General features: G+C 64.9%; 57 protein-coding genes and 1 riboswitch (1 of these 58 cut by a window edge). Of the genes, 35 read left to right on the plus strand and 22 right to left on the minus strand.

The window, feature by feature from the left end; all coding sequences use genetic code 11:
* Positions 1-532 precede the first annotated feature (532 nt).
* Positions 533-1837, minus strand: coding sequence for an ATP-dependent protease ATPase subunit HslU (hslU, locus tag J6595_RS16845; RefSeq protein ID WP_209595797.1), 1305 nt, complete (start codon positions 1835-1837; stop codon positions 533-535).
* Positions 1838-2506: 669 nt separating this feature from the next.
* Between hslU and J6595_RS16850 the strand changes: the two genes are divergently transcribed.
* On the plus strand, positions 2507-3223 hold the full coding sequence (locus J6595_RS16850; RefSeq protein ID WP_245198638.1) for a helix-turn-helix transcriptional regulator: 717 nt from the start codon (positions 2507-2509) through the stop codon (positions 3221-3223).
* A gap of 36 nt (positions 3224-3259) precedes the next feature.
* Here J6595_RS16850 and J6595_RS16855 read toward each other — a convergent pair whose 3' ends face one another.
* Together J6595_RS16855 and J6595_RS16860 are read right to left on the minus strand one after the other, a co-directional pair.
* Entirely contained in the window at positions 3260-3592 is a 333-nt protein-coding gene (locus J6595_RS16855; RefSeq protein WP_209595799.1) for a type II toxin-antitoxin system HicB family antitoxin, read from the minus strand.
* Positions 3589-3843, minus strand: coding sequence for a type II toxin-antitoxin system HicA family toxin (locus J6595_RS16860; protein WP_209595801.1), 255 nt, complete (start codon positions 3841-3843; stop codon positions 3589-3591). Before J6595_RS16860 ends, J6595_RS16855 begins: the two co-directional genes overlap by 4 nt.
* A gap of 103 nt (positions 3844-3946) precedes the next feature.
* Between J6595_RS16860 and J6595_RS16865 the strand changes: the two genes are divergently transcribed.
* Entirely contained in the window at positions 3947-4558 is a 612-nt protein-coding gene (locus tag J6595_RS16865; RefSeq protein ID WP_209595803.1) for an alpha-ketoglutarate-dependent dioxygenase AlkB family protein, read from the plus strand.
* A gap of 25 nt (positions 4559-4583) precedes the next feature.
* Here the strand turns inward: J6595_RS16865 and sbmA are convergent, their stop codons facing one another.
* The 4 genes from sbmA to hisF form a co-directional block, all read right to left on the minus strand.
* A complete protein-coding gene (sbmA, locus tag J6595_RS16870) occupies positions 4584-5840 on the minus strand; it encodes a peptide antibiotic transporter SbmA (protein WP_209595805.1) in 1257 nt (418 codons plus the stop codon).
* Positions 5841-6028: 188 nt separating this feature from the next.
* Positions 6029-6988 (minus strand): type I pantothenate kinase, encoded by a 960-nt coding sequence (gene coaA, locus J6595_RS16875; RefSeq protein ID WP_209595807.1) that lies wholly within the window; start codon positions 6986-6988, stop codon positions 6029-6031.
* The gene (locus tag J6595_RS16880) at positions 6988-7320 is read right to left on the minus strand and encodes a phosphoribosyl-ATP diphosphatase (RefSeq protein ID WP_209595809.1); all 333 of its coding nucleotides are present in this window, start codon (positions 7318-7320) and stop codon (positions 6988-6990) included. The genes coaA and J6595_RS16880 overlap by 1 nt, the downstream gene beginning before the upstream one ends.
* Positions 7321-7359: 39 nt before the next feature.
* Complete coding sequence (gene hisF, locus J6595_RS16885; RefSeq protein WP_209595811.1) at positions 7360-8145, minus strand: imidazole glycerol phosphate synthase subunit HisF; 786 nt, start codon at positions 8143-8145, stop codon at positions 7360-7362.
* A 49-nt stretch (positions 8146-8194) separates the two neighbouring features.
* On the opposite strand from hisF, the gene J6595_RS16890 reads away from it, so the two are divergent.
* Together J6595_RS16890 and J6595_RS16895 are read left to right on the plus strand one after the other, a co-directional pair.
* Positions 8195-8470, plus strand: a complete 276-nt coding sequence (locus J6595_RS16890; RefSeq protein ID WP_209595813.1) for a DUF3800 domain-containing protein — start codon at positions 8195-8197, stop codon at positions 8468-8470.
* 60 nt (positions 8471-8530) lie between these two features.
* Positions 8531-8971, plus strand: coding sequence for a DUF3800 domain-containing protein (locus tag J6595_RS16895; RefSeq protein ID WP_209595815.1), 441 nt, complete (start codon positions 8531-8533; stop codon positions 8969-8971).
* Between the two features lie 123 nt (positions 8972-9094).
* Here J6595_RS16895 and J6595_RS16900 read toward each other — a convergent pair whose 3' ends face one another.
* Positions 9095-9655, minus strand: a complete 561-nt coding sequence (locus J6595_RS16900; RefSeq protein ID WP_209595817.1) for a Uma2 family endonuclease — start codon at positions 9653-9655, stop codon at positions 9095-9097.
* A gap of 221 nt (positions 9656-9876) precedes the next feature.
* On the opposite strand from J6595_RS16900, the gene dnaQ reads away from it, so the two are divergent.
* On the plus strand, positions 9877-10608 hold the full coding sequence (dnaQ, locus tag J6595_RS16905) for a DNA polymerase III subunit epsilon (RefSeq protein ID WP_209595819.1): 732 nt from the start codon (positions 9877-9879) through the stop codon (positions 10606-10608).
* A gap of 148 nt (positions 10609-10756) precedes the next feature.
* Here the strand turns inward: dnaQ and secB are convergent, their stop codons facing one another.
* Complete coding sequence (secB, locus tag J6595_RS16910; protein ID WP_209595821.1) at positions 10757-11266, minus strand: protein-export chaperone SecB; 510 nt, start codon at positions 11264-11266, stop codon at positions 10757-10759.
* A gap of 185 nt (positions 11267-11451) precedes the next feature.
* Positions 11452-11982, minus strand: a complete 531-nt coding sequence (locus tag J6595_RS16915; protein WP_209595822.1) for an FxsA family protein — start codon at positions 11980-11982, stop codon at positions 11452-11454.
* A 191-nt stretch (positions 11983-12173) separates the two neighbouring features.
* Between J6595_RS16915 and J6595_RS16920 the strand changes: the two genes are divergently transcribed.
* The 18 genes from J6595_RS16920 (at position 12174) to lpdA (ending at position 28711) form a co-directional block, all read left to right on the plus strand.
* Positions 12174-12881, plus strand: a complete 708-nt coding sequence (locus J6595_RS16920; RefSeq protein WP_209595825.1) for a Tim44/TimA family putative adaptor protein — start codon at positions 12174-12176, stop codon at positions 12879-12881.
* 18 nt (positions 12882-12899) lie between these two features.
* Positions 12900-14018, plus strand: a complete 1119-nt coding sequence (mltA, locus tag J6595_RS16925; RefSeq protein WP_209595827.1) for a murein transglycosylase A — start codon at positions 12900-12902, stop codon at positions 14016-14018.
* Positions 14015-14572: a Smr/MutS family protein gene (locus tag J6595_RS16930; protein ID WP_209595829.1), complete on the plus strand. Its 558-nt coding sequence runs from the start codon at positions 14015-14017 to the stop codon at positions 14570-14572. The genes mltA and J6595_RS16930 overlap by 4 nt, the downstream gene beginning before the upstream one ends.
* A complete protein-coding gene (locus J6595_RS16935) occupies positions 14569-14976 on the plus strand; it encodes a helix-turn-helix domain-containing protein (protein ID WP_209595831.1) in 408 nt (135 codons plus the stop codon). The genes J6595_RS16930 and J6595_RS16935 overlap by 4 nt, the downstream gene beginning before the upstream one ends.
* Positions 14977-15345: 369 nt before the next feature.
* Positions 15346-16308 carry a malate dehydrogenase gene (mdh, locus tag J6595_RS16940; protein WP_209595841.1) on the plus strand — a complete coding sequence of 321 codons (963 nt, stop codon included), beginning with the start codon at positions 15346-15348 and terminating at the stop codon, positions 16306-16308.
* 84 nt (positions 16309-16392) lie between these two features.
* Positions 16393-17583, plus strand: coding sequence for an ADP-forming succinate--CoA ligase subunit beta (sucC, locus tag J6595_RS16945; protein WP_209595843.1), 1191 nt, complete (start codon positions 16393-16395; stop codon positions 17581-17583).
* A gap of 5 nt (positions 17584-17588) precedes the next feature.
* Positions 17589-17786: a hypothetical protein gene (locus J6595_RS16950; protein ID WP_209595845.1), complete on the plus strand. Its 198-nt coding sequence runs from the start codon at positions 17589-17591 to the stop codon at positions 17784-17786.
* Positions 17787-17896: 110 nt separating this feature from the next.
* Positions 17897-18481, plus strand: coding sequence for a hypothetical protein (locus J6595_RS16955; protein WP_209595867.1), 585 nt, complete (start codon positions 17897-17899; stop codon positions 18479-18481).
* Positions 18482-18564: 83 nt separating this feature from the next.
* Positions 18565-19134: an STM3941 family protein gene (locus J6595_RS16960; RefSeq protein WP_209595870.1), complete on the plus strand. Its 570-nt coding sequence runs from the start codon at positions 18565-18567 to the stop codon at positions 19132-19134.
* Between the two features lie 64 nt (positions 19135-19198).
* Positions 19199-19483, plus strand: a complete 285-nt coding sequence (locus tag J6595_RS16965) for a ribbon-helix-helix protein, CopG family (RefSeq protein ID WP_209595880.1) — start codon at positions 19199-19201, stop codon at positions 19481-19483.
* Complete coding sequence (locus J6595_RS16970; RefSeq protein WP_209595881.1) at positions 19464-19883, plus strand: PIN domain-containing protein; 420 nt, start codon at positions 19464-19466, stop codon at positions 19881-19883. The genes J6595_RS16965 and J6595_RS16970 overlap by 20 nt, the downstream gene beginning before the upstream one ends.
* 18 nt (positions 19884-19901) lie before the next feature.
* Positions 19902-20822, plus strand: a complete 921-nt coding sequence (gene sucD, locus J6595_RS16975) for a succinate--CoA ligase subunit alpha (protein WP_209595883.1) — start codon at positions 19902-19904, stop codon at positions 20820-20822.
* Positions 20823-20989: 167 nt separating this feature from the next.
* Positions 20990-23974, plus strand: coding sequence for a 2-oxoglutarate dehydrogenase E1 component (locus tag J6595_RS16980; RefSeq protein ID WP_209595885.1), 2985 nt, complete (start codon positions 20990-20992; stop codon positions 23972-23974).
* A 61-nt stretch (positions 23975-24035) separates the two neighbouring features.
* Positions 24036-25643, plus strand: a complete 1608-nt coding sequence (gene odhB / locus J6595_RS16985) for a 2-oxoglutarate dehydrogenase complex dihydrolipoyllysine-residue succinyltransferase (protein ID WP_209595888.1) — start codon at positions 24036-24038, stop codon at positions 25641-25643.
* A gap of 24 nt (positions 25644-25667) precedes the next feature.
* Positions 25668-26066: a hypothetical protein gene (locus J6595_RS22590; protein ID WP_245198641.1), complete on the plus strand. Its 399-nt coding sequence runs from the start codon at positions 25668-25670 to the stop codon at positions 26064-26066.
* Complete coding sequence (locus J6595_RS16995) at positions 26063-26374, plus strand: pentapeptide repeat-containing protein (protein WP_245198643.1); 312 nt, start codon at positions 26063-26065, stop codon at positions 26372-26374. Before J6595_RS22590 ends, J6595_RS16995 begins: the two co-directional genes overlap by 4 nt.
* Before the next feature lie 197 nt (positions 26375-26571).
* The gene (locus tag J6595_RS17000) at positions 26572-27138 is read left to right on the plus strand and encodes a hypothetical protein (RefSeq protein ID WP_209595890.1); all 567 of its coding nucleotides are present in this window, start codon (positions 26572-26574) and stop codon (positions 27136-27138) included.
* Positions 27139-27301: 163 nt separating this feature from the next.
* Positions 27302-28711, plus strand: coding sequence for a dihydrolipoyl dehydrogenase (gene lpdA / locus J6595_RS17005; protein WP_209595892.1), 1410 nt, complete (start codon positions 27302-27304; stop codon positions 28709-28711).
* 244 nt (positions 28712-28955) lie between these two features.
* On the opposite strand, the gene J6595_RS17010 is transcribed toward lpdA, so the two are convergent.
* From J6595_RS17010 to ygfZ, 3 genes are all read right to left on the minus strand, one after another.
* The gene (locus J6595_RS17010) at positions 28956-29471 is read right to left on the minus strand and encodes a tyrosine phosphatase family protein (RefSeq protein ID WP_209596115.1); all 516 of its coding nucleotides are present in this window, start codon (positions 29469-29471) and stop codon (positions 28956-28958) included.
* Between the two features lie 111 nt (positions 29472-29582).
* Positions 29583-30287 carry an HD domain-containing protein gene (locus tag J6595_RS17015; protein ID WP_425342167.1) on the minus strand — a complete coding sequence of 235 codons (705 nt, stop codon included), beginning with the start codon at positions 30285-30287 and terminating at the stop codon, positions 29583-29585.
* Positions 30284-31147 (minus strand): CAF17-like 4Fe-4S cluster assembly/insertion protein YgfZ, encoded by an 864-nt coding sequence (ygfZ, locus tag J6595_RS17020; protein ID WP_209595893.1) that lies wholly within the window; start codon positions 31145-31147, stop codon positions 30284-30286. Before ygfZ ends, J6595_RS17015 begins: the two co-directional genes overlap by 4 nt.
* Positions 31148-31521: 374 nt before the next feature.
* Here ygfZ and J6595_RS17025 point away from each other — a divergent pair, with 374 nt between their 5' ends.
* Entirely contained in the window at positions 31522-31794 is a 273-nt protein-coding gene (locus J6595_RS17025; RefSeq protein ID WP_209595895.1) for a hypothetical protein, read from the plus strand.
* A 94-nt stretch (positions 31795-31888) separates the two neighbouring features.
* Entirely contained in the window at positions 31889-32416 is a 528-nt protein-coding gene (locus J6595_RS17030) for an ankyrin repeat domain-containing protein (RefSeq protein ID WP_209595897.1), read from the plus strand.
* Positions 32417-32923: 507 nt separating this feature from the next.
* On the opposite strand, the gene J6595_RS17035 is transcribed toward J6595_RS17030, so the two are convergent.
* Complete coding sequence (locus J6595_RS17035; protein WP_209595899.1) at positions 32924-33352, minus strand: cupin domain-containing protein; 429 nt, start codon at positions 33350-33352, stop codon at positions 32924-32926.
* Positions 33353-33435: 83 nt separating this feature from the next.
* Here J6595_RS17035 and J6595_RS17040 point away from each other — a divergent pair, with 83 nt between their 5' ends.
* Entirely contained in the window at positions 33436-34209 is a 774-nt protein-coding gene (locus J6595_RS17040) for an ABC transporter ATP-binding protein (RefSeq protein ID WP_342453235.1), read from the plus strand.
* A 28-nt stretch (positions 34210-34237) separates the two neighbouring features.
* Here J6595_RS17040 and J6595_RS17045 read toward each other — a convergent pair whose 3' ends face one another.
* The 5 genes from J6595_RS17045 to J6595_RS17065 form a co-directional block, all read right to left on the minus strand.
* Positions 34238-34690, minus strand: coding sequence for a hypothetical protein (locus J6595_RS17045; protein ID WP_209595902.1), 453 nt, complete (start codon positions 34688-34690; stop codon positions 34238-34240).
* Positions 34691-34772: 82 nt separating this feature from the next.
* Positions 34773-35927 (minus strand): osmoprotectant NAGGN system M42 family peptidase, encoded by a 1155-nt coding sequence (locus tag J6595_RS17050; RefSeq protein ID WP_209595913.1) that lies wholly within the window; start codon positions 35925-35927, stop codon positions 34773-34775.
* The gene (gene ngg, locus J6595_RS17055; protein WP_209595915.1) at positions 35928-37736 is read right to left on the minus strand and encodes an N-acetylglutaminylglutamine synthetase; all 1809 of its coding nucleotides are present in this window, start codon (positions 37734-37736) and stop codon (positions 35928-35930) included.
* Between the two features lie 4 nt (positions 37737-37740).
* A complete protein-coding gene (locus tag J6595_RS17060; RefSeq protein ID WP_209595916.1) occupies positions 37741-39516 on the minus strand; it encodes an N-acetylglutaminylglutamine amidotransferase in 1776 nt (591 codons plus the stop codon).
* A gap of 195 nt (positions 39517-39711) precedes the next feature.
* Positions 39712-41499 (minus strand): sensor domain-containing phosphodiesterase, encoded by a 1788-nt coding sequence (locus J6595_RS17065; protein WP_209595918.1) that lies wholly within the window; start codon positions 41497-41499, stop codon positions 39712-39714.
* Between the two features lie 203 nt (positions 41500-41702).
* A riboswitch (cobalamin riboswitch) is annotated at positions 41703-41959 on the plus strand.
* A 34-nt stretch (positions 41960-41993) separates the two neighbouring features.
* Here J6595_RS17065 and J6595_RS17070 point away from each other — a divergent pair.
* From J6595_RS17070 to J6595_RS17105, 8 genes are all read left to right on the plus strand, one after another.
* Positions 41994-42170 carry a CbtB domain-containing protein gene (locus J6595_RS17070; protein ID WP_209595920.1) on the plus strand — a complete coding sequence of 59 codons (177 nt, stop codon included), beginning with the start codon at positions 41994-41996 and terminating at the stop codon, positions 42168-42170.
* Positions 42171-42259: 89 nt separating this feature from the next.
* On the plus strand, positions 42260-43027 hold the full coding sequence (locus J6595_RS17075; protein WP_209595922.1) for a CbtA family protein: 768 nt from the start codon (positions 42260-42262) through the stop codon (positions 43025-43027).
* The gene (cobU, locus tag J6595_RS17080) at positions 43024-43554 is read left to right on the plus strand and encodes a bifunctional adenosylcobinamide kinase/adenosylcobinamide-phosphate guanylyltransferase (protein ID WP_209595923.1); all 531 of its coding nucleotides are present in this window, start codon (positions 43024-43026) and stop codon (positions 43552-43554) included. The genes J6595_RS17075 and cobU overlap by 4 nt, the downstream gene beginning before the upstream one ends.
* A gap of 46 nt (positions 43555-43600) precedes the next feature.
* The gene (gene cobW, locus J6595_RS17085) at positions 43601-44692 is read left to right on the plus strand and encodes a cobalamin biosynthesis protein CobW (protein ID WP_209595926.1); all 1092 of its coding nucleotides are present in this window, start codon (positions 43601-43603) and stop codon (positions 44690-44692) included.
* Positions 44693-44702: 10 nt separating this feature from the next.
* Positions 44703-48815, plus strand: coding sequence for a cobaltochelatase subunit CobN (gene cobN / locus J6595_RS17090; RefSeq protein ID WP_209595928.1), 4113 nt, complete (start codon positions 44703-44705; stop codon positions 48813-48815).
* Between the two features lie 31 nt (positions 48816-48846).
* On the plus strand, positions 48847-49329 hold the full coding sequence (locus J6595_RS17095; RefSeq protein WP_209595931.1) for a GNAT family N-acetyltransferase: 483 nt from the start codon (positions 48847-48849) through the stop codon (positions 49327-49329).
* 38 nt (positions 49330-49367) lie between these two features.
* Positions 49368-49976, plus strand: a complete 609-nt coding sequence (gene cobO, locus J6595_RS17100) for a cob(I)yrinic acid a,c-diamide adenosyltransferase (RefSeq protein WP_209596117.1) — start codon at positions 49368-49370, stop codon at positions 49974-49976.
* Positions 49977-50171: 195 nt separating this feature from the next.
* Positions 50172-51266, plus strand: a complete 1095-nt coding sequence (locus J6595_RS17105; protein ID WP_209595933.1) for a GGDEF domain-containing protein — start codon at positions 50172-50174, stop codon at positions 51264-51266.
* A gap of 2 nt (positions 51267-51268) precedes the next feature.
* Here the strand turns inward: J6595_RS17105 and J6595_RS17110 are convergent, their stop codons facing one another.
* Positions 51269-52339 (minus strand): 3-carboxy-cis,cis-muconate cycloisomerase, encoded by a 1071-nt coding sequence (locus J6595_RS17110; protein WP_209595935.1) that lies wholly within the window; start codon positions 52337-52339, stop codon positions 51269-51271.
* Positions 52336-53142 (minus strand): 3-oxoadipate enol-lactonase, encoded by an 807-nt coding sequence (gene pcaD, locus J6595_RS17115; RefSeq protein ID WP_209595937.1) that lies wholly within the window; start codon positions 53140-53142, stop codon positions 52336-52338. Before pcaD ends, J6595_RS17110 begins: the two co-directional genes overlap by 4 nt.
* Positions 53143-53312: 170 nt before the next feature.
* Here pcaD and J6595_RS17120 point away from each other — a divergent pair, with 170 nt between their 5' ends.
* On the plus strand, positions 53313-54263 hold the full coding sequence (locus J6595_RS17120; RefSeq protein WP_209595939.1) for a carbohydrate kinase family protein: 951 nt from the start codon (positions 53313-53315) through the stop codon (positions 54261-54263).
* A 167-nt stretch (positions 54264-54430) separates the two neighbouring features.
* On the opposite strand, the gene J6595_RS17125 is transcribed toward J6595_RS17120, so the two are convergent.
* Positions 54431-54562, minus strand: partial view of an outer membrane protein gene (locus tag J6595_RS17125; RefSeq protein ID WP_209595941.1) — the end only. 657 nt of this gene lie beyond the right edge of the window; the window shows 132 of its 789 coding nt (coding positions 658-789); its start codon lies off the right edge, out of view; the stop codon is at positions 54431-54433.

The raw sequence follows: 54562 nt of genomic DNA on the forward strand, positions 1-54562 counted from the left end.
CAGCCTCATGCAACTGTTCAGGTTTCGAAGACGGCGCGGGAAGGGGCCATGCCAGGCACCGGTCTGCCTTGCGGACGACCAGGATTCTCTCGGCCTCCTTCCCGCCTCCCACCATACACCAATTCGAACACACAGGATTCTCGGGACGGGGCCCGAGAATGACGACGCGTCGAGGATGGAGGCCATCCTTCGCCCGTTTTGGCAGCTTCGCCATCACCGAAAATGACGCAGACCCACCCCCCAAACCGTCATTCTCGGGCCCCGTCCCGAGAATCCAGGGGAGCGTCGAACGCCGCCCGGTCGGCCAGGCGCCCTTGAAGCCACAGTGAGAGAGCCGGTCGCAGTCTTTGACCGGCGCCATGGGGTACTCTCATCCGCCGCATAGGCTCCATAGCACTGAACCCGGAGGCATCCTCGTGGGCCGCTGCTATGACTCCTGCCATTGATCCATGATGGTGGCCCGACGTCCGTTCGCAGGCCCGCCCAACTTCGAAAACGCGGCCCGGCACGCTGAACGCGCCGGGCCTATCCGTTAAAGAATGAACCGCGACAGGTCGACGTTGCCGGCGATGCCGTCGAGGGCCTTGTGGACATAGGCGGCGTCGACCGTGTAGCGCTCGCCGCCCTTGTCCGGGGCTTCGAAGGAGATGTCGTCGAGGACGCGTTCCATCACCGTCTGCAGGCGCCGGGCGCCGATGTTTTCGACCGAGCCGTTGAGCGAGACGGCGAGATCGGCGATCGCGTCGATGGCGTCGTCGGTGATTTCCAGATCGACGTTCTCGGTCTTCATCAGGGCGATGTACTGCTTGATCAGCGAGGCCTCGGTCTCCGTCAGGATGCGGCGGAAGTCCTCCTTGGTAAGCGCCCGCAGTTCGACGCGGATCGGCAGGCGGCCCTGGAGCTCGGGCAGAAGGTCGGAGGGCTTTGACACGTGGAAGGCGCCCGATGCGATGAACAGGATGTGGTCGGTCTTCACCGCGCCGTGCTTGGTCGCCACCGTCGTTCCCTCGACGAGCGGCAGGAGATCGCGCTGCACGCCCTCGCGGCTGACACCGGCCGAATGCCCGTCCTTGGTCGCGACCTTGTCGATCTCGTCGAGGAAGACGATGCCGTTGTTCTCCACCGCCTCGATCGCCTCGCGCACGACCTGTTCCTGATCGAGCAGCTTGTCGGATTCCTCGCCGATCAGAAGGTCGTAGCTCTCGCGCACGGTGGTGCGCCGCTGCTTGGTGCGCCCGCCGCCCATCTTGCCGAACATCTCCGACAGGTTGAGAACGCCGATATTGGCGCCCGGCATGCCGGGGATTTCCATGCCGCCCATCGGATTGCCGGTATCGGCGACCTCGATGTCGATCTCCTTGTCGTCGAGTTCGCCGGCCCTCAGCTTCCTGCGGAAGGAATCCTTGGTCGCCGGCGAGGCGGTCTTGCCGACCAGGGCCTCGAGCACCCGGTCTTCGGCGCCCTGATGCGCCTTGGCCTTGACCTCCTCGCGCTTCTTCTCGCGCACGAGGCCGATGCCGATCTCCACGAGGTCGCGGATGATCTGCTCGACGTCGCGGCCGACATAGCCGACCTCGGTGAACTTCGTCGCCTCGATCTTGATGAAGGGCGCGCCGGCGAGCCTTGCGAGGCGCCGGGAAATCTCGGTCTTGCCGACGCCCGTCGGCCCGATCATCAGGATGTTCTTCGGCATCACCTCTTCGCGCAGCGAGCCCTCGAGCTGCTGGCGGCGCCAGCGATTGCGCAGGGCAACGGCCACGGCGCGCTTGGCGTCCTTCTGGCCGATGATGTGCCGGTCGAGCTCGGAGACGATTTCGCGGGGGGAGAAGTCAGTCATCAGTGTCACTTTTTCTGAGGTCGGAATGAGTTGGGGCCCGGGCGGCTGGCCGGTCTTCTGGTCTTCGTCGGTTTCGTCAGCAGGGCGCTGCCAGCCTCTGCGCATCGTCCTTCTCGGCGAGCCGGTGTTGGCCCTTCGTCGTCGTTCGGCTCGCCTGCGAGCGCCGGAAACGCCCACCGGCGACCGGGGCGTCAGTCTGTCACAGGTCGGCAGAGCGGCCGCGGACCTGTACGCCCGCAGGAGGCCGAACGAGACCGCGCCGGATATTCACCTTTGCGCCTGCGTCCCCTGACTTTGAAAGCTCGCGCCGTGGGGCGGGGCGCGCCGGTTTCGTCCGTCGCATCGTCTGGCTAGATGGGATCGCGATGGGCCGAGTGCCAGCCTTTCCTTCCAAGATGGTCTCGAACGCGTCATCGGCTCTTCAATCGTCGTGCAAATACGGTCAGACTGAGGCAGCGATTCGCCTGGGGTGGCGGGTTCCGATCATCGACGAGCGGAGCCGCATTCCGCGCGATGGCTCATGCGGCATCGTTCCTCGCGGCTCATCGTCGGGCCGGGCCAAAATCTCGGCAGGGGCACGAGTATCGGGCCGCGACAACCAGGGTCCATGATGGCATCCTCGGTTGGCATCGTTGGAAGACACGCCTGCCGGTCGGCAGCGGGAAAGGCATGCCGGTGACAGCGGCTCTGGAAATTCTCGCGCGAATGGCTTCGCCCTGGAGCGAGGACGATCTGGTTCTGGCCATCGACGAGGTAGCAGAGCAGTACGGTTTCAATCACGCCGCGTCGCTGTCGCTGCCCTCGACCGACGACGTCGGCCTCGCCACCCGTGTTATCCACAGCAACTGGTCGCCGGCTTTCGCCCGGGGCTACGAGGCGCATGGGCTGCACAAGTCGAAGATCGTCGTCGGAACGCTGAGAACCGATCCGATGCCCTTCGTCTGGGATGCCGAGACGCTCTACGGCACCGACGAACCGGATCCGAGTCCCGCCGCGCGCTTCCTCCTGCAGGAGGGGTATCTCGCCGGCGTGCTCCTGCCGGTCCATGCGATGACCTCCTTCAACGGCGCCTTGTCCTTCGCGGGCCGAACGCCCAACCTCTCCGATCAGGCCGTCGCCGAACTGCACCGTTTCGCTTTCACCTATTTCTGCATGCTCGCCGGGGTGCGCTTCGAGGAAAACCAGAAGAACAACCCGCTTTCGGGGCGCGAGCGCGACTGCCTGAAGCTCGCCATGCTCGGCAAGACGTCGAGCGAGATCGGTATCATCCTGTCGCTCTCGGAATACACCGTCTCGCAATATCTGACGGCCGCCCAGCGCAAGATGAACGCCGCCAACCGCACCCACGCCGTCGCCATGGCGGCGCAGCTCGGCTATCTGTCTTGAGTCAGGTCCGGAATGAGCGCGGACCGGAATTCGGGTTCAGTCGGCAACTTCCTTTTCCAGGATTCCCGTAACCAGCTTGTTCAAGCTGATACCGGCGCGCTTGGCGGCTACCGCAAGCTGTCGGTGCAGACGAGGCTCGGCTCTCACGACAAACTGGCCAGAGAAAGGCTTTTCAGGTTCTTCCCCGCGCTCCCGACAAAAAGCGATGTAATCTTCGACGGAATCGATAAAGGCCTTTTTCAACTCTTCGACGGATGTTCCTTCAAAGGTAATGACGTCCCTGAGATTCAGGACCTCTCCGTGGAAACTTTCCGCCTCCTCGTCGAAATCTATCCGCGCCTCGTAGCCGCGGTGGTGCATAATGGTCATGGCTTTCGTCCTGCCTCTTCGAGAAACCGCTGAAGGGACCGGATCGCCCCCTTGCTGGTTTCCTTCTGCGGATGGGGGCGATGAAACACGGCGCGTGCTCCGCCGAGGGCCACACGAACCCGCGAGCCGCTGCCTTCGCTCACATCGGCACCCATCGCCACCAACAACGCCTCGATATCCCGCCAGGCGATTCCGCCTGAAGTGGGATTGGCGAAGATTTCATCGAGGAGTTTGCGTTGTCGACGGTTCATCTATGAACATAGTATCACAAATCGATAGCTTGAAATGGCGGGCGAACGCAATTCCAGAACAGCCGATCTTTGATCGCGGCGCGATCCAAAACTTAGGAGTGAAATGACGCTTCCGTCCGGCGCTCTCCACCTGCCTGGCCATTTCGATCGCCACGCCCAGTCGGCGCTGGTCGAGGATATCCGCGTCGTCGTCGCGGCCGCGCCGCTCTATACGCCGGTGATGCCCCGCTGGGGGCGGCCGTTTTCCGTGAAGATGACCAATTGCGGCCCGCTCGGCTGGGTCGCCGACAAGTCCGGCTATCGCTATCAGCCCCGGCATCCGGTGACGGGGGAGCCATGGCCGCAGATCCCGCCGGCGCTGCTTGCCCTGTGGGACGACGTCGCGGGCTATCCCCATCCGCCGGAAGCCTGCCTCGTCAACTTCTACGACGACGCGGCGAAGATGGGGCTTCATCAGGACAAGGACGAGGCGGATCTCGACGCACCGGTCGTCTCGGTGTCGCTCGGCGACGATTGCCGGTTTCGCGTCGGCGGGACGCAGCGGGGCGGGCCGACGACGAGCGTAAGGCTGGCGTCGGGCGACGTCTTCGTCCTCGGCGGCGCCGCACGGCTCTGCCATCACGGCGTCGACCGGATCTATCCGGCGACGTCGACGCTTCTGAAGAACGGCGGGCGGATCAATCTGACGCTGAGGCGGGTGACGAAGCCGACTTGAAGGGGCGGCGTGGCCGCCCCTTTTTTCACTCCGCCGGCGTTCCTTGGCCGGCGAGCCACCGCTGGTCGATCTCGGGCAGGGGATCGCCGTCGATCCTCGCCTCGAAGCCGCGCAGACGCTTGTAGATCGACAGGAGCTCGACGATCGTCGTCCAGGAATTCACCAGATACTGGAAGGATGTGCGCACCTGCTCGAAGGCGTTGAGGATCTGGTTCATGATTCCGAGCGTGATCGCGCCGGCGATGATCGTCGGCGCAAGGATGATCATCGGGAAGATGACGTCGGTCTGCAGATACGCAAAGCGCGCGACGTTGAAGTACATATAGTGGAAGTACAGCCGGAAATAGTTTCTCCGCACATGTGAGAACAGTTCGAAGACCGTCGGCGGCTGCGCGCGCGCGGCCGAATCCTCGCCATAGACGAGCTCCTTGCGATAGGCCGCCTCGACCCGCTGGTTCTTGAACTCCAGCCCGGGCAGCTTGATGCCGACGAGCGCGAGCAGCGCGGTGCCGAAGGCCGCCCAGAGGATTGCCGCGACGACCAGCGCATAGGGCACGTCGCCGATCAGCGGCAGCTTGGTGATGTGGGCGGACAGGACGACCAGCACCGGCAGGAAGGCGATCAGCGTCATCACCGACTGGACGAGGCTGGTGCCCAGATCCTCGGTGGTGGTCGAAAACCGCATCGTGTCTTCCTGGACACGCTGGGAAGCGCCCTCGATGAGCCTCAGCTTCTGCCAGTGCGACATGTAATAGTCGTTCATCGCCGTTCGCCAGCGGAAGATCCAGTGGCTGACGAAGAAGGCGGTGAGAACGCTGAGCGTCACGCCGACCAGAGCAAGGCCCGCAAAGGTTTGCATCTCGCCGTAGAACGCGCCGATCGAGACGGGCTTCGTCTTGCCGAGCGCCGCCTGGATGAGATCGTAGAACGGCCCGTACCACGAATTGACCGCGACCGAGACCTGCACCTGGAAATAGATGGTGAACAGGATGAGGGCCGAGCCGAGGATCGACCAGTTCATCCACGGATGCGGCGCGTAGAAACGCCAGAACGCGTAGAAAGGCAGGGTGAAGGCGGCGAAATAGAGGTAGAACCACAGGAAGGGCGGCGACCAGAAGAGCGATATGCCCACCGCCGGCTCCAGCCCCGGCCCGAAGGGCGGCATGCCGAACTGCGCCCCGAGCTGATCGCCGCCGGCATACCACAGAGCAATGGCGATCGCCGTCCAGACGAGAAGCGACAGGAAGAACGGTTTCGGCCTGGGAAAGAAGGATACGAACATCGCTGGCGGCGTCCTTGGCAGCGGGAAGGCCCCATTTCGACCGGAGGGGGTCGCTGGGCTGTCACCTCCCCTGAATGCTCACCTAAGCTGTAGGTGCCGCTGACGTCTCGTGAAATATCGTTCATCTCTTGCGGCCAGTATCAGGGAAGCAGACCTGAATACGCCGCCGCCGGCCACCGCGGCCTGACTCAGAGTTTTCTGAGCGCCACCTGCTCGATCAGATGATCCTTGCCCTTTCTGAGGATCAGATCGGCGCGCGGCCGGGTCGGCAGGATGTTTTCGTGGAGGTTCTGGGCATTGATCTCCGACCACAGCCCCTCCGCGATCTGAAGCGCCTCTTCTTCGGAGACCTTCGAATAGCGATGGAAGAAGGAGCCTTCCTGGCGAAAGGCGGTCTCACGCAGGCTCATGAAGCGGTCGATGTACCAGCGGTGGATATCGGCTTCCTCGCCGTCGATATAGATCGAGATGTCGAAGAAGTCCGAGACGAAGGGGATCGCCTTGCCGTCCTTGGGCATCTCGCGCACCTGCAGGACGTTCAGCCCCTCGAAGATCAGGATGTCCGGCCGGTCGACGACGACGGTCTTACCGGGCATCACATCGTAGACGAAATGCGAATAGACCGGCGCCTCGACCTTCGGCCGGCCCGCCTTGATGTCGGACAGGAAGCGCAGGATCTTGCCGATGTCGTAGCTTTCGGGAAAGCCCTTGCGGCGCATCAGGCCACCGGCCTCGAGCACGGCGTTGGGATAGAGAAAGCCGTCGGTGGTGACGAGATCGACCTTCGGTGAGGACGGCCAGCGGGCCAGAAGCTCCTTGAGGATGCGGGCCGTGGTCGACTTGCCGACGGCGACCGAGCCGGCGATGCCGATGATGAAGGGCGTCTTGCGGCCGGGCTGTGCGCCGAAGAGAAAGCTCTGGCGCTGGCGAAACAGCAGCTGCATCGCCTCGACATGGGCATAGATCAGCCGCGAGACGGCGAGGTAGATCCGCGCCACCTCGCCGAGATCGATCGGATCGCCGAGGGATCTGAGCCGCGTCACCTCGTCTTCGGAAAGCGTCAGCGGCGCGTCGGCGCGAAACCGCGCCCATTCATCGGCGGTGAAGACGCGGTAGGGCGAATATTTCGCCGGCGCCAGCTGATCCATCAGTGGCTCGTCGCCCGCGAGCGGCCGGCTTTCTCCTCGAGGCCGGTCTGTGCGGTTCTTCGGGCAAGCTCGGCCATCACCGACGACAGCGGCACATGCTTTAGATGGAGAAGCACGAGCAGGTGATAGAGGAGGTCGGCGCTTTCGGAGGCAAGCCTCTCGTCGTCCTCGCCGATCGCGGCGATGACCGTTTCGACCGCCTCTTCGCCGAGCTTCTTGGCGGTGTGGGCAGCGCCCTTTTCCACCAGCGTCGCCGTGTAGGAGGACGGATCGCCGGACGTGGCGCGCGCCGCGACGATCTTTTCGAGGTCCTCGAGGGTGAAATCGCTCATGCCTGCCCTTTCCTCACATTCTCCGCGCGCATGCCAGCTTCAGCCGGTCTTGTCGAGACGCATGGGAATTCCGGCCTTCGCCATGTGGCGCTTGGCCTCGCCGATCGTGTGGGTGCCGAAATGGAAGATCGAGGCGGCCAGCACGGCCCCGGCATGGCCATCCCGCACGCCGTCGACCAGATGATCCAGCGTGCCGACCCCGCCCGACGCGATCACCGGAACATGCACGGCATCGGCGACGGCTCTCGTCAGTTCGAGGTCGAAGCCGGCCTTGGTGCCGTCCCGGTCCATCGAGGTGAGCAGGATCTCGCCCGCACCGTTGGCGACGACGAGACGGGCAAATTCCGCAGCGTCGATCCCCGTCGCCTGGCGCCCGCCATGGGTGAAGATCTCCCAGCGGGGGGTCTCGCCTTCGCCCGCCACGCGCCGGGCGTCGATGGCGACGACGATGCACTGATCGCCGAACTTGTCGGCGGCTTCCTTGACGAAATCGGGGTTCTTCACCGCGGCGGTGTTGATCGAGACCTTGTCGGCACCGGCGAGCAGCAGCTTGCGCACGTCTGCGACCGTTCTGACGCCGCCGCCGACGGTGACCGGCATGAAGCACTGTTCGGCCGTCTTGGCGACGACGTCGAAGATCGTCTCGCGCTCGTCGGACGAGGCGGTGATGTCGAGGAAGCAGAGCTCGTCGGCGCCCGCTGCATCATAGGCCTTGGCGGCCGCCACCGGATCGCCGGCATCGCGCAGGCCCTCGAAATTGACGCCCTTGACGACGCGGCCGTCCTTGACGTCGAGGCAGGGGATGATGCGGGCTTTGAGGGTCATGGGTCCGGCGTTAGTCTGCGTTCGCAGGACGTTCATAAAGGCAAGCCGGGTGGATCGCGAGAAGTTTTCTGATTTCGTCTTCTACGCCGACGAGAGCGGCGATCACTCGCTCATGTCGATCGACAGAGGCTATCCAATTTTCTGCCTTGCGGTTTGTGCTTTCGACAAGCGCACTTACTCGCGGTCTATCGTTCCGAAATTCCAAGCATTCAAGTTCCGCTATTTCGGCCATGACGCCGTCATTCTGCATGAACGCGACATCCGCAAGCAAATCAACGATTTCAAAATCCTGATCGATAAACGCATCGAGGAACGGTTCCACTGAGAACTCACGCATCTCGTTGCGCAATCGCGTTTTCGGATCTTTGCCTGCGTTATCGAGAAGATGCGGATCGGTGCCGACCTGTTCCCAGAGCACCCGTATCACGTGTCCCTCAAGATGTGTCTGCAATGCGCGTACCGATTTCTGGAAGAGCGAGCCCAGGCGGATCGGCTTTCCCACTTCGTGTTCGAGCGACGGGGTCTGAAGGAAGACAGGGAACTGGAACTCGAATTTCTTCGGATCGTTTCAGGGCAGAACGATTTCGGACGCCATTTTGCTGGTTTTCGTCTGGTCTTCGCGGACAAAAAGATCAACTCGACGGGACTTCAGATTGCCGATCTGGTCGCGCGGCCGACAGGAGTTCATGCCATGCGGCCGGGTCAGAGAAACCGAGCGTTCGCCGCCTTCCGCTCCAAATTCATAGGGATACCGGCGAGTGGGTACGGGAACCGCGGTATTCATGTGATGAAAAAGCGAAAGGCCTCGGATTCCTCCAAGGCCTGACGCCGACCGGGAACCCCCAATCCATTTGCTTGTAAAATAGAGAAAAACGGGACAAATGTCAATTGCGCCCTTGACAAAAAGTCAAAAACGAGTCCGCCGAATCATCCGCGACGCCAAGCTTCGTCAAGCAATCCCGCGATAGAGTTCGGCAAGGGCGAGTGCGATGCCAAGGCCTTTCAGCTCGATCGCTTCCTCTCGCCCGGCCGTCATCTCCGGCTTGCCGAATGCCCCGTCCTCGCCGCGCGACCAGAGCCAGACGCGGGGCTCGTCCTGGGAGAGGACGAGGTAATGGTGCAGGCTATCGAGGGCGGTGTATTCCTGAGCCTTTTCGCCGAAGTCAGTGGCCAGCGAGGAGGGTGAGAGAATCTCGGCGACGAGGATCGGACGAGCGCTGGCAAGGCTGATGGCAGAGCTGGCCTCGCGCGGCGTGACGAGGACGTCCGGGTATCGCACTCCGAGGGGCGTTTTTACGGCGTAATCCGAGCCGGTGACGACGAACCTTGACTGATCGAGGACTGTCTTCAGCACGAAACCGAGCTGCATCATCAGTTCCGCATGTCTCTCCGTGCCGCCGGTCATCATCTCGACGATCCTCCCGCTGACGAATTCGCGCTTGCCTTCGCGGCCTTCGTTCCAGCGCAGAAAGTCCTCGACGCTTTTGATGGCAGGGGTCTGGATGTTCATCGGCGCCTCCGTTTGTCAGCGAAATCGGCAGAACGGCGGGTCATGCCGGGAGGGCGGTTCGATCAAAGCTTCGAACAAGGCTTCGACCGGCATCGTTTCGTGACGGCATCGTCTCACCATCATAGCCGAAACCGATCCCCTGTGGAATTGAGGCACAATCGGCTGCTCCCGCTTGCCCCCGTCCAGCCATTTTGCGACGAAGGCGCAGTGGGGAGTATGCCATGCGCGAGATTGTCTTCGACACCGAAACCACCGGCCTCGACCCTTCGGTCGAGCGGGTGATCGAGATCGGCGGCGTGGAACTGTGGAACCACATTCCGACCGGCCGCGAGTTTCACGTCTTCATCAGGCCGGAAGGCCGCAAGGTCGATCCTGCAGCCTTCGACGTTCACGGGATCTCAGACGAATTTCTGGCCGACAAGCCGGTGTTTTCCGAGGTGCTTGATGAGTTTCTCGACTTCTTCTCCGATGGCCGGCTGATCGCCCACAACGCATCCTTCGACATGCGCTTCCTCAATGCCGAGCTCGGACGGCTGGGAAAGCCGCCGCTCGCCCCGGAGCGCGTTCTCGACACGCTGGCGATGGCGCGGCGCAAGTTTCCGATGGCGCCGGCGACGCTGGACGCTTTGTGCTCGCGCTTTTCGATCGATACCTCGCGCCGCGACAAGCACGGCGCGCTGCTCGATTCCCAGCTTCTCGCCGACGTCTATATCGAGCTGATCGGCGGCAGGCAGGCGGCGCTTGGCCTGGTTTTCGGGGCCGACACGGCGGCGGGCGAGGGCGAGGCGGGCGGGACGGTCCACCGGATCGCGCCAAGGCCGGTGCCGCTGGCGCCAAGGGTCAGCGAGGAGGAGCTGGCCCGGCATCTCGCCTTCGTCGAGACCCTCGGCGAAGACGCGATCTGGTGGCGCTATCTCGACCGGCCCGAAAAGGCAGAGGCCGAGGCCGGCTGATCGCCACCCTTTGCAGGCTTTGCCGCAAGCTTCGCTCAAAACACCTGAGGCCATGAAAAACGCCGGCTCGATCGCTCGGGCCGGCGTCTGGTATTTTGCAGCGAGAAAGGATCCTTGGGATCGACCTTCAAAGTCCCCGCAGATCGCCTCAGGCGGTCTGCACCTGCTGGCGCGCCCGCTCTTCGGCCATGCGCTGCTGGAACAGCTTGGCAAAGTCGATCGGGTCGATCATCAGCGGCGGGAAGCCGCCGTTGCGGGTGACGTCGGCGACGACCTGGCGGGCGAAGGGGAAGAGCAGCCGCGGGCATTCGACGAAGAGCAGCGGCAACATGTGCTCCTGCGGGAAATTCTCCAGCCGGAAGACGCCGCCATATTCGAGTTCGACGGCGAACAGCATGTCGGCGCCTTCGCCGGCCTTGGCGTTCAGCGTCAGCCGGACGTCGAATTCGTTCTGGCTGCCCTCGATCTGGTTGGCGCCGACATTGACGCCGATATTGATCGCCGGCCCGCGTGCCTGCGAGCGCAGCACCGCCGGGGCATTGGGGCTCTCGAAGGAGAGGTCCTTGATGTACTGGGTGAGGATGTTGAGGCTCGGCGGCGTGGCGGTCTCGCCGCTCGCGGCGCCATTGGTGCCGTTGGTTTCATCGATCTGGGACATCGTCGACCTTTCTTGCTCGTTCCGTGCGAGACGCACCCGAAAGGGGCGCTACGCGAGGTGCCGGGCCCTTCCAGCCGGGACGCCCGGGGAGAAATTCGTTCAGCCGTGCGCCTATCACGCAGCCGTGCCAATCACAAGGCGAGGTTCCGCTATGGGATATTCGCCACCGCTCGTGCGGGCGCAGCTCAGTGGATCGTGCGATTGGGCGGGCTGCCCCCTTCGTCTTCACCGTGCCAGGGCGAGGAGGGATCCGGCCGGCGCCGATAATCCTCGCCGGAAAGATCGACGACGTCCGGCTGCGTCCGGCTCGCCCGTTCGGGGGTGGCCCCGAAGCCGCGGGACGTGCCTGACTTCGCCATCACCACCACCTTTTCGCTCAGGCTGCGCCGGATCCAGCTGCGGATGCCGGGCACGAACAGGAGAAAGCCGATGGTGTCGGAAACGAGGCCCGGCGTCAAAAGCAGGATGCCAGCCGCCATGATCATCACCCCGTCGACGAGTTCGCGCCCCGGCACGCGGCCGGCGCTGGTCTCCGCCTGGATGCGTTTCAAGGTCCCGATCCCCTGGCGCCTGAGCAGGAAGGACCCGATCACCGCCGTCAGAACGACGAGGCCCAGTGTCGGCCACAGGCCGATCAAGTTGCCGACCACGATGAAGACGGCAATCTCCATGACCGGAATGGCCAGGAGGAGGAACGGGATGATGGCGAATGGCATGAGATCGATCCTTGCAGTCACCCGGCCGTCCATTTTGCATGTCCGGGCTTCTCACGCCGCGCATCGACGTACGCGGCTCAACAGTATAGTGAGGACGAACATAGGAAGGTCCAGCGGCGATTTGAATGCGGGGGCAGGCGTCTCTATATGAAGACAGTTCTGATCGGCGGAGACGAGGGTGACAGCGCGCAATGAGTTTTGGGACGATTTTTTTTATTGTGCTTGCGGCGATCGTCCTGTTTCAGCTGCGCAATGTGCTCGGGCGGCGAACAGGCAACGAGCGACCGCCATTCGACCCGTATTCCCGCACTGAAACCTCCCGGGAAGAGGCGGCGACGAACGGTAACGTCGTCACCTTGCCCAGCAGGCGGTCCGAGGACGACGAGGGCGTGCCGGCGCGCGTGCTCTACGAGAAGGTGGACAAGGTTGCGACGCCCGGTACGCCGCTCAATGCCGAGCTTCGCAAGATGCGCGACGCCGATCCCGAGTTCGATCCGATCGAGTTCCTCGACGGCGCCAAGATCGCTTATGAAATGATCGTGACCGGCTTCGCCGATGGCGACCGGCGTCTGCTCAAGGGCCTGCTCTCTCCCGACGTCTTCGCCGATTTCGACAAGGCGATCGGCGAGCGCGACGCGGCTGGCCAGAAGATGAACTCTTCCTTTGTCGGCATCGACGACGCCAAGATCGTCGCGGCCGAGCTGAAGGAGCGGGAAGCGCAGATCACCGTGCGCTTCGTCTCGCAGCTGATCAGCGCGACGCTTGCGCCCGACGGTGCGGTCGTCGATGGCGATCCGGAAGCCGTGGTCGAGGTTCGCGACGTCTGGTCGTTTGCTCGCGACATCAAATCGCGCGATCCCAACTGGAAGCTCGTCGGCACCGAATCCGACGAGGCGTGACTTGCCGGAGGACGCGCCGTGGCCGTTTTCCGCCGTCGCCGCTTCGATGAGCTGACCGGGTTTCGCGATGGCGACCATGGCGCCGCCTTCGCGGCGTTTCGGCAAAGCGCCGGTCGCCTTCTCGCCGGGGCCTTCGAGACAGGGTCTCTCGGGCTCAAGGTCGAGGCCTTCCACGCCGCGGCGCAGGCTGCGATGGCGGCCGATGAGAGCGGTTCGGGCAGCGGCCCGGATGATGCCGCCTTTGCACGAGGTTTCTTCGAAACCCATTTCGTGCCGCTGGCGATTGTCCCCGACGACGGCGGCTCCGGCCTTCTGACGGGCTATTACGAGCCGGTGGTCGAGGCCTCGGCCGTTCGCACCGAGCGGTTTCGCTTTCCGCTCTATGGCAAACCGCACGATCTCGTGAAGATCGACGACATCAACCGGCCGCCGGGTTTCGATCCCGAATTCCGCTTCGGCCGGCGTTTCGACGACGGGATGATCGGCGAATATTTCGATCGCGGGGAGATCGAGGCCGGCGCGCTGAAAGGCCGTTGTCTCGAAATCGCGTGGCTGAAGGACAAGGTCGAGGCCTTCTTCATCCATGTGCAGGGATCCGCGCGTCTCATGATGCAGGACGGGCGGCAGATCCGCGTCGGCTATGCGGCGAAATCGGGCCATGCGTTCACGGCGATCGGGCGCAGCCTCGTGAAGGAAGGCGCGCTGGAGCTGGCGGCAGCCGACATGAAGGGCATAAGGGCCTGGCTCGCCGCCCATCCCGAACGCCGCGACGAAATTCTGAACCGCAACCGTTCCTTCATCTTCTTTGCCGAAATGCCGGTCGAAGATCCGGGGCTCGGCCCGCTCGGGGCGGCGAAGGTGCCGCTGACGCCGCTCGCCTCGATCGCCGTCGATCGCCTCCTGTCGACCTATGGCATCCCGTATTTTCTCTCCAGCGACAGCCTCAAGATCAATGACGCGCCGTTCTGCCGGCTGATGATCGCGCAGGATACCGGTTCGGCGATCCTCGGTCCGGCGCGGGCCGACATCTTCGTCGGCACGGGCGACGATGCCGGAGCGATTGCCGGGACGATCCGCCATGCCGCGGATTTCTTCGTCCTCGTCCCCCACGATCTGGCGGACGAGTTGACCCGATGACGCGGCGCAAACGCTCGCTCAGCGAGGAGGACAGGCGCCTGTGGGCCAGCGTCGCCCGGCAGGCCGTTCCGATGAAGGGCCGCTCGCTCGACGATCTGCCGGCGCCCTTGCCGGATCCCGCCCCCGCGGCCAAACCCGCACCGGGCGGGCAAGCCAAGCCAGCGACGGGAATGTCGGCGGCTTTGAAGGGGCAGCGCATGGTGCCGATGGCAATCCCTGCCGCTCTCCATCCGATCGAGCGGCCGACGCGGCGCAAGATCGCCAAGGGCCGGTTGGCGATCGACGCGCGCATCGATCTTCACGAGATGACGCAGTCGGCGGCCCATGCCGCGCTTTCGCGCTTTCTCGCCCAGGCCCAGGCCATGGGTCTGCGGCATGTACTCGTCATCACCGGGCGCGGCATGCCCGGAGGCTCGCGCGGGATCTTGCGGCGGGTCGTGCCGCAATGGTTCGCCAGCGCCCCGTTTCGCTCCCTCGTCTCCGGTTTCGACAGCGCCGAGCGTCATCATGGCGGCGAAGGCGCGCTTTATGTCCGCATCAGGCGTCTGAGATGACCCCGTTCGGCGCCAAGGTCAGGGAACTGCGCCGCGAGAAGGGGGTGACCCAGCAGGACATGGCCCGGGCCCTCGGCGTCTCGTCGGCCTATCTGTCGGCGCTCGAGCACGGCCGCAGGGGCCGGCCGACCTGGGCGATGTTGCAGCGGATCATCGGATATCTCGGCGTCATCTGGGACGAGGCCGAGGAGCTCGAACGTCTCGCCGAACTCTCTCACCCCAAGATCGTCGTCGAGACGGCGGGCCTGTCTCCGGAGGCCACGCGCCTCGCCAACCGGTTGGCGGAAACGATCGGGTCCCTAAATTCAGACGAGGTCGGCCGTGTGCTTGCCGAACTCGAACGCTCGGGCGAGGCGGCAGAAGCGCGCCGCAAGGCGCGGCTCGAGGCGCGGCGCCACCGCTAGGCAGAGTATCGACGACCCTTTCGAACGGCCTCGGACCGGTGGTGACCCGTCGCAAGAATCCCGTTCCTCGAAATGAAAACTCTTACTTTTACGTAAGCCGCAAATAATCTAACCGATTGTATTTGCTGGTGCGAGATTTTGCATGTTGCAAGGCGGGGCCGAGAGGGCTAAGCGTGCGCTCCAACGGGGGCACCGTTGCATTGCAGCATGCCGGTCCGGTTCTTGCGAGAGCCGCCCGGCCGGCTCGGTCTCGATGCCCGATGCGCGGTGGGGCGGCCAGATCGTCTGGTTGCTCCGGCGCGTGATGCTCAAGGCGGCGACCAAGGTCTGGAGGGACCACCCGTCGCGACAAGCAAGGGATATCAGACTTTGGCTCGCAACAAGATCGCACTCATCGGTTCCGGCATGATCGGCGGTACGCTCGCCCATCTGGCCTCGCTGAAGGAACTGGGCGACATCGTCCTGTTCGACATTGCCGAGGGCACGCCTCAGGGCAAGGCGCTCGACATCTCCCAGTCCGGCCCGGTCGAAGGCTTCGACGCCTCGCTGAAGGGCGTCAACGACTATGCCGGCATCGAGGGCGCGGATGTGTGCATCGTCACCGCCGGCGTGCCGCGCAAGCCCGGCATGAGCCGCGACGATCTTCTCGGCATCAACCTGAAGGTCATGGAGCAGGTCGGCGCCGGCATCGCGAAATACGCCCCGAACGCTTTCGTCATCTGCATCACCAACCCGCTCGACGCGATGGTCTGGGCGCTGCAGAAGTTCTCCGGCCTGCCGAAGGAGAAGGTCGTCGGCATGGCCGGCGTGCTCGATTCCGGTCGCTTCCGCACCTTCCTCGCCGAGGAATTCCAGGTCTCCGTCGAGGACGTGACGGCCTTCGTTCTCGGCGGTCATGGCGACACGATGGTGCCGCTGCCGCGCTATTCGACGGTTGCCGGCATTCCTTTGACCGATCTCGTGAAGATGGGCTGGTGCACGGCCGATCGTCTGGAAGAAATCATCCAGCGCACCCGTGACGGCGGCGCGGAGATCGTCGGCCTTCTGAAGACCGGCTCGGCCTATTACGCGCCGGCGGCTTCGGCGATCGAGATGGCGGAATCCTATCTCAAGGACAAGAAGCGGGTTCTTCCCTGTGCTGCCGCGCTCAAGGGTGAGTACGGCCTGTCCGACCTTTATGTCGGCGTTCCCTGCGTGATCGGCGCCGGCGGTGTCGAGCGTGTCATCGAGATCGATCTCGACGGTGGCGAGAAGGGCCAGTTCGAGAAGTCGGTGAACGCGGTCAAGGGCCTCATGGAGGCCTGCCAGGGTATCGCCCCGAGCCTGAAATAAGCATTCGAAAAGCCGGGACGATCGTCCCGGCTTTCTTCCATCATCTCCGCCATCGAGGCTGAAACGAGAGGCCGGACACGTCCCATGAACATCCACGAATATCAGGCCAAGGAAGTCCTCAAGGGCTATGGCGCCCCTGTCGCAGAGGGTGTCGCGATCACGTCGGCCGACGAGGCCGAAGCGGCGGCCAAGCAGCTTCCCGGGCCGCTTTATGTCGTGAAGAGCCAGATCCACGCCGGCGGGCGCGGAAAGGGCAAGTTCAAGGAACTCGGCCCCGACGCCAAGGGCGGCGTGCGGCTGGCCAAGTCCATCGAGGACGTGGTTTCCAACGCCCGCGAAATGCTCGGCAACACCCTCGTCACCAAGCAGACGGGCGATGACGGCAAGGTCGTGAACCGCCTCTACATCGAGGACGGCGCCGACATCGATCGCGAGCTCTATCTCTCGCTGCTCGTCGATCGTTCGGTCGGCCGCGTCGCCTTCGTCGCCTCGACCGAGGGCGGCATGGACATCGAGACCGTCGCCGAGGAGGCGCCGGACAAGATCATCACCGTGCCGATCGATCCGGTTGCCGGCGTCACCGCCGCCGATGCGGAGAAGCTCTGCTCGGCCCTCAATCTCGGCGGGGCGGCCAAGGTCGACGGGATGCAGCTCTTCCCGATCCTCTACAAGGCCTTTACCGAGAAGGACATGAGCCTTCTGGAGATCAACCCGCTGATCGTCATGACAGACGGGCACCTGCGCGTTCTCGACGCCAAGGTCTCCTTCGACGGCAACGCGCTGTTCCGCCACGACGACATCAAGGCGCTGCGCGACGAGAGCGAGGAAGACGCCAAGGAGATCGAGGCGTCGAAATACGACCTCGCCTATGTCGCGCTCGACGGCGACATCGGCTGCATGGTCAACGGCGCCGGCCTCGCCATGGCGACGATGGACATCATCAAGCTTTACGGAAAGGAGCCGGCGAACTTCCTCGACGTCGGCGGCGGCGCCAACAAGGAGAAGGTGACGGCCGCCTTCAAGATCATTACCGCCGATCCGAACGTGAAGGGCATCCTCGTCAACATCTTCGGCGGCATCATGAAGTGTGACGTCATCGCCGAGGGCGTCGTCGCCGCGGTCAAGGACGTCGGCCTCAAGGTGCCGCTGGTGGTGCGCCTCGAGGGCACCAATGTCGATCTCGGCAAGAAGATCCTCAATGAGAGCGGCCTCGCCATCACGGCGGCGGACGATCTCGACGACGCCGCCAAGAAGATCGTCGCTGCCGTCGGGTGACGAGCATGTCCGATATTCTGGCCGCCTGGTTGCCGGTTCTGTTGCTGGTGGTCGTGGTGATCTGGCTGATGCGGCGCTCGCGCCGGGCCATGGATCGCCACGTCGCCGACACGGAGGCGATCAACAATCGCATTCTCGAGGCCAGTCGCGAGACGGTTCAGGAACTGCGCCAGATCCGGACCCTCCTCGAGGAGCGCTCATAGGCGCCGACCGGTCGATCCGATCAAGGGTCGGCGTGGCTCGGCGTTCCGGCACGATACTGACGGAGGACAGGCTCTTGACTCTGGACGGTCCGACAGTCGCGGCTCGAAGAATGAGCCGGGCCGCATGGGCTTTCGGCTTTTCGCTCGCGCTGGCAGGCCAGGCGTTGGCCGCAGGTGGCGTGAAGCTGCCGCTGACGCCGCCCGACGGCGCTTCGAAGACGCTCGCCGACTATATCGAGATCTGCTCGACGGGGATGACCAACATTCCCGAAGCCGGCAGCCTCGCCCTCGAGAGGGGCTGGAAGTTGATGGACCCGAATGGCGGCGGGATGGCCGCCGGGTTGGCTGCCGCCGCAGGGCTTTTCTCAGCCACCAAAGACGACGGCAGCTTCCTGACGATCAGCCGGGTGCAGTTCCCCCATGTCGTCGCATCGAGCTGTCAGATGGTGCTGACGGCCAAGCCAGACGATCTCGATACCGCCAAGCTCGGCGAGATCGACGGCGTTGAAGGCGGCGGCGGGGTGCTCGGCATGGCCCAGCCGGGCGCCGGCTTCTGGAGCTTCGTCGACGATCAGGGCCGGGTGGTGACCATGACGGCGATGCCGGCGGGCGCCAGCGGACGCTTCGTCCTCAACATGGGGCGGGCGGAGTTGACGGAGCTCGGCAAGAAGGCGGGGGCTGAGTCGGCGGGTTAGCCGGAAAACGCTGATTTCCAGGCGTCAGGCTTTCCAGTGCGAGTGTTCGCTTGCGGATGGACCTGCAAGGAGACCCGAGAACGTTGTCGCAGGAAGAAATTGCCGGAGCCCCGGCAGGGGTCGACGCCGCCCAAGTCATCGAGATTGAGATGTCGCCGACGAGATTACGTTTGTTTGCGGTCGGGTGTCTCTTAGCCTCGCTTGGCTCGCTTGCCCTGGTTCTAACCTGGGATGAGCCAACTGCGGAGGATTTCAAGTACTGGATGATATGGCTTGGGGTCCCATTTTTCGGGTTTGGGGCCTGTGTTTTTTTCTCGCGGATGACATGGTCCGGACCGGTGGTCGTGTTGTCTCCGGAGGGCCTCCGGGACCGGCGTATGTCGCCGGCGATCATCCCTTGGCCCGCCATTCGATCGGTCAAGACCCGGTCTTACGGCCGTTCGAAGCTTCTCATTCTAGAAATTGACCGCGACTTTGAACGTCGTCTGTCCTGGTCGCTTATTGCCAGGATCTCGAAATGGCCAAACGCGATGTTGGGCGCAAATGGACCTTGGGTCGCGAGCTCTGACCTTCGAATAGCTCACGATCATCTTGTCGAGGCCATTGAGGCATATTGGCAAGCGTTCGGTCAGACCAAGCCAGACAACGCTTGAACTAATGCACCACACAGGATATGTGCCACACATAACCCGTGTAAGCGCTGATCGGCTCGAAGCCATGGCCAAGAACATCACTCTCGCCATTGACGAGGATCTCCTCGACAAGATGCGTGTCCTCGCGGCGATGCGGCGGACCAGCGTCAACGCCATGGTGCGTGATTTTTTTGAGCACGAGGTCAAGCGAGAGGCCACGCAGGCGAACCGTGCTGAAGCCTGGGGTCGCCTTTTCGAGGCCGCTGACAACAACGCCGAACGACGGTCACGGCGTCTCGGTGACGAAGCGCCGCTGTTCGATCGGGAACTGTTCTACGAAGAGGTCATGCGTGAACGCGGCCTTCTTTGATACCAATGTCATCGTCTATGCGGCCGATACGCATGCTTTCGACCCTGCCAAGCGCGACAAGGCTCGGCAGCTGATGCAGACGCGGCAGATCTTCACGTCGACGCAAGTGATGATGGAACTCTACGGCGTCCTGCGGAAGAAGCTGGCCTACGGCGCCGATGCCGCGTCGGGCTGGGTTCGGATGCTTTACGGCGACGACGTCGTCACCCTGTCTGCCTTCGACGTGATCGAAGCGCTGCAGACGGCGCATCGTTACGACATCTCTCACTGGGACGCACTGATCCTCGTTGCTGCCACCCGATCCGGCCAGGAACTCGTTTACACCGAGGACCTGAATCACGGTCAGAGCTACGGCAGCGTCAGGGTGTGCAACCCGTTCATCGAAGACTTTCTCGCGTAAACTGTAAAGGCTGTAGCCATGTCCATTCTGGTCGATAAGAACACCAAGATCATCGTGCAGGGCCTGACCGGCAAGACCGGGACCTTCCACACCGAGCAGGCGCTGGCCTATTTCGGCACCAAGATGGTCGCCGGTATCCACCCGAAGAAGGGCGGCGAGACCTGGACGGCCGGCGAGGGCGCCAAGGACGCCGCCGGGACCGAGCTGCCGATCTTCACGAGCGTCGGCGAGGCCAAGGAAGCGACGGGCGCCACCGCTTCGGTGATCTACGTGCCGCCCTCGGGCGCGGCCGCCGCCATCGAGGAGGCGATCGACGCCGGCATCGATCTCATCACCTGCATCACCGAGGGCATCCCGGTTTCCGACATGGTGAAGGTCAAGGCCAAGCTCGAAAAGTCGTCCTCGCGGCTGATCGGCCCGAACTGCCCTGGCGTGATGACGCCGGACGAATGCAAGATCGGCATCATGCCGGGCAACATCTTCAAGAAGGGTAATGTCGGCATCGTTTCGCGCTCTGGCACGTTGACCTATGAAGCGGTCTTCCAGACCACCAATGCGGGTCTCGGCCAGACGACGGCGGTCGGCATCGGCGGCGATCCGGTGAAGGGCACCGAGTTCATCGACATGCTGGAGATGTTCCTCGCCGACGAGGCGACGAAATCGATCATCATGATCGGCGAGATCGGCGGCTCGGCGGAAGAGGACGCGGCACAGTTCATCAAGGACGAAGCCGCCAAGGGCCGCAAGAAGCCGATGGTCGGCTTCATCGCGGGCGTCACGGCGCCTCCCGGGCGCACCATGGGTCACGCAGGTGCGGTGGTTGCCGGCGGCAAGGGCGATGCGAAGTCCAAGATCGCGGCGATGGAATCGGCCGGCATCAAGGTGTCGCCGTCCCCGGCACGGCTCGGAACGACGCTGAGCGAGCTGCTGAAGGGCTGATCGCCGCCGGCGAGGAAAAACTCTCGACCTTGGCGTTTCATTGCCTCGCCAAGGTCGAATTCGCGGTGGAGACACTGCGGCGTCTGTAACCGGCTTTTGGGGATTCGCCCGGCCGGATCGAAATATTCGATAGGAGGCGGCGCCAGGCACGCGCCGCGAACGGTATCATGTCACGCAGCCCAGCGAACGACCATTTCGCGCTCACCTCCTTCCTGTATGGCGGCAATGCCGACTATATCGAGGAGCTTTACGCGCAGTACGAGGAGGACCCGTCCTCCGTCGACGCCGAATGGCGCGACTTCTTCAAGGAACTCGGCGATCCGCGCGAGGACGTGAAGAAGAACGCCGACGGCCCGTCCTGGCAGCGTGACAACTGGCCGATCGCGATGAATGGCGAGCTGGTTTCTGCGCTCGACGGTAATTGGGGCCCGGTCGAAAAGCGCATCGAGACCAAGGTCAAGGAAAAGGCCAAGGCGGCCGGCGGCGAGCTCTCGCCCGAAGCCGTCAACCGGGCGACGCGCGATTCCGTCCGTGCGCTGATGCTGATCCGCGCCTACCGGGTGCGCGGCCATCTCCACGCCAAGCTCGACCCGCTCGGCATCGCCAAGCCCGCCGACGACGACTACAACGAACTGTCGCCCAAGGCCTATGGCTTCACCGAGGCCGACTACGATCGCAAGATCTTCATCGACAACGTGCTCGGCATGGAGTTCGCGACCATCCGCCAGATGGTCGCCGTTCTCGAGCGGACCTATTGCTCGACCTTCGGCATCGAGTTCATGCACATCTCCAACCCGGAAGAGAAGGGCTGGCTGCAGGAGCGCATTGAAGGGCCCGACAAGGGCGTCGAATTCACCGAGCAGGGCAAGCGGGCGATCCTCAACAAGCTGATCGAGGCCGAGGGCTTCGAGAAGTTTCTCGACGTCAAGTACAAGGGCACCAAGCGCTTCGGCCTCGACGGCTCGGAATCGCTGATCCCGGCCCTCGAGCAGATCATCAAGCGCGGCGGCCAGATGGGCCTGAAGGAGATCGTCTTCGGCATGGCCCACAGAGGCCGGCTGAACGTTCTCGCCCAGGTCATGGGCAAGCCGCACCGGGCGATCTTCCACGAGTTCAAGGGCGGCTCCTTCAAGCCCGACGACGTCGAGGGCTCGGGCGACGTGAAGTACCATCTGGGTGCTTCCTCGGACCGCGAGTTCGACCAGAACAACGTCCACCTGTCCCTGACGGCCAACCCCTCGCATCTCGAGATCGTCGATCCCGTGGTGATGGGCAAGGCGCGGGCCAAGCAGGACCATCTCGTCGGCCCCTCACGCACCGAGGTCGTGCCGCTGGAAACCCGCTCGCAGATCCTGCCGCTCCTGATCCACGGTGACGCGGCCTTTGCCGGCCAGGGCGTCGTCGCCGAGTGCTTCGGGCTTTCGGCGCTGCGCGGCCACCGGGTCGCCGGCACCCTGCATTTCATCATCAACAACCAGATCGGTTTCACCACCAATCCGCGCTTCTCGCGCTCCTCGCCATACCCGTCCGACGTCGCGAAGATCGTCGAGGCGCCGATCTTCCACGTCAATGGCGACGACCCCGAAGCGGTGGTCTATGCGGCGAAGATCGCCACGGAATTTCGCATGAAGTTCCACAAGCCGGTGGTCATCGACATGTTCTGCTACCGGCGCTACGGCCACAATGAGGGCGACGAGCCGGCCTTCACCCAGCCGATCATGTACAAGAACATCCGCAACCATCCCTCGACCCTGGAAATCTATTCCAAGAAGCTGGTCGAGGAGGGCCTGCTCACGACGGAGGACATCGAGGATCGCAAGGCCGAATGGCGCAAGACCCTCGACGCCGAGTTCGAGGCCGGCCAGAGCTATCTGCCGAACAAGGCGGACTGGCTCGACGGCGCATGGTCGGGACTGCGCAAGGCGGAAAAGGAAGACGAACCGCGCCGCGGCATTACCGGTATCCCGCTGAAGACGCTGAAGGAGATCGGCGGCAAGCTCTCGACCGTTCCTGAGAACTTCAACGTCCACCGCACGGTCAAGCGTTTCCTCGACAACCGCGCCTCGATCATCGACAGCGGCGAGGGCATCGACTGGGCGACGGCCGAGGCGCTGGCCTTCGGCACCCTCGTCACCGAAGGCCACCCCGTGCGCCTCTCCGGCCAGGACGTGGAACGCGGAACCTTCTCCCAGCGCCATTCGGTGCTCTACGACCAGGAGGACGAAAACCGCTACATCCCGCTGGCCAATCTCTCGAAGGGCCAGGCGGTCTACGAGGTCATCAACTCGATGCTCTCCGAAGAAGCCGTGCTCGGCTACGAATACGGCTATTCCCTCGCCGAGCCGAACGCGCTGACCCTTTGGGAGGCCCAGTTCGGCGACTTCGCCAATGGCGCCCAGGTGGTGATCGACCAGTTCATCTCGTCGGGCGAGCGCAAGTGGCTGCGCATGTCCGGCCTCGTTCTCCTCCTGCCGCACGGCTATGAGGGGCAGGGGCCGGAGCATTCCTCCGCGCGCCTCGAACGCTTCCTGCAGATGTGCGCCGAGGACAACATGCAGGTCGCCAACTGCTCGACGCCGGCGAACTACTTCCACATCCTGCGCCGGCAGCTGAAGCGCGAGTTCCGCAAGCCGCTCGTCCTGATGACGCCGAAGTCGCTGCTGCGCCACAAGCGGGCGGTCTCCAAGCTTTCGGACATGGCGGGCGAGACGAGCTTCCACCGCCTGTTGTGGGACGATGCCGAGCTCGACAAGAATGCCGCGACCAAGCTCGTCTCGAACGACAAGATCAAGCGCGTCGTCATGTGCTCGGGCAAGGTCTATTACGACCTTTACGAGGAGCGCGAGAAGCGCGGCATCGACGACATCTACCTGCTTCGCGTCGAACAGCTCTATCCGTTCCCGGCCAAAGCCCTGATCAACGAACTCTCCCGCTTCAAGCAGGCGGAGATGGTCTGGTGCCAGGAAGAGCCGAAGAACATGGGCGCCTGGTCGTTCATCGACCCTTATCTCGAATGGGTTCTGGACCATATCGATGCCGAGAAGCGCAGGGTTCGCTACACGGGCCGCGCGGCCTCGGCTTCGCCGGCGGCCGGCACCATGGCGAACCACCTGAAGCAGCTTGCCGATTTCCTCGAGGATGCGCTCGGCTGATCGCCGGCTTTCCTCATCAAGACTTGTCGAAACCGACGCCCCAAACGAACGAACGAGACCAATGGCTACCGAAATCAAAGTGCCGACCCTCGGCGAATCCGTCACCGAAGCCACGATCGGCCAATGGTTCAAGCAGCCCGGGGACCGGGTCGAGCAGGACGAGACGATCGCCGAACTCGAGACGGACAAGGTGACCGTCGAGGTGCCGGCGCCCTCCGCTGGCGTGATGCAGGAGATCGTCGCCAAGGAAGGCGAGACCGTCGAGGTCGGCGCGCTGATCGGCATGATCGGCGAAGGCGAGGGCAAGGCCTCCGGCGCGACCAAGCCGACCGAGAAGCCGAAGAGCCAGGCGGCCAAGGCCGATCAGGCCGCTGACACGGCCGCCGACTATGGCGGCGGCGGATCGGGCGACGCCAAGACCAACGGAGCGGGCGCCTCTGGCGGCGGCAAGCTGGTCGAGGTCACCGTCCCGGCGGCGGGCGAATCCGTCACCGAGGCGACGGTCGGCGAGATCTTCAAGAAGGTCGGCGACAGCGTCTCAGTCGACGAATCCCTTCTCGAACTGGAAACCGACAAGGCTGCCCAGGAAATCCCCTCGCCGGTCGGCGGCGTCATCCGCGAGATGGCCGTCTCCCAGGGCGACGAGGTCAAGGTCGGCGCGCTGCTTCTGAAGATCGAGGAGGGCGCCTCTGCCGGTTCGGGCGCTTCGGATTCCGGCTCCACGGCCAAGGGCGGCGGCACTGACGAGACGCCGCGTCGGCAGGTCGAGGCGGAAGAGGGCCGTCCGCCGGCACCCTCCGCCGCCAAGATGATGCGTGAAAAGGGCCTGTCCGACGGCGACGTCGATGGCTCCGGCAAGAAGGGCCAGGTCTTGAAGGGCGACGTGATTGCGGCGATCGCCAAGGGCGCCCCGTCATCACCGCAGGAAAAGCCGAAGGCCGCCCGCGCGCCGTCCAGCGGCGACGACGCTTCCCGCGAGGAGCGGGTCAAGATGACCCGCCTGCGCCAGACCATCGCCCGGCGCCTGAAGGACGCTCAGGACACCGCCGCCATGCTCACCACCTTCAACGAGGTGGACATGAAGGCGGTGATGGACCTTCGCTCGAAATACAAGGACCTGTTCGAGAAGAAGCATGGCGTGAAGCTCGGCTTCATGGGCTTCTTCACGAAGGCCGTCTGTCACGCGCTGAAGGAGATCCCGGCGGTGAACGCCGAGATCGACGGCAACGAGATCGTCTACAAGAACTTCTGCCATGTCGGCATGGCGGTCGGCACCGACAAGGGCCTCGTCGTCCCGGTCATCCGCGACGCCGACGAGATGTCGATCGCCGAGATCGAGAAGGAGCTCGGGCGTCTGGCAAGAGCGGCGCGTGACGGCAAGCTCGGCATGTCCGACATGCAGGGCGGCACCTTCACCATCACCAATGGCGGCGTCTACGGCTCGCTGATGTCGACGCCGATCCTGAACGCCCCGCAGTCGGGCATCCTCGGGATGCACAAGATCCAGGAGCGCCCGATGGCGATCGGCGGCCAGGTGGTGATCCGGCCGATGATGTATCTGGCGCTGTCCTACGATCACCGGATCGTCGACGGCAAGGAAGCCGTGACCTTCCTCGTGCGCGTCAAGGAGAGCCTGGAAGATCCCGAGCGGCTGGTTCTCGACCTCTGATCGGCGCCTCGCTAAGGTTCCGGGATGGAGACGCTGGTCGATATCTCGGAGGTCTTTCGCAATCTCGCGCTGACGGCGGCCGCCGCCGTCGGCGCCTCTCTCGCCTGGAAGAAGCTCGGGCCGGAAACAACCCAGGCGGGGACGGCGGTCAGGCAGGCCGAACTCGCAAGACGTGCTCATGTCATGGAACTCTTCAACCGTGCGGCGGCGCAACTTGGCGACGACAAGCTTGAGGTTCGCTTGGCGGCGATCTACGTTCTGAGGGAAATCGGCCGTGACTTTCCCGATCTGGCGAACCCGATCTTCGAACTCCTGCAAAACCACCTGGAAGCCAGAAAAGCCGGAGGTTATGGGGAAGAGGAGCCGCCGGTCGACGTCCGCGCCATTCTCGACGCGCTTTTGCTGAAGACGGGAGCCAGATGACCATGTCGATTGTCGCATCCAGGACCCTGCCGAAACTGCGCCTCAGGAACGTCTTCCTGCGACGGACCGACTGGACCGATGCCGATCTCACCGATGCCGATATTTCCGGGACCGACGTCAGCAACGCCTCATTCGTTGGCGCCGATTTCACCCGCACGAATCTGCGCGGTACGATCCTTCGCGGTGCCGATCTGAGCGGAGCAAGGAACCTCACACTCGAACAGCTGCAAAGCGCTGTCCTCGACGAGACCACCACGCTGCCGGACTATATCGACCGCTCGAAGCTGACGCTCGCGCCGGCTGAGTGAGCTGGCCCGCTGGAAGGGACGCGCAGAGACATGCCCGATGTCATGATCGTCACCGGCCGATCGCGCGGCACACGCGCCGGCACCGTTCTTTCAAGGGCCGAAGCTCTTGCGCGGGCAAGCCTCCGGCCCGCCTCTCATCAAGCAGCATATTACACGGGCGCCAGTCTCGACGGCTCCGGCGCAAGGGCCATCCTTCCATGAAAGTCTTCCGCGCGCTCGCGCTCTTCAGCCTCGTTGCCGGTTTCGCGGCGTTTTCAGCTCCCGCTCTCGCGATCGATGAGGCGCTGCCCGACGCGACACCGCCGGCAGAACAGGCCGCGCAAGATCTCGGCACGGCACCCGACGACACCTATCTCGACGACCGCTCGACGCCGGAATCCCTCATCCGCTCGCTCTACAACGCCATCAACCGGCACGAATACTTACGCGCCTGGAGCTACTTTTCCGACGAATCCGGCCGGCCGGACTTTGCCGCCTTCCAGAAGGGCTACGAGACGACCGGCGGGGTGAAGCTGAAGCTCGGCGATCCCTTGAGCGAGGGCGCGGCCGGCTCGATCTACACCTCCATCCCGACGGTGATCGAATCCACCGGCACCGACGGGGCCGTGCGAGTGTTTTCCGGCTGCTATGTCACGCGCTTCGTCCAGCCGGCCAATCAGGCGACGCCGCCCTTCGTGCCGCTGCAGATTTCCAAGGCGACGCTGCGGCCGGCCCGCACCAAGTTCGACGAGACCTCCGGCGACTGTCCGCTGGACGGTCAATGACCCGCCTCGGCAGGCCATGAACCGCCGAGAGAGTGACCGATGGGCGCAACGGTCCGCTTCGGGGTTGCATGCCGGGCCGCCGCGTCGGAAATAGACCTCACCCTTTGCTCCCTGAAGGGAGCCTCGTTCCTCATTCATCAATCAGACTGGAAGACTTCTGCAAATGGCTGACACCTACGATCTCGTCGTCATCGGCTCCGGCCCGGGCGGCTATGTCTGCGCCATCAAGGCGGCGCAGCTTGGCCTCAAGGTCGCCGTCGTCGAAAAGCGCAAGACCTATGGCGGCACCTGCCTGAATGTCGGCTGCATTCCGTCGAAGGCGCTGCTCTACGCCTCGGAATCCTTTGCCGAGGCGGGCCACTCCTTCGCCGAGATGGGCATCGAGGTCTCGCCGAAACTCAATCTTGAGAAGATGATGGGACACAAGGACAAGACGGTGAAGGCCAATGTCGACGGCGTCGCCTTCCTGTTCAAGAAGAACAAGATCACCGGTCTCACCGGGACCGGCAAGATCAAGTCGGCGGGCGAAGTCGAGGTGACCAAGGACGACGGCTCGACCGAGACCTTGTCCGCCAAGAACATCTGCATCGCCACCGGCTCCGATGTCGCGGGCATCCCGGGCCTCGACGTGACCTTCGACGAGACCACCATCGTCTCGTCCGACCATGCCATCGCGCTGCCCAAGGTGCCGAAGAAGATGGTCGTCGTCGGCGGCGGCGTCATCGGGCTGGAGCTCGGCTCGGTCTGGGCGCGGCTGGGGGCCGAGGTGACGGTGGTCGAGTTCCTCGACAAGATTCTCGGGCCGATGGACAAGGAGGTTTCCACCGCCTTCCAGAAGCTTCTCGTGAAGCAGGGCCTGACCTTCAAGCTCGGCGCCAAGGTGACCGGCGTCGAAAAGGCCAAGAGCGGCGCCAAGGTGACCTTCGAACCGGTGAAGGGCGGCGAGGCCGAGACGCTGGACGCCGACGTCGTGCTCGTCGCGACGGGCCGCAAGCCCTATACGGACGGGCTCGGGCTGAAGGAAGCCGGCATTCGGATGGACGATCGCGGCCGGGTCGAGATCGACCAGCACTTCAAGACCAATGTCGACGGCATCTATGCCATCGGCGACGTGGTGAAGGGCGCGATGCTCGCCCACAAGGCCGAGGACGAGGGCGTGGCGCTGGCCGAAATCCTCGCCGGCCAGTCCGGCCATGTGAACTATGACGCCATCCCCTCGGTGGTCTACACGGCGCCGGAAGTCGCCTCGGTCGGCAAGACCGAGGAAGAGCTGAAGAAGGCCGGCGTCGATTACAAGGTCGGCAAGTTCCCCTTCATGGCCAATGGCCGGGCGAGGGCGATGCTGCAGACCGACGGCTTCGTGAAATTCCTGGTGGATGCCAAGACCGACCGGGTGCTCGGCTGCCACATCCTCGGCGCCGATGCCGGCGACATGATCGCGGAAGCCGCGCTTCTGATGGAATTCGGCGGCTCTTCGGAAGATCTCGCCCGCACCTCGCACGCCCATCCGACCCTGTCGGAGGCCATGCGCGAGGCGGCCTTCGCGGCCTTCGCCAAGCCGATCCATATCTGATCGGCGATGGCGGGCGGCCTAGAGTGCCGGGCGAAAAAGTGGAATCCGGTTTTTCGATAAACCGGCGCGCCAGATAGAATCTACAGCCTCGGGCGATGCGAAGTTATCACCTGATGCTGTAGTCGCCCGCCGTTCTCTTGCCGACGCGGCTGCTCAGGTGCGTGAAATCTCCCTCGCCCTTCGAGGCCGCCTGCGGCGGCACCTCAGGATGAGGGAGATTTGGCGGCGCTGCTGCGCGGCGTTGTCAAAGGGTCAATGGCAGGACGAAGGGTGTGCCGGAAAAGGCGTCGGCGCCCCGGCCGATGCTTCGGATCGCTTCCACCATGCGGCCGCCGCGTCCGAGCCTTTCGTCGGCAAGGGCGACGAGGCGGGGATTGGGCGTTGCCGAAGGCGCGCGGTGGCGCAGCTCTTTTGCCAGCGCCGCTTCGTCGAGATCAGGATTGATCGCCAGAGCCAGGATATAGGCGGCTGCCGTCGAGCGGCTGATGCCGGCCCAGCAGTGGATCGCCAGCGGCTGTTCGCGGCTCCAGCCTTTGCCGAAGTCGAGCAGCTGGTCGAGATGATCGGTCGAGGGGGCGGTGAACCCGTCCATCGGCTCGGCGATGTCGTTGAAACCGAGAAACAGGTGGCGCTCTGCCTCGACCATCTGCGGCCGCTGGACCACGGTCTCGGCATTGATCAGCGTGACCAGATCGAGCGCGCCGTGCTCGGCAACGGTCTTCGGCATGTCGGCGAGGGAAGAGACGACGAGATAGCTCATCGCCCCGCTATAGGCTCTTTGGCCGGAGGTGGCCAGCGCCCCGGCGCCCGGCCGGGTGAAGCGGGATCGTTCCTGCATGGCCCTGAAGGCGAAGGGGCGGTCCCGGCGGGCTCAGACGCTGTTCGAGCGGGCGGGCTGCGGCGTTTCGAGAGGCTTGGCCGAAGCGCTTGTCCGCCGATCTTTCGCGGTCAGCGCCGCGTCGAGCTCTGCGAAGCGGGCGAGGAAGGCCGCTTCCATTTCCCGCGCCGGGCGCGGGGTGAATTCGGCGGGCTCGCAGGCGGCATTGCCCGGCTCGCCGAAGAACTTCGCCGCTTCCTTTTCCTCGAAGCCCGCGAGCAGCGTCGCCTCGAAATAAGCCGAGATCCGGTCTGCGGCCTTGATCGCCTTCTCGATCGGTGGCGGCAGGTCGCCGGGCAGGCCGAAGCGCAGATGGATCGCCGTCTCAAGCCGTTTTTCCACCGCCTTGTAGTCGCCGCCCATCACCGCCTTGAACGGCGAGATCATGTCGCCGACGACATATTCGGGGCCGTCATGGAGGAGGGCGGCCATGCGCCAGCGTGGGTCGTCCTCCTTCGCCGCGACGATCCGCTCGACGATCAGCGAGTGCTGGGCGACGGAAAAGGCGAAGTCGCCACGGGTCTGGCCGTTCCAGCGGGCGACGCGGGCAAGCCCGTGGGCGATGTCGGAAATCTCGACGTCGAGCGGCGAGGGATCGAGGAGATCGAGCCTGCGGCCGGACAGCATGCGCTGCCAGACGCGCGGGACGGCTTTCGGCGGCGAGGCCTTTTTCGAGGGAGCGCGGCGCGTCCCGCTCATGCCGGGCCGCCAGCGGCATCTGCCGCATCGCCAGCGGCCGGGATGGCGTAGCCGGCATAGGGCGGGATCGACAGCGCCACCGGCACGCCCTCGACGCTGAGCCCCGCGCCGCTCGCGGCCGCTTGCGCCAGCCGGTCGATGCGCACCATGGCAAGGCCGGCCGCGTCCTCGATCGACAGGATCTCGCCGACGCTTCGCTCTCCGGCCCTGATCTCGCTGCCGGCGATCAGCGGGGCTTCGCCGGTAACCAGCATCAGCCGGCGGCGCGCCGTGCCGCGATGCTGCATGCGCGAGACCACCTCCTGGCCGACAAAACAGCCTTTCTTGAAGGAGACGCCGGCGTTGTAGTCCATCAACACGTCATGGGGGAACACTTCGGAAGGCGGATAGTCGGCGCCGAGTTCGGCGACGCCAAAGGTGATCCGCAGCTTGCGGTAATCTTCGGCCGCAGCCTCGGCAGCGCCCGCCGGCGGCGCGCCATAGGCCCGGTAAACCGGCTCGTTCGAAAAGCGCCGATCGGAAAGGGCGCCGTCACCACCGCCATCGACCTCGTCCCAGACGGCGAAGACCGCCTCGTCGCTCTCTTCGATCGCGATCTTCAGGCGCAGGCGATAGAGCGTCAGCCGCTTCTTCAGATCGGCCCTGAGGCCGGCCGGCCCGTCGAGCCGCATGCCGCCCTCGATGCGGCTGAGGAGGAACTCGAACATCACCTTGCCCTGCGGCGTCAAAAGCGCGGCGGGGCTGGCGGCATCCCCCGTCACGGCCGCGACATCGGCGGTGACGAGACCTTGCAGGAATTCCTCGGTCTCGGCGCCGGAAAGATGCAGCGTCGCGCGGTCGTCGAGGCGGGCATAGGGCATGGGATCACTCGTCTTTGGTCGAGGCAGGCGCGGTCTGGCAATGGCGATCGGCGGCGCGTCGGCATCGCCCGATCGCTTCCTCCTACCTATGCCGAGGCCGATGCCGCGACAAGCGAAGGCCTTGGGATTGACGCGTTCTGCCGGGCGACCGGAACTAAGTAAGCCGGCCTTTCCTCATCGATCCGCTAACCCTTCGCCGACTTTCCCGGCCTTCGGTAAGCCGCTTTTCACCGCTGAGGGTCAGGCTTGTCCCGAGCCGGGCACGAACCGGCAGAAACGAGAGGCCGGCGACGCCGCCGGACGAATCGCGAGACGAATGCGATCATTGCGTTCTGGCGTTGCCGCAAACGGCCTCCTTCAAGGGAGACGAGCCAATGTCGAACTGCTTCTTTCATCGCGGCATTCCGGTCATGCCGGAAAAAGCGACCTTTACCTCGCCGGGCGAAAATCGCACCAGCCAGCGGATGGCGATCTATTCGCCCCTGCCCGGCAAAAAGCCGGCGACGCCCGCGCGGCGGGTCATGCGGGAGCCGGCCGTCCATTCCGCCTTCGAATGGCTTCCCCATTGCAGCCAGCGACTGAAACGCCTGACTCGTCGGGCGAAGGCGTCGGCTCCGAGATCCTTGCGCGTGCCGGCCCTTTCCTGAGCCGGACGCTCGGGGTTGGCAGGGCGGGCGGCAGCGCCATCTTGCGAAACCAGCGGGCTGAACCTTCGTCCGCCCCGAAAGGAGCCGCCTGCCGATGACCGAGCCGACACCCGAGGAAGACGCCGCGATCGAGGCCCTTGCGACCCGCGTCTTCGACGCCGCGCGCGAGGGCGATGCCGCACAGCTGGCCGCCTTTCTCGACGCCGGAATGCCGGCCAATCTTTCCAACGAGAAGGGTGACAGCCTGCTGATGCTGGCGAGCTATCACGGCCATGTGGCCGCGACGAAGGTTCTTCTCGAAAAGGGCGCCGACCCGGAGCGCCGCAACGATCGCGGCCAGACGCCGCTCGCCGGTGCCGCTTTCAAGGGCGAGACGGCGATCGCCCGGCTGCTCATCGATCACGGTGCGTCGGTCGACGGGGCGGGCGACGACGGCCGCACGGCCCTGATGACGGCGGCGATGTTCGACCGGGTGGAGATGATCGACCTGTTGGTCGAGCGCGGGGCGAGGATCGACGCGACCTCCGCCGACGGCGTCACGGCGCTCGACGCAGCGAAGGCGATGGGCGCGAAAAGGGCGGTCGATCATCTGGCGGCATTGGGGAAGGAAAAACGCCCCTGACAGGCAAATAGGGATGGACGCTTGAAAGACGGCAAATGCGTCTGAATGATCGCGGCACGGACCACCACGCAAATTTCTCTGTGGTCAGGGACCGTTCGTGGGCCGAGGATGCTATCTCTTGCAGTGGGGCGACGCCGTCCAACACACCGTCGTGCTCGGGTTTCGTCTCTGCCGCATTGGCTTGTTTTGGCCAAGCCTTGCGGTGTCGCCGCCATTATGCGGCAGACGAGGGTCGAAGTGGCCGCGAAAATTGAAACGCCGTCATTCTCGGGCCCCGTCCCGAGAATCCAGGACAGCGCTTCAAGCTGCTGATCGAATAGTAGAAATAGTCACGATCTCCGACGTTGGACTGGATGCTCGGGATGGGGCCCGAGCATGACGATCGCTTAGAGCGCCGTGCGTCCGAATAGACGCACAAAGGACGCTCTAACCTATTGAATCTACGCATCCTGCTTTCCAAAAATCGATTCCGATTTTGGGCCGATGCTGTAGCATGCGCGAGATCCACTATCCCGGGACCAGAGCTTCCAGATCCGGCCGCAGCACGACGCTTTCCTGTTCGTTCGGATCGGTGCGGGCGATCACCGCGACGACGGGCTCCGGCCCGCTGTTGTAGGGCAGATGCGGCACGCCGGCGGGGATGTAGAAGAGATCGCCGGCCGCGACGGTCGCGTGGTGTTCGAGCCTGTCGCCATACCACGTGCCGGAACTGCCGCTGATCACGTAGATCGCCGTCTCGTGGCTCTCGTGGAGATGGGCCCTGGCGCGGCCGCCCGGCGGGATGGTCAGAAGGTGCATGCACAGCCCCTTTGATCCGACGGTTTCCCGGGCTATCCCCGCGAAATAGCTGAATCCCTGCTTGCCGTCATAGGTCGAAGCGGGCCTTATGAGGGTGCATTCGGCACGCGGACTTGAAGGAGTTGTGGATGCTTCCATCGGAAAGTCTCCCATCGTCGCAAGGGGAGACAACGACCTCCCGCAAAGTTGGAGATAGGGCAGAGCGCGACGCGGCGGGAGGGGTGCCGGTGATCGCCGCGCGCGGGCTCGATCTCGTCTTTGCGACCGCCGACGCGCCGGTCCATGCGCTGAAGGACATCGACCTTTCGATCCATCGCGGCGAGTTCGTGTCGCTGATCGGCCCCTCGGGCTGCGGCAAGACGACGTTGCTGCGCGTCATCGCCGATCTGGAACGCCCGACCGGCGGCACCATCACGGTGAACGGCATGAGCCCCGACGCGGCGCGGCGGGCGCGGGCCTATGGCTATGTCTTCCAGGCGGCGGCGCTCTATCCCTGGCGCACGATCGAGAAGAACCTCGCTCTGCCGTTGGAGATCATGGGCATCGACAAGGCCGAGCAACGGCGGCGGATCGAAGAGGGGCTGGAGCTGGTCGGGCTGTCCGGCTTCGGCAAGAAGTTTCCCTGGCAGCTTTCCGGCGGCATGCAGCAGCGCGCCTCGATCGCGAGGGCTCTCTCCTTCGATCCGGATCTCCTGTTGATGGACGAGCCCTTCGGCGCGCTCGACGAGATCGTCCGCGATCATCTCAACGAAGAACTTCTGAAGCTCTGGGCGAAGACCGACAAGACCATCGTCTTCGTCACCCACTCGATCCCCGAGGCGGTGTTCCTGTCGACCCGCATCGTGGTGATGAGCCCAAGGCCGGGCCGCATCCACGAGATCATCGACTGCGATCTCGGCCCCGACCGGCCGCTCGACATCCGCGATACGCCGGAATTTCTGGCCATCGCGCACCGGGTCCGCGAGGGCCTGAGGGCCGGCCACGGCTATGACTGACGGGCGATAGCCAAGGCGGCGCGGGGCATCATTCGGGCGGCCCGAGCCTCGGGGTCTCGTCTTCCTCGCCGCGATATTTCAGCGCCGTCTCCCAGCCCTCGCGCCGCGCCTCTTCCAGCCCCTCCTCGCGCGCGGCGATCTCGTCCTCCAGCGCTTCGCGCAGGAGACGCTGCCGGCGGAACGAGAGGCCGATCAGGATCATCGCCAGCATCGACAGGGCGCAGAAGGCCTGACGCTTGTCGAGTTCGCGCACCGGCTCGGCGCCGATCAGCGCGGCGACGGCCATGAAGCACAGGACGAGGCCGATCATCACGACGCCGCGCGACAGGACGAGCGCGGCGAGAAAGGCGACGAGGATGGCGATCGCCAGAAACGGATGTCCCTCGGCAGCGGCGAGGCAATCCTCAGCGAGCGCGCCGAGAAGGGCGAGGAGGTCCCACAGCAACCGGCCGGGAAAGGCGACGACGTCGTCGACACTCATGGGCGGGCGGGGCTCCTCACCTTACAGCATCAAAAGGTTAGAGCGTCCTTTGTGCGTCCGAGCGGACGCACGGCGCTCTCGGTCATTCGGCGGGGTCGGTGTCGCTGGCGAGTTCCTGCTGGGCCTCGACGTCCGGCTGGCGGGTAAAGCCCTTCAGCCCGGCATGGTAGTTGCGATCGCGCTCGATCTCCACCGGGGAGGTCAGATAGGCGGTGATCAGCTCCGACAGCGAGCGCAGCGCGTGCATGTGGATCCGCTCGTAGCCATGCGAGGCGTCGACGCCAAAGGTGATCAGCGCGGTGCGAACGTCGTGGCCGGCTTCCAGCGCCGAGGCCGAATCGGAGCGGTAGTAGCGGAAGATGTCCTTCTGGTAGCGGATGTCCTCGTCCTGGCAGATGCGCACCAGCTTCTTGGTCAGGTGATAGTCGAACGGCCCGGTCTGGTCGGCCATGCCGATGGTCACGCCGAATTCCGCCGAGTTCTGCCCCGGCGCCGAGGTGCCGTTGTCGACGGCGATCATCGAGGCGATGTCGGGGGTGAGGATCGAGGCTGCGCCGACGCCGACCTCCTCGGCGATGGTGAACAGCCAGTGGGTGTCGACGGGCGTTGCGGCGCCGCTGTCTTCCATCGCCTTGATCGCCGCCAGCATCACCGCGACGCCGGCCTTGTTGTCGAGATGGCGCGAGACGATGTAGCCGTTGTCGAGGAATTCCGGCTGCGGTTCGATCGCCACCGTGTCGCCGACCTCGATGCCGAGCCTGTGGAGTTCGCTGATGTCGCGGGACAAAGCATCGACGCGCAATTCGACATAGTCCCAGCCGACGGGGAGCGTATCGACTTCCTCGTTATAGGTGTGGCCGGAGGCCTTCAGCGGCAGGATGGTGCCGCGATAGGTGCCGGCGTCGGAAAACACCATGCAGCGGGCGCCCTCGGCGAAGCGGGCGGACCAGTGGCCGATCGGCACGAGTTCCAGCCGGCCGTTCTCCTTCAGTCGCTTGACCTGCGCGCCGAGGGTGTCGAGATGGCTGACGATGGCGCGCGCAGAGGCCCGGCGGGAGCCCTGGCGCGTCGCGCAAATTGCGCCCCGGCGTGTCAGCTCGACCCTGAGGCCGAGCCGCTCCAATTCCTGGGCGACATGGCGCACGACCGTGTCGGTGTAGCCGGTGGGGCTGGGGATTTTGAGTAGCGCCTTCAGCTGCTCGGTCAGATACTCGGTATCGATCGTAAGCCTCGGCACTCAGCCCTCCTTGCGCGACCTCCTCTGATTCGTACGGGCCGCTCTGACAGAAAATGGCACGGACAACGGGAAAAGCAGATCGATGAACCGTTCCGCCGTCGGCTGCGGTTCGTGATTCGCCAGTCCCGGCCGCTCGTTCGCCTCGATGAACACGTAGTCGGCCAGGGCCGGCGACTTGATCATCAAGTCGATGCCCGTCACCGGTATCTCAATTGCCCGTGCGGCGGCAACAGCGGCTTCGACGAGAGCGGGGTGAATGTCGCCCGTCACGTCGTGGATCGTGCCGCCCGTATGGAGATTGGCGGTCTTGCGAACGGTGATGCGCTCGCCCTCCGGTAGCACGTCGTCCATGCCATAGCCGGCCTGCCTGACGCAGCGCTCGGTCTCCTTGTCCATCGGCACTCGGCTCTCGCCGCCCGTCGCAGCCGAGCGGCGGCGCGACAGGTGTTCGATGAGGTCGACGACGGTGGAGCTGCCGTCGCCGGTGATCATCGGCGGCTTGCGCAGCGCCGCGGCGACAAGCCGGTAGTCGATGACGATCAGTCGCAGGTCGTCGCCCTGAAAACAGGCCTCGAGCAGGACGGTGGGCGAATGCTGCCTGGCCGCTTCGATGGCCGCTTTGGTATCCTCGAGGGTCTCGATGCCGACGGAGATGCCGCGCCCCTGTTCGCCCCGGGCGGGCTTGACGACGACCTGGCCGTGCTTTTCCAGAAAGGCCGAAATCGCCTCGTCGTCGCTGTCCCCGGAGATCTGTTCGGGCACCTTGACGCCAGCCCCCTCGACCATGCGCCGGGTCACCGTCTTGTCGTCGCAGATCGACATGGCGACGGCCGACGTCAGCTCCGACAGGCTCTCGCGGCAAAGCACCGTGCGTCCGCCATGGGTGAGGCGGAAGAAGCCGCCGGCGGCGTCCACCACCTCGGTGTGGATGCCGCGCCGCCGCGCCTCGTCGACGATGATCTTGGCGTAGGGATTGAGCCCTTCATACTCGTCGTTGGGGCCGGTGAAGAGCCGCTCGTTGATCTCGTTCTTGCGCTTGATGGTGAAATAGGAGACGCGCACGAAGCCGAGCTTGTCGTAGAGCGCGATCGCCTGTTCGTTGTCGTGCATCACCGACAGATCCATGAAGGCGCAGCCTCTGGCCTGGAAATGCTCGGCGAGCCGGCGGACCAGGCTTTGTCCGATGCCGGGATGGGGCGCCTGCGGATCGACGGCGAGGCACCAGAGCGAGGAGCCGTTTTCCGGATCGCCGAAGGCGCGCTTGCCGTGAACGCCGGTGACCGTGCCGAGGATCGCCCCGGTGGTCTCGTCCTCGGCGACGAAATAGGTCAGCGCCCGGTTGCCGCGGTTCGACCAGAAGAAGGCCGGATGCACCTGCACCATGTGGCGCGACTGGTAGATGCGGTTGACCTCCGTCGCGTCCCCTTCCGAGGCGAGGCGGCGGATGAAGTAGCCGCGCGGGCGCCGGTTCCCCGGCCGGTAGGTGGACAGATCGAGCCGGTAGGTATGGGACGGGTCGAGGAACAGCTCCTGCGGCGCGTGGGAGAGGAGGACGTGCGGGTCCTTGATGTAGAAGGCGATGTCGCGCCGGTCCGGCCCCTCCTCGCGCAGGGAATTGGCGATCTCGCGCGGATCCTCGAAGGTCTGGCCGAAGACCAGCCGTCCCCAGCCGCAGTCGAGAATGGCATTCTTGCGCATCCCGTCATTGTCGGCGCGCTCGCGCGCGGCCGACCCTTTCGGCGCCGAGGCACGCATTTTTTCCAGTCGGTGGTCGTGTTTCGATCGGTCGGCCTGCCTGTCGCCTGCCATCGGATCAGACCCCCTGTTCCTGCAGCCACATTTCGAGCAGCGCGACCTGCCACAGCTCCGAGCCGCGCAACGGCGTGATGTGATCGGACGGGTTGGCGAAGAGTTCGTCGAGATAGCTCTTCTGGAACAGGCCCCGGCCTCTCGCTGCTTCCGATCCCAGCGTGTCCTTGACCATGTCGAGATAGGGCCCGGAGATGTATTTCAGCTGCGGGACGGGGAAATAGCCCTTCTTGCGGTCGATCACCTCGGAGGGAACGACCTGCCGGGCGACCTCCTTCAGGACGCCCTTGCCGTCCTGCTTGAGCTTTTCGGCAGCCGGCACGCGGGCGGCGAGCTCGACCAGCTCGTGGTCGAGGAAGGGGACGCGCGCTTCGAGGCCCCAGGCCATGGTCATGTTGTCGACGCGCTTGACCGGATCGTCCACCAGCATGACATGGGCGTCGACACGCAGCGCCTTGTCGACCGGGTCGGTCGCGCCTTCCATGGCAAAGTGCCGGGCGACGAAATCGCGGGAGACGTCGTCTTCCGTCTGCCATTCGGGCGCGATCTGGCCCTTCAGCGTCTCGTGGCTGCGGTCGAAGAAGGCGCCCGAATAGGCGGCGAGCGGATCGTTGGCGCCGACCATCTTCGGATACCAGTGATAGCCGCCGAAGATCTCGTCCGCTCCTTGCCCGGACTGCACCACCTTGATGTGCTTGGAGACTTCGCGCGAGAGCAGATAGAAGCCGACATTATCGTAGGAGACCATCGGCTCGGACATCGCCTTGATCGTGCCCGGCAGATGCTCCATCAGCTCCGAGCCCGGCACGAAGATCTTGTGATGCTCGGTGCCGTAGTGCTTGGCGATGATGTCGGAAAACTCGAACTCGTTGCCGACCTCGCCATTGGCGTCCTCGAAGCCGATCGAGAAGGTGTTGAGGTTTTTCTGGCCGGCTTCCGCGAGAAGCCCGACGATCAGCGAGGAATCGACGCCGCCCGACAGAAGCACACCGACCGGAACGTCGGCGACCATGCGCCGGTCGACGGCGAGCTTCAGGGCATCCATGACGAGATCGCGCCAGTCGGTCGGCGACAGCTTGTCATCGCCGGGGCGGGGCGCAAAGTCCGGCGCCCAGTATTCCTGATCGTCGAAGGAGCCGTCCGGCTCGATCATCCGCGTCGTTGCGGGGGGAAGCTTGCGCACGCCCTTGACGATGGTCAGCGGCGGCGGGACGACCGCGTGGAACGTCATGTAGTGGTGCAGCGCCTCGCGGTCGATCGTCTTGTCGACGTCGCCGGTGGCGAGAATCGCGGGGAGCGAGGAGGCGATGTAGAGGCGCTTGTCGTTCTGCGAGAGATAGAGCGGCTTGATGCCGAAACGGTCGCGCGCCAGCATCACCCGGCCGCTTTCGCGCTCGGCAATGGCAAAGGCGAACATGCCGTGGAAGCGCTTGACGCAGTCCCGGCCCCAGGCGTGATAGGCCTTGATGATGACCTCGGTGTCGCCGGTCGAGAAGAAGCGGTAGCCCCTGCCTTCCAGCTCCTGGCGCAGCTCGGGATAGTTGTAGATGCAGCCGTTGAAGGCGATGGTGAGACCCAGCTCCGGGTCGACCATGGGCTGCTGGGCCTTTTCGGAAAGGTCGATGATCTTCAGCCGCCGGTGGGCGAGGCCGATCGGCCCGCGCACGACCTGGCCGGAGCCGTCGGGCCCGCGCCGGGCCAGACAGTCGCCCATGCGTTGCAGGCGGTCGCCCGAGGCTGCATTTCCATCGAAGCGAATCTCACCGCAAATTCCGCACATGGGGCGTCAGTCTCCGTCGATCTCAATGGCTTTCGAAGGTGTCGATCCATCGGGATATAGAGACCGACGCGAAACAAAAACCGTTTGCGCCGCATGTTTTTTCGCAGTGCGGCAGCGAGCGGGCCTTCGTCCCCTCGTCGCAATGCAGGTTTCAGCTGCTCTCGGACGGCCGGAAAAGCCAGTGGTCTGCGGAGTTCAGGCCCTGAGCTTTGCCTCGAATTCGTCGCCCTGGCACGACCAGACGGCTTCGAGAAGGCTCGCCGGCTGGGGTTTTGCGAACAGGAAGCCCTGTGCGTCGAGCCCCTCCTGCTCGGCCATGATGGCGCGCTGCTCGGAGGTTTCGATTCCCTCGGCAACGGTCTCGAGGCTGAGGCTTCGGGACAGGCCGATCAGCGAGTTGACGATCGTGCGATCGGCGGCGCTGCCGCCGATCCCCGAAATGAAGGACCGGTCGATCTTGATACAGGAGACGGGATAGTGCCGGAGTGCCGCGAGCGAGGCGAAGCCCGTTCCGAAGTCGTCGAAGGCGATGCCGACGCCCATCGCTCGCAATTGCCGCACCTGCTCGAGGATGCGGGGGTCCTCGGCCAGAATGATCCGCTCGGTCAGTTCGAGCTGCAGCGCGGCCGGCGGCAGGCCATGCCGCGCGAGCGCGCCGCACACGCGATCCACCAACGTCTGGCAGTTGAACTGCAGGGCGAAGAGATTGACGGCGATCTTGAAGTCCGGCGCGAAACGTTTGCGCCAGATCGCCACCTGCCGGCAGGCTTCGTCGATCACCCAGCCGCCGACATCGACGGCAAGATGGCTCTTTTCCAGGATCGGCAGAAACATCGCCGGCGGCAGGACGCCGCGATAGGGATAGTTCCAGCGAAGCAGCGCCTCGGCGCCGGTCCAGGCCCCGTCGCTCAGCCGTACGATCGGCTGGTAGTAGAGTTCGAAACTGCCGCCTTCCCAGGCGTCCTGCATCTCCAGGACGACGTTGCCGCGTTCCAGTGCGACGTTGCGCATGTCGCGCGTGAAGTGACGATAACAGTTACGACCCTCTTGCTTGGCCTGATACATCGCAAGATCGGCATTGCCGAGAATCTGGATGGCCTCGGCTTCGACCGTGCGAAGCGCGACTCCGACGCTTGCGCCGAAATGGACGACATAGCCGCGCACGGTAAAGGGTTCGGCGAGGCGTGCGACGACGGCTCGCGCGACCTTCGAGGCGGCGATGGGATCGGCCTCGCCGTCCAGGAAGATGACGAATTCGTCGCCGCCGAGCCGCGCGATCACCCGGCAATCGCCGGCAAATTCGCCAAGCCGTTCGGCGACCTCGGTGAGTGCCTCGTCGCCGCAGGCATGGCCGAGCGAATCGTTGATTTCCTTGAAGCCGTCGAGATCGATCAGAAGGACAGATGAGGCGTTGCCGGCATCGATCGAGGCCTGAATGGCGGCAAGGAGAAAGGGCCGGTTGCGCAGTCCGGTCAGCGGGTCGTATTTCGCCTCCTCGGTGACCCGCACGAGTTCCATGTGCTCGATCGCGAAGCAGGCCAGTTCCGTCAGCAGTTGGGTGTCCTTGTGGCTGAACTGGCGTGGCTTGGTGTCGAGCAGGCAAAGGGCGCCGATGCAGTGGCCCGACGGGGCGATGAGCGGTGCCCCTGCATAAAAACGCAGAGAGGGATTGCCGACCACCTCGGGGATGTCCTTGAAGCGCTCGTCCTTGGTGAGGTCGTGCACCACCAGGGTCTCTCCGCTCTCAACGGGAACGCGGCAGATGGTTCGCTCGCGCGGGAGCGTCGCGCCGAGCTTTCCCGCCCGCACGTGACAGATCTGAAGATGTTCGTGATGCGTCGAGATGAGGGCGTTCTCAAAGCCGAAGATCGAGGCTGTCAGGTTGACGAAGCGGACGAGCTTCTCGCCCCCGAGCGCGCCGCTTTTGCGATAGCGCTCCACCTGAGCGAGGCGAGCGCTGTCGTTCGAATTGACTGGTGCCATAGATCTCCGTCCTCCGGCGAAACTCAGGGCAATCGATGCTTGGGGCGGAGTCTGGCCGAAAGGGATTGAAATTTTGTTCGCACACTGAGCATTTAATCAGGCGGGCTTTGCCACCGAAGGTGGATCGGCTTGCCGAACCGGGATTTCGCTTGCGCTCGCCGGGGCGGCTGCTAGTTTGCCCGCAGCCTTTGCAAAGCCATGTTTTGCTTCGGCCGAAGGACGGTTCCCCGGTCACCACGTGGCAGGGGCGAAGAGGGAATGCGACGGGTCGACCCAAGCCGGGGGCCTTCATCGCAGCCGACCCCGCGACTGTAGAGCGGCGAGAGATTCGTCACTGGCCCGGAGCGCTTCAAAACGAGCGAAACGGTGTCCTGAAAGCCACTGGAGAGACCTCCGGGAAGGCGAGACGCAATTTCGACGACCCGCGAGCCAGGAGACCTGCCGACCTTCCATGCACCCGCTGCCCATCCCGGGCGGCCGTCACGGAGGTTGATATGACGACTGATTCGAGAACCGTCGCGCAGGGCGCGACGAATACCCGCTTAGCCGCGGGCTTTTTTGCGCTGTTTCTAGGCGCCTTCTTCGTCTGGGGGGCGGGCTTTGCCCACTCCGCAGCCCTGCACGACACGGCCCACGACGTGCGCCACGCCTTCGGCTTTCCCTGTCACTGAGTTTTCGAGCGCCGGCAAGAGGCCGGTTTTCAGGACCAGAATCCACCAGTCAAAGGCCGGCCTTCGCGCCGCCACGGGAAAGCTACACCATGATCATCCGATATCTGCTCGCCGCGCTTGTGGCCGGGCTTGTCGCCGGCGTTCTCGTGACGCCAATCCAGTACCTCAAGGTCATCCCGCTGATCGCCCATGCCGAAGCCTATGAAAACGGTGGCCATGGCATTGAGCCGCACGATCATCATCAGGCGGGCCTCGTGTCTTCGGCTCATGCTCACGGCCCGGACGCGTTGGGGAAGGGCCGCGTCATCCTCGCCCATGCTCCGGCGGCCGGCGGAGGCGAAGACGCGGGCGATGCCAGCCTGTTTCAAAGCCGCGCCCTCGGGACGCTGACGGCGAATGTCGTGACCGGTGGCGGCTTTGCGCTGATGCTTGCTGCGGTTGCCCTTCTGGCCGGCCGCTCGATCACCACCCGCAACGGTGCGCTCTGGGGGCTTGCCGGCTTTGCCGCCGTGGCGCTTGCGCCCGCGCTCGGCCTGCCGCCGGAATTGCCGGCGATGCCGGCCGCCGATCTCTCGGCCCGCCAGGCCTGGTGGATCATGACCGTCGGGCTCACGGCAGTCGGTCTCTACTGCCTCATCCTGCGGCGTGAGGTGCCGCTGCGAGCCCTCGGCGTCGCCCTGCTCGTCGTTCCACATCTCTTCGCCGCGCCTCATCCGGCACAGCTTGCAAGTCCCATCCCGCCGACGCTGGCGGCGGAATTCGCCGTCGCGTCGCTGGCGACGGGGGCGGCGTTCTGGGTGCTTCTGGGGCTTGGCGTCGGCTTTGCCATGGATCGCTTCGGGACGAGCGAGGCATGACGTCGGCGCCGCCAGCGAAGGTCGCCTTCGTCCTTGGCGGCGCCCGCTCCGGCAAGAGCGCCTTTGCCGAGGGGCTGGTGGGACAAAGCGGTCGTGCCAAGGTCTATGTCGCGACGGGCCGGGCCTTCGACACCGAGATGCAGGCGCGCATTGCCCGCCATCAGGCCGATCGCGGGGAGGGCTGGACGACGATCGAGGCGCCGCTCGATCTCGTCGGCGCGCTGCGGCGGGAAACCTTGCCGAACCGTATGGTTCTCGTCGATTGCCTGACGCTCTGGGTGACCAATCTGATGATGGCCGGGAGCGACATCGAGGCTGAATGCGCGGAGCTGATCGACTGCCTTGGCGAAGGTCTGCCAGGGCCTGTCGTCCTCGTTTCCAACGAGGTCGGCCTCGGCATCGTGCCGGAAAACCGGATGGCGCGAGAATTCCGCGACCATGCCGGCCGGCTGCACCAACAGATCGCGGCGGTGGCCGAGACGGTCACTTTCGTCGCCGCCGGTCTGCCGATGAAACTCAAGGGTTGAGCGGAGAAACCGCTCCCCGGACAAGATATAGCAAAAGGAGGCTTTCATGCCCGCCGCCAAAATCCCCGCCACCGTCATCACCGGCTTTCTCGGCGCCGGCAAGACGACGCTGATCCGCAACCTGTTGCAGAATCCCGGCGGCCGCAAGATCGCGCTGATCATCAACGAGTTCGGCGATCTCGGCGTCGATGGCGACATCCTGAAAGGCTGCGGCATCGAGACCTGCAGCGAGGATGACGTCGTCGAACTCAACAATGGCTGCATCTGCTGCACCGTCGCCGACGACTTCATCCCGGCGATGACCAGGCTGCTCGAACGCGACACGCTGCCCGACCACATCATCATCGAAACCTCGGGACTGGCTTTGCCGCAGCCCCTCGTCGCCGCCTTCAACTGGCCCGAGGTGAAGACCAGGGTCACCGTCGACGGGGTCGTCACGGTGATCGACGCGGCGGCGGTTGCGGCCGGGCGCTTTGCCGAGGACGAGGCGAAGGTCGCGGCGCAGCGCGCGGCCGATACGAGCGTCGATCACGACAACCCGCTCGAAGAGCTGTTCGAGGACCAGATCCGCGCCGCCGATCTCATCGTTCTCAACAAGGCCGATCTCATCGATCGTGACGCGCTGGAGCGTGTGCGCAAGGAGACGGCGCGCGCCACGCCGCGGACGGTGAAGACCGTCGCCGCCGAGAACGGCAAGCTGCCGGCCGACGTTCTGCTCGGCATCGCCGCCGGCACCGAGGCGCTGATCGGCGAGCGCAAGTCCCATCACGAGATCGAGCACGAGGGCGGCGAGGACCACGACCACGACGAGTTCGAGAGCTTCGTTGCCGAAGCCGGGCCGGTCAAGGATTTGAACGCCTTCGTCGAAGGTCTGAAGGCCTTGATCGGCGAACACGACATCCTGCGGCTGAAGGGCTTTGCCGACGTGCCGGGCAAGCCGATGCGTCTCGTCGTCCAGGCCGTCGGGCAAAGGATCGAGACCTATTTCGACCGGCCATGGGGCAAGGACGAGACCCGCCAGACAAAGCTCGTCGTCATCGGGCTGCATGACGGGCTGACCGACCAGCTTTGCCGGACGATCGCCGGTCGCATCGCGGCGCTCGCGGGAGGTGACAACGCCGCCGAGGCCGCCGAATAGGGGCGGCGCATTGCACCTCCTCCTTGCCCAGAAGGGCACGATCGACGACGGCGGCGAGGCGGTGGATCTCGGCCAGTCGCCGGGCGAGATCGTGTTTCTGTCGGCAGCCGACACCGAGATCGCCTCGCTTGCCTCGGCGGCGCACCGTCTTGCGCTCGGCCCGAGCGAACTGCGTCTGGCGAACCTTCTCCGGCTGAAGCATCCGATGTCGGTCGACACCTATGTCGAGCGCACGCTTCGCCATGCGCGGCTGGTGGTGGTGCGGCTGCTCGGCGGGCAGGCTTACTGGCCCTATGGTCTCGACGCGCTGCTTGCCAACGCGCAAGCCTCTGGCGGCAGGCTCGCCGTCATTCCCGGCGACGACAAGCCGGATGCGGGGCTCGATGCCTATACGACGATCCCGCTCGCAGAGCGCGACCGGCTGTGGCGCTTCCTGATCGAGGGCGGGCCGGCCAATGCCGAGGGGTTTCTGCTCGGCTGCCGGGCGGTGCTGGGGAAGGGAGACTGGCCGGGCGAGGCGACGCCGTTGTTGAAGGCGGGGGTGGTGCAAATTCGCCGGGATGGCGCAGAGGGGGGTAACGCCGGCAGAAGCGCAGACGGTCCAAGGGCGGCAATCGGCGACGTTCAACGCGGCGAAAGCGGTTTGGACTGGATCCCGGGTCAAGCCCGGGATGATGAAGCCCGTCGCAAACCCTTGGCAGCCATCGTCTGCTACCGGGCGCTCGTCCAGAGCGGCCAGACAGAGCCGGTGGAGGCGCTGGCGCAGGCGCTTTGCGAAAGCGGCCTCGACGTTCTGCCGGTCTATGTGTCCAGCCTGAAAAACCCGGTCTCGATCGAGACCCTGCGCGGCCTCTTCGCTCGCCGGCAGCCTGCCGTGGTGATCAATCTCACCGGCTTTGCCGTCTCATCGCCCGCCGCCGCTGCCGGGGCCGAGCGCTTGCCGACGGTTCTGGAGGAAAATGGCGCCGTCGTCCTCCAGGCGGTTCTCGCCTCTGGCTCGAAGGATGCCTGGCACGCTTCGAGCCAGGGCCTCACCGCCCGCGATCTCGCCATGAACGTCGCCTTGCCGGAGCTCGACGGGCGGGTGCTGTCGCGGGCCATCGCCTTCAAGTCCGCCGGTGAGTGGGACGCGCTCACCGAAACCGACATCGTCGCCCATCGCCCGGCTTTGGATCGCGTCGCCTTCGTCGCCGAGCTTGCCAGCCGCTGGGCGCGGCTCGGCGCCAGGCCGAACGCCGACAAGCACGTCGCCATTCTCCTCGCCAACTATCCGAACCGCGATGGCCGGCTCGGCAACGGCGTCGGGCTCGACACGCCGGCCGGCACCATCGAGGTGCTGAAGGCCATGGAGGCGGCGGGCTATCCGGTCGCCGGAATCCCGGAAACCGGCAACGCCCTGATCGATCATCTGATGGCCGGGCCGACCAATGCCGGAACGGTGGCGCGAAAGGTCCGCGAGGCCCTGTCGCTGAAGGACTATCAGGCGTTTTTCGACCAGCTTCCCAAGGCGATCCGCGACGCCGTGACCGATCGCTGGGGCCCGCCCGCCGACGATCCATTCGTCGGCGTGCACAATGGTAAGCCGGCTTTCGCCCTGCCATTGGCGCGTTTCGGGCAGACGCTCGTCGGCATTCAGCCGGCACGTGGCTACAATATCGATCCGAAGGAGACCTACCACTCGCCGGACCTCGCGCCGCCCCACAACTATCTGGCGCTCTACGCCTTCCTGCGGTCGGATTATGGGGCCGACGCCGTCATCCACATGGGCAAGCACGGCAATCTGGAATGGCTGCCGGGCAAGGCGCTGGCGCTTTCCGATAGCTGTTTTCCCGAGGCCGTCTTCGGCCCCGTGCCGCATCTTTATCCCTTCATCGTCAACGATCCCGGCGAGGGGACGCAGGCCAAGCGCCGGACCTCGGCCGTCATTGTCGACCACCTGACGCCGCCTTTGACCCGGGCCGAGACCTACGGGCCGCTGAAGGATCTCGAAGCCCTCGTCGATGAATATTACGAAGCGGCCGGCGGCGATCCGCGCCGGCTGGTCATGCTCAAGAGCCAGATCCTTGATCTCGTGACCGACATCGGCCTCGATCATGACGCGGGCATCGCGGCCGGCGAGGGCGAGGAGACGGCGCTGGAAAAGCTCGACGCCTATCTCTGCGAATTGAAGGAAATGCAGATCCGCGACGGGCTGCATGTTTTCGGCGTCGCGCCCGAGGGGCGGCTCTTGACGGACCTCGTCGTGGCGCTGGCGCGGCTGCCGCGCGGGAGCGGGGCGGGGGACGCCTCGCTGTTGCGGGCGCTGGCGGAGGATCTGGGGCTTTGTGGTTCGGCAGGCGATCGCGGCGGCGGGCACCCCCCTCTGGCTTGCCAGCCATCTCCCCCACAAGGGGGGAGATCAGGCGGGGGGGACGGCGACGCGGATCCTGAAGCGTCTTCGCTCGCCACAGCGGTCGATCGAGAGGGGAACAGCGTCGAACGAGGTTCGATCTCCCCCCTCGTGGGGGAGATGTCCGGCAGGACAGAGGGGGGCGCATCGGGGCGCGACATTGCAACGGATCACGCTGCATCGCGCCAGGCAGACGTCCCTCCCTTCGACCCCCTCGACTGCGACATGGCGGCGCCCTGGACGGGCGCTCGTCCACAGCTTCTCGCCAGCCTGTCCCCAGACCCGTGGCGCACGACCGGCGACACCGTCGAGCGGCTGGAGCTTCTGGCTGCCAGACTGGTCGAAGGCGAATCTCACCCGGATATCCACTGGCGATCCACACGAGCCGTGCTCGAGGCGATTGAAACCACGCTGAAGCCTGCCGTCACCCGTTCCGGTCCGGCCGAGATCGGTGGCATCCTCGCCGGCCTTGCCGGACGCTTCGTTGCGCCCGGCCCGTCCGGCGCGCCGACGCGGGGGCGGCCCGACGTCTTGCCGACGGGGCGCAACTTCTTTTCCGTCGATACCAGAGCGGTGCCGACCGAGACGGCCTATCGCCTGGGGAAGAAGTCCGCCGAGCTTCTCGTCACGCGCCATCTGCAGGACCATGGCGAATGGCCGACCTCGCTCGGGCTGACGGCCTGGGGCACCTCCAACATGCGCACCGGTGGCGACGACATCGCCCAGGCGCTGGCGCTGATCGGCGCAAGGCCTGTCTGGGACCGGGCCTCGCGGCGGGTGACGGGCTACGAGATCGTGACGCTGGCCGAACTCGGCCGGCCGCGCGTCGACGTCACCTTGCGCATTTCCGGCTTTTTCCGCGATGCCTTTCCGGACCAGATCGCCCTTTACGACAGGGCGATCCGGGCCGTCGGCGCGCTGGATGAGGACGCGGAGGACAATCCGATCGCCGCCAGAATGCGGGCCGAAAAGGCGGCGCTGATCGAAACGGGCGTCGCCGAGGCCGAGGCCCAAAAGCGCGCCGGCTTCCGCATCTTCGGTTCGAAGCCGGGCGCCTATGGCGCGGGGCTGCAGGCGCTGATCGACGAAAAGGGCTGGGACGACAAGGCCGATCTCGCGGAGAGCTATCTTGTCTGGGGCTCTTATGCCTATGGGGCGGAGACCGAGGGCGCGGCCGAGCGGGACCGTTTCGAGGCGCGGCTTTCGGGCATCGAGGCCGTCGTCCAGAATCAGGACAATCGCGAGCACGACCTTCTCGATTCCGACGACTACTACCAGTTCGAAGGCGGCATGACGGCGGCCGTGGAGCATCTCTCGGGCGCGCGGCCGGTGGTCTATCACAACGATCATTCGCGGCCCGAGCGCCCGGTGGTGCGCACGCTGGAAGAGGAGATCGGCCGGGTGGTGCGGGCGCGCGTCGTCAATCCGAAATGGATCGCCGGCGTCATGCGCCACGGCTACAAGGGCGCCTTCGAGATCGCCGCGACGCTCGACTACATGTTCGCCTTCGCCGCGACGACCGGCGCGGTGCGTGACCATCATTTCGAGGCGGCCTGGAACGCGTTCGTGATGGACGACGAGGTGCGCGATTTTCTCGAGGCGAACAATCCGGCCGCGCTCGCCGAGATCCGGGATCGATTCGCCGAGGCGATCGACCGCGGCTTGTGGAGCCCGCGATCGAATTCGGCCCGCGCCGAACTGGCGGCGCAAGCCGAGCACGAGGTCGGGGCTTGAAGCCTTGCCAAGTTCGGCTCATGACACCGCCATGACCATCAACGTGACGACACAGACCCCCGCCTTGCCGACCATCCAGCACCTGGACCATCCGGGGCCGGATCTGAGATCGCGCATCGTCGCGCCGCTTGCCGAATTCTCGACCAAGAAAGACTTCGCCTTCGCGCCGCAATTCGTGACGCTGGGGCTTCAGACCGAGGATGGCATCGACGGCGGGCTCGCCTGTCAGCTCTACTGGGACTGGATGCATATCGAGATTCTCGCCGTGCCGGAACGCTGGCGTGGGCTCGGCCTTGGCCGCGCCCTGGTCGAGCGGGCCGAGGCGATCGCTCGCGAGGCGGGCTGCACGGGCGTCTGGGTCGATACCTATTCCTTCCAGTCGCCGGGCTTTTATGCAGCGATGGGCTATGCGCCCTTCGGCCGCCTGCCCAACTATCCGAAGGGCGAGACGCGGATCTTCTTCGCGAAGCTCTTCGACGAGGATTTCCTGTCACCACCGGAGAAGGCTGCATGAGCGACGAGACGCCCGAGCGCGGCAAGATTACCGACGGCATGAGCGAAGACGAACTCAACGCCCGCCACGCCGAGAAGATGAAGAAGAAGAAGGCGGCGCGCGACAAGATCCTCGCGACGAAGACGATCGAGAAGGGGCTCCTGATCGTCCATACCGGCAAGGGCAAGGGCAAGTCGACGGCGGCCTTCGGCCTCGTCTTCCGGGCGCTCGGCAACGGCATGAAGGTCGGCGTCGTGCAGTTCGTCAAGGGCAAGTGGGAAACTGGCGAGCGCAAGATCCTCGAGCATTTTCCCGATCAGGTGACGATGACGGCGATGGGCGACGGCTTCACCTGGGAGACCCAGGACCGCCAGCGCGACATCGCCGCCGCCAAAGCTGCCTGGGAGCGAGCGCAGGCGATGATCATGGATGACGAGCATGATCTCGTCCTGCTTGACGAGATGAACATCGTCCTGCGCTACGACTATCTCGACATTGCCGAGGTGGTAGCGTTCCTGAAAGATAAGCCAGCGAACAAGCATGTCGTCGTCACCGGCCGCAACGCCAAGGACGAGCTGATCGATCTGGCCGATCTCGTCACCGAGATGGAGATGATCAAGCACCCCTTCCGTTCCGGCGTGAAGGCGCAGAAGGGAATCGAGTTCTGAGCGGGCGACGCGCCGCTTGAAGCCTCGACTGATTTGAGCCCGACCCGGCTGATCGGGCTTGGCTTCGGGATAATTCTGCCGGAAAATAACCGAAACTTATCGGAATGGGATGCAAGGTTTTCATCGGCCGAACCGGGGCTCCACCCTTTGCATCGCCGGGACCGAACCGGCAAACGATCATGCTGCAGGAATGAAATGACACTCAAACTGCTCATTGCCGCTTTCCTGCAGAGCCTCGGTATCGTCTTTCTCGCCACCTTGCCCTATCGACTGGCGCTGACACGGGTGAAGAGCCAGGCCAACCGCCGGATGGTGTCGGGCATCGTTCTGACGGCCTGTGCGCTGGGCTCGATGACGGTTCCGGTCACGCTCGTCGATGGTCTGATCTTCGACATGCGGCACGTCTTTCTGATTCTCGCCGCTACCTATGGCGGCGTGCCGGCGGCGATCCTGATGGCGGCTGCAACTCTCGCCTATCGGTTGTTCGTCGGGGGACCGGGCGTTCCGGCCGGAGTCGTCGGCATTGTCCTGTGCACCTTGCTCGGGATTGCGATCGCCCAGTGGAGCAGGATCGGCGGCCTGACACGGACGCAGAGGCTCGTCTTGATGGGGCTTTGCGCATCGCTGTCTCTGGCCGGACTGGCGGTGACGCCACAAGAAACCGCCGTCATCGTGCTTTCCCATGCCGGCCCCATCTTCGTGATCGCCAATTTCGTCGGCGTCGTCCTCACCGCCACGATGCTCGACCATGAACAGGCACGCGTGATGCGCGAGCAGGCGCTCGCCGAGGATGCGTCTCACGACGCCCTGACCGGGCTCGTCAACCGTCGCAGCTTCGATCGCCGTGCGCCCGAGGTGATCGCCAAGGCAAGGGCGCAAGGCAGGCCCTGTTCGCTGCTTCTGGTGGATATCGATTATTTCAAGCGGGTCAACGACACCCATGGCCATCCGGCCGGAGATGCGGTGCTGCGCGCCGTCGCCGACATTCTCAACGCGCGATCCGGCACGTCGGGTATGGCGGCGCGGCTCGGTGGCGAGGAATTCGCCATCCTTCTGCCGGGAGTCGACGAGATCTCGGCGAGACGCAAGGCCGAGCGCCTTCGAACCGAGGTCGCCGAAACCAGCCATGACGTCGGCGACGCGAAGATCTCGGTGACCGTCAGTATCGGCATCGACACCATCATCGACGATGGAAGGCCCTTTCAGGAGGCCTTCAGCCGGGCCGACGCCGCACTTTACCGGGCCAAGCAGACCGGCCGCAACCGGGTGACGGCGGGGCGGGCCGCCTGACTTCAGCCGCGTCGTTGGGGAGCGGCGAGCGACAGCTTGTCGAGAAGGTCGAGGCCCGTGCGCGTCGCCGCGCCCGCCGCCATTGCCATCTGCGGCAGCAGCATCCATTCCAGCGACCAGGCAGCGCCGGAGCGTTCGTTCTCGTGGACGAGCGCGTGATGCATGCCGGAGACGAGCGTCGCGTTGAACCTTGCCAGGGTGACGAGGATCTCGGCGCCGACCGGATTGTTTTTGTGCGGCATCGCCGAGGACCCGCCACCGCCCGAAAGCTGCAACTCGCCGACCTCGCTCTGAAGGGCGAGCGCCGCATCCTGGCCGAATTTGCCGAGAGCGCCGGTGATCAGGGAAAACCAGTCGGCGAGTTCGACGAGGCCGTCGCGCTCGGAATGCATCGCCGCGGGAACGGCGGTCAGGCCGAGGCGGCTTGCGACGCCGTCGACGATCCGGTCCGCCTCGTTTCCCAGGCCCGCGCGATCGCCGACGGCGCCGCCGATCCGGAGCGCAAAGGCGCGCGGGGCGATCGTCTCGCGCCTGAGGCGGCAGCGCACCAGCGGATCGCCCCACGAGGCGAGCTTGCGGGAAAAGCGGGTCTCCTTCGCCGCCTGCATGCGGGTATGGGCCATGACTTTGGTATCGCCGGCTTCGAGATTCCAGCGGGTGAAGGCGTCGGTGATCGCCGCGAGCCGCCGGTCGAGGACGAGCGAGACGCCCTGCATGCGCATGGCGAGCGACGCGTCGATCACGTCCTGGCTGGTCGCGCCCTTGTGAAGGGCTGTGGCCGCGTCCTCGGGAAGGCCGGCCCGGAGCTGTTTGAGGAGGCTCGGTACGACGACGCCGTCGCGAGCGGTGCCGGCCGATAGCGCGGCAAGGTCCGGGGTGAAGCCGGCCGCCCGAGCCTGGATGGCCTGAAGATGCGATGCTTCGATCAGCCCGGCATCGGCCTGCGCCTCGGCGAGGGCCACCTCGAAAGCGACCATCGCCTCGATGTCGGCCGCGGCCAAGAAGTAGCTGCCGATCTCCTCGTCGCCGAACAGCTGGCCGAGGACGGGGCTGGAAAAGACGGAGGCGGTCACTTGGCGCCGCCCGCGGCAAAGACTTCGTCGGCAAAGGCGCCGACGAGCCGCGCCGTCACCTCCGGCCGTTCGATGCAGGGCAGATGCCCGGCGCCGGCAACGATTTCAAAGCGGGCTCCATCGATCAGATCGGCGCAGCTGCGAACGAGATCGGGCGGCGTCGAGCCGTCCTGATCGCCGACCATGCAAAGGGTCGGAACCTTAAGATTACGCGCGGTTTCGGTATGATCGGCATCGCGCAGAGCCGCGCAGGAACCGAGATAGCCCTCGGCCGGCGTGTTCACCAGCATGCTGGAATAGCCGGTGAAGGCCGCGTTGTCCGGAGAGCGGAAGGCGGGCGTGAACCAGCGAGTCAGGATCTGTTCGGCGATCGCGGCGATGCCGTCCTTCTCGATCGCGGCGATCCGGCCATTCCAGCCGGCCTCGTCGCCGATCTTGTGGGCGGTGTCCATCATCACGAGGCCGGCGAGACGCCGGTCATTCCTCGCTGCAAGGCCGAGCGCGATCTGGCCGCCGATCGAAAGCCCGACGACGAAGGCGCGTTCGACGCCATGGTGATCGAGGAGGGCCAGGAGATCGGCCGAGTGATCGTCCATGCGATAGGGGGCGGGCGGCACCTCGGAGAGGCCGTGGCCGCGCTTGTCGTAGCGAATCACCCGGTAGCGATCGGCAAGATGGGGAACGACCGCGTCCCAGATCCGGTAGTCGGTCCCCAGAGAGTTGATCAGAACGAGGGCAGGCGCGCCTTCGGGCCCGTCGACACGGTGATGGAGGACGATCCCGTTTATTCGGTCGAAGGGCATGATGTGTTTCCGATGACGATTGCGGTGTCGCTCGAGACCGAGCATGGGCTTTCGATCATAGGGGCGTGCGGGTGTGAAGGAAGCCCTGTGCGGGTGCCCCTCTCTTTCGCGTCGCGGTCTTTCCTGCTAGCGGCTGTTGCAGCGACGCGGTTTTTGAGGGGAGGGCGAACATGTTTCTCAGCTGTGGAGATTGCCTGTTCGACGTTTTCGCGCTCCCGCAGGAGGATGTCGCGACGATCGGCCTTTCGGGCCGGGTGGGCGGCTCGCCGCTCAACGTTGCGCTCGGTCTCTCGCGGCTCGGCCACCATGCGGCCTATTTCACCAAGATGTCGGATGACCTTTTTGGCGAGCGCATCCGCAAATTCATGGAACGCGAGGGGATCGATCAGCGGTTTCTCATTCCGACCCATCGCAATACAAGCCTTGCCATGGTCTCGCTCGCCGCAGACGGCTCGGCGAGCTATGCCTTCTACATCGAGGGGACGGCGGACCGGTCGATCGAGCTCGACGAGGTGCCTCTGTCCCTGCCGGCCGAGGTCGAGGTGGTCCACGTGGCGTCCTATTCCACGGTGACGGAGCCGACGGCGAGCGCCCTTGCCCGCCTCGTCCGTCAGGAAGCGCCCAACCGCTTCATCTCCTATGATCCGAACATCCGCGCGTCGATCGAGCCCGATCTCGACATCTGGCGGGCCAAGGTGGCCGAGATCGTGCCCTTCGCCTCGCTCGTCAAGGCGAGCGAGGAGGACATCGCGCAGCTCTATCCCGGCCGTGCCATCGAAAGCGTGATCGCAGAGTGGGTTTCGGCCGGCGCCGAGCTTGCCGTCGTCACCCTCGGCGAGCGCGGTGCGATTGCCGGAACTGCCGGCGGCCCTGGCGCCAGAGTGCCGGGACGCGCCGTCACGGTGGTCGATACGGTCGGTGCCGGCGATACGTTTCAGGCGGCACTCCTGGCCGGTCTGAAGGAGCGGCAGGCGCTGTCGCGGTCGGCGATCGCCGGCTTTGCCGAAGCGGATCTCAAGGACTTTCTCGGCTTCGCCGTCGAGGCCGCCGCCATCACCTGCAGCCGCAAGGGCGCGGATCTGCCGCGCCGCGAAGATCTCGGGCTCGCGCCGCTCGGCTGACAGGCGCATAACCGTCGCTTGGTCCGCTCGGCCTGAGGCGTCGCAGCCTTCCGCTCGTCCCTGCCGATCCCACAGACGAAAAACGGCCGGCGGATGAGGCATCCGCCGGCCGTTTTCAAAAGACCCTCGATGGGGCGGCTTGAGCCACCCCATGCTCCATGGTGCTCTTAGTTGAAGTGGTAGGACGCCTTGGCCCAGACCGTGTGGAAGTCGAGGTCCTTGTCGTCGTCGCTCTTGAAGCTGACCTCGTTGCCGAGGCCATCCGTGCCGTTGATGGTCTGGGTGTTCTTGCCGAGATT

The organism is Jiella mangrovi (assembly GCF_017815135.1).
Classification (GTDB): Bacteria; Pseudomonadota; Alphaproteobacteria; order Rhizobiales; family Rhizobiaceae; genus Jiella; species Jiella mangrovi.

What these genes read in the sequence shown, in the direction of transcription:
- J6595_RS17045 (WP_209595902.1), bottom strand. Translation starts at nt 34,690, where the DNA reads ATGAGTGTCGACGACGTCGTCGCCTTTCCCGGCCGGTTGCTGTGGGAC.
- J6595_RS16930 (WP_209595829.1), top strand. Translation starts at nt 14,015, where the DNA reads ATGACGCGGCGCAAACGCTCGCTCAGCGAGGAGGACAGGCGCCTGTGG.
- J6595_RS17060 (WP_209595916.1), bottom strand. Translation starts at nt 39,516, where the DNA reads ATGTGCGGAATTTGCGGTGAGATTCGCTTCGATGGAAATGCAGCCTCG.
- secB (WP_209595821.1), bottom strand. Translation starts at nt 11,266, where the DNA reads ATGTCCCAGATCGATGAAACCAACGGCACCAATGGCGCCGCGAGCGGC.
- odhB (WP_209595888.1), top strand. Translation starts at nt 24,036, where the DNA reads ATGGCTACCGAAATCAAAGTGCCGACCCTCGGCGAATCCGTCACCGAA.
- J6595_RS16955 (WP_209595867.1), top strand. Translation starts at nt 17,897, where the DNA reads ATGAGCCGGGCCGCATGGGCTTTCGGCTTTTCGCTCGCGCTGGCAGGC.
- cobU (WP_209595923.1), top strand. Translation starts at nt 43,024, where the DNA reads ATGACGTCGGCGCCGCCAGCGAAGGTCGCCTTCGTCCTTGGCGGCGCC.
- J6595_RS16935 (WP_209595831.1), top strand. Translation starts at nt 14,569, where the DNA reads ATGACCCCGTTCGGCGCCAAGGTCAGGGAACTGCGCCGCGAGAAGGGG.
- hslU (WP_209595797.1), bottom strand. Translation starts at nt 1,837, where the DNA reads ATGACTGACTTCTCCCCCCGCGAAATCGTCTCCGAGCTCGACCGGCAC.
- J6595_RS17065 (WP_209595918.1), bottom strand. Translation starts at nt 41,499, where the DNA reads ATGGCACCAGTCAATTCGAACGACAGCGCTCGCCTCGCTCAGGTGGAG.
- sbmA (WP_209595805.1), bottom strand. Translation starts at nt 5,840, where the DNA reads ATGTTCGTATCCTTCTTTCCCAGGCCGAAACCGTTCTTCCTGTCGCTT.
- J6595_RS17070 (WP_209595920.1), top strand. Translation starts at nt 41,994, where the DNA reads ATGACGACTGATTCGAGAACCGTCGCGCAGGGCGCGACGAATACCCGC.
- sucD (WP_209595883.1), top strand. Translation starts at nt 19,902, where the DNA reads ATGTCCATTCTGGTCGATAAGAACACCAAGATCATCGTGCAGGGCCTG.
- sucC (WP_209595843.1), top strand. Translation starts at nt 16,393, where the DNA reads ATGAACATCCACGAATATCAGGCCAAGGAAGTCCTCAAGGGCTATGGC.
- J6595_RS17010 (WP_209596115.1), bottom strand. Translation starts at nt 29,471, where the DNA reads ATGAGCTATCTCGTCGTCTCTTCCCTCGCCGACATGCCGAAGACCGTT.
- J6595_RS17025 (WP_209595895.1), top strand. Translation starts at nt 31,522, where the DNA reads ATGTCGAACTGCTTCTTTCATCGCGGCATTCCGGTCATGCCGGAAAAA.
- J6595_RS17000 (WP_209595890.1), top strand. Translation starts at nt 26,572, where the DNA reads ATGAAAGTCTTCCGCGCGCTCGCGCTCTTCAGCCTCGTTGCCGGTTTC.
- J6595_RS16855 (WP_209595799.1), bottom strand. Translation starts at nt 3,592, where the DNA reads ATGACCATTATGCACCACCGCGGCTACGAGGCGCGGATAGATTTCGAC.
- cobW (WP_209595926.1), top strand. Translation starts at nt 43,601, where the DNA reads ATGCCCGCCGCCAAAATCCCCGCCACCGTCATCACCGGCTTTCTCGGC.
- J6595_RS22590 (WP_245198641.1), top strand. Translation starts at nt 25,668, where the DNA reads ATGGAGACGCTGGTCGATATCTCGGAGGTCTTTCGCAATCTCGCGCTG.
- J6595_RS17015 (WP_425342167.1), bottom strand. Translation starts at nt 30,287, where the DNA reads ATGAGCGGGACGCGCCGCGCTCCCTCGAAAAAGGCCTCGCCGCCGAAA.
- J6595_RS16895 (WP_209595815.1), top strand. Translation starts at nt 8,531, where the DNA reads ATGCGGATCGGTGCCGACCTGTTCCCAGAGCACCCGTATCACGTGTCC.
- cobO (WP_209596117.1), top strand. Translation starts at nt 49,368, where the DNA reads ATGAGCGAAGACGAACTCAACGCCCGCCACGCCGAGAAGATGAAGAAG.
- J6595_RS16880 (WP_209595809.1), bottom strand. Translation starts at nt 7,320, where the DNA reads ATGAGCGATTTCACCCTCGAGGACCTCGAAAAGATCGTCGCGGCGCGC.
- J6595_RS16980 (WP_209595885.1), top strand. Translation starts at nt 20,990, where the DNA reads ATGTCACGCAGCCCAGCGAACGACCATTTCGCGCTCACCTCCTTCCTG.
- J6595_RS17075 (WP_209595922.1), top strand. Translation starts at nt 42,260, where the DNA reads ATGATCATCCGATATCTGCTCGCCGCGCTTGTGGCCGGGCTTGTCGCC.
- J6595_RS17095 (WP_209595931.1), top strand. Translation starts at nt 48,847, where the DNA reads ATGACCATCAACGTGACGACACAGACCCCCGCCTTGCCGACCATCCAG.
- J6595_RS16860 (WP_209595801.1), bottom strand. Translation starts at nt 3,843, where the DNA reads ATGAACCGTCGACAACGCAAACTCCTCGATGAAATCTTCGCCAATCCC.
- J6595_RS16950 (WP_209595845.1), top strand. Translation starts at nt 17,589, where the DNA reads ATGTCCGATATTCTGGCCGCCTGGTTGCCGGTTCTGTTGCTGGTGGTC.
- J6595_RS17035 (WP_209595899.1), bottom strand. Translation starts at nt 33,352, where the DNA reads ATGGAAGCATCCACAACTCCTTCAAGTCCGCGTGCCGAATGCACCCTC.
- lpdA (WP_209595892.1), top strand. Translation starts at nt 27,302, where the DNA reads ATGGCTGACACCTACGATCTCGTCGTCATCGGCTCCGGCCCGGGCGGC.
- J6595_RS16920 (WP_209595825.1), top strand. Translation starts at nt 12,174, where the DNA reads ATGAGTTTTGGGACGATTTTTTTTATTGTGCTTGCGGCGATCGTCCTG.
- J6595_RS16850 (WP_245198638.1), top strand. Translation starts at nt 2,507, where the DNA reads ATGCCGGTGACAGCGGCTCTGGAAATTCTCGCGCGAATGGCTTCGCCC.
- J6595_RS16865 (WP_209595803.1), top strand. Translation starts at nt 3,947, where the DNA reads ATGACGCTTCCGTCCGGCGCTCTCCACCTGCCTGGCCATTTCGATCGC.
- J6595_RS16995 (WP_245198643.1), top strand. Translation starts at nt 26,063, where the DNA reads ATGACCATGTCGATTGTCGCATCCAGGACCCTGCCGAAACTGCGCCTC.
- J6595_RS16900 (WP_209595817.1), bottom strand. Translation starts at nt 9,655, where the DNA reads ATGAACATCCAGACCCCTGCCATCAAAAGCGTCGAGGACTTTCTGCGC.
- J6595_RS17105 (WP_209595933.1), top strand. Translation starts at nt 50,172, where the DNA reads ATGACACTCAAACTGCTCATTGCCGCTTTCCTGCAGAGCCTCGGTATC.
- ngg (WP_209595915.1), bottom strand. Translation starts at nt 37,736, where the DNA reads ATGGCAGGCGACAGGCAGGCCGACCGATCGAAACACGACCACCGACTG.
- J6595_RS16915 (WP_209595822.1), bottom strand. Translation starts at nt 11,982, where the DNA reads ATGCCATTCGCCATCATCCCGTTCCTCCTCCTGGCCATTCCGGTCATG.
- dnaQ (WP_209595819.1), top strand. Translation starts at nt 9,877, where the DNA reads ATGCGCGAGATTGTCTTCGACACCGAAACCACCGGCCTCGACCCTTCG.
- coaA (WP_209595807.1), bottom strand. Translation starts at nt 6,988, where the DNA reads ATGGATCAGCTGGCGCCGGCGAAATATTCGCCCTACCGCGTCTTCACC.
- J6595_RS17030 (WP_209595897.1), top strand. Translation starts at nt 31,889, where the DNA reads ATGACCGAGCCGACACCCGAGGAAGACGCCGCGATCGAGGCCCTTGCG.
- ygfZ (WP_209595893.1), bottom strand. Translation starts at nt 31,147, where the DNA reads ATGCCCTATGCCCGCCTCGACGACCGCGCGACGCTGCATCTTTCCGGC.
- hisF (WP_209595811.1), bottom strand. Translation starts at nt 8,145, where the DNA reads ATGACCCTCAAAGCCCGCATCATCCCCTGCCTCGACGTCAAGGACGGC.
- pcaD (WP_209595937.1), bottom strand. Translation starts at nt 53,142, where the DNA reads ATGCCCTTCGACCGAATAAACGGGATCGTCCTCCATCACCGTGTCGAC.
- J6595_RS17120 (WP_209595939.1), top strand. Translation starts at nt 53,313, where the DNA reads ATGTTTCTCAGCTGTGGAGATTGCCTGTTCGACGTTTTCGCGCTCCCG.
- J6595_RS16965 (WP_209595880.1), top strand. Translation starts at nt 19,199, where the DNA reads ATGGCCAAGAACATCACTCTCGCCATTGACGAGGATCTCCTCGACAAG.